The 56,908-nt window shown below is 61.1% G+C and carries 54 protein-coding genes and 1 riboswitch (1 of these 55 cut by a window edge); of the genes, 22 read left to right on the top strand and 32 right to left on the bottom strand.

Going from position 1 to position 56,908, the window contains the following annotated elements; genetic code table 11:
• Together AB0O97_RS15635 and recR are read left to right on the top strand one after the other, a co-directional pair.
• Positions 1-1,003 carry the final stretch of a DNA polymerase III subunit gamma and tau gene (locus AB0O97_RS15635; RefSeq protein WP_363883879.1) on the top strand. The gene continues 2,372 nt to the left of window position 1, outside the view, so the window shows 1,003 of its 3,375 coding nt (coding positions 2,373-3,375); the start codon falls outside the window, past its left edge; its stop codon occupies positions 1,001-1,003.
• Between the two features lie 49 nt (positions 1,004-1,052).
• A complete protein-coding gene (gene recR / locus AB0O97_RS15630; RefSeq protein WP_253597688.1) occupies positions 1,053-1,652 on the top strand; it encodes a recombination mediator RecR in 600 nt (199 codons plus the stop codon).
• A 72-nt stretch (positions 1,653-1,724) separates the two neighbouring features.
• Here recR and AB0O97_RS15625 read toward each other — a convergent pair whose 3' ends face one another.
• Positions 1,725-2,564 (bottom strand): helix-turn-helix transcriptional regulator, encoded by an 840-nt coding sequence (locus tag AB0O97_RS15625; RefSeq protein ID WP_363842656.1) that lies wholly within the window; start codon positions 2,562-2,564, stop codon positions 1,725-1,727.
• 98 nt (positions 2,565-2,662) lie between these two features.
• Here AB0O97_RS15625 and ilvD point away from each other — a divergent pair, with 98 nt between their 5' ends.
• Positions 2,663-4,558 carry a dihydroxy-acid dehydratase gene (gene ilvD / locus AB0O97_RS15620; RefSeq protein WP_363842654.1) on the top strand — a complete coding sequence of 632 codons (1,896 nt, stop codon included), beginning with the start codon at positions 2,663-2,665 and terminating at the stop codon, positions 4,556-4,558.
• Between the two features lie 190 nt (positions 4,559-4,748).
• Here the strand turns inward: ilvD and AB0O97_RS15615 are convergent, their stop codons facing one another.
• Together AB0O97_RS15615 and AB0O97_RS15610 are read right to left on the bottom strand one after the other, a co-directional pair.
• Entirely contained in the window at positions 4,749-5,954 is a 1,206-nt protein-coding gene (locus tag AB0O97_RS15615; RefSeq protein WP_363883877.1) for an ABC transporter permease, read from the bottom strand.
• Positions 5,951-6,940, bottom strand: coding sequence for an ABC transporter ATP-binding protein (locus AB0O97_RS15610; protein ID WP_363883875.1), 990 nt, complete (start codon positions 6,938-6,940; stop codon positions 5,951-5,953). Before AB0O97_RS15610 ends, AB0O97_RS15615 begins: the two co-directional genes overlap by 4 nt.
• 362 nt (positions 6,941-7,302) lie before the next feature.
• On the opposite strand from AB0O97_RS15610, the gene AB0O97_RS15605 reads away from it, so the two are divergent.
• Complete coding sequence (locus AB0O97_RS15605; RefSeq protein ID WP_363883873.1) at positions 7,303-8,589, top strand: aspartate kinase; 1,287 nt, start codon at positions 7,303-7,305, stop codon at positions 8,587-8,589.
• Positions 8,590-8,723: 134 nt separating this feature from the next.
• On the opposite strand, the gene AB0O97_RS15600 is transcribed toward AB0O97_RS15605, so the two are convergent.
• Together AB0O97_RS15600 and AB0O97_RS15595 are read right to left on the bottom strand one after the other, a co-directional pair.
• Positions 8,724-9,029: a hypothetical protein gene (locus tag AB0O97_RS15600; RefSeq protein ID WP_363883872.1), complete on the bottom strand. Its 306-nt coding sequence runs from the start codon at positions 9,027-9,029 to the stop codon at positions 8,724-8,726.
• 21 nt (positions 9,030-9,050) lie between these two features.
• A complete protein-coding gene (locus tag AB0O97_RS15595) occupies positions 9,051-9,275 on the bottom strand; it encodes a hypothetical protein (RefSeq protein WP_363883870.1) in 225 nt (74 codons plus the stop codon).
• 135 nt (positions 9,276-9,410) lie between these two features.
• On the opposite strand from AB0O97_RS15595, the gene AB0O97_RS15590 reads away from it, so the two are divergent.
• Both AB0O97_RS15590 and AB0O97_RS15585 read left to right on the top strand, forming a co-directional pair.
• Positions 9,411-9,941 (top strand): MarR family transcriptional regulator, encoded by a 531-nt coding sequence (locus tag AB0O97_RS15590; RefSeq protein WP_363883868.1) that lies wholly within the window; start codon positions 9,411-9,413, stop codon positions 9,939-9,941.
• 4 nt (positions 9,942-9,945) lie between these two features.
• Positions 9,946-10,857, top strand: coding sequence for a 3-methyladenine DNA glycosylase (locus AB0O97_RS15585; protein ID WP_363883866.1), 912 nt, complete (start codon positions 9,946-9,948; stop codon positions 10,855-10,857).
• A gap of 3 nt (positions 10,858-10,860) precedes the next feature.
• Here AB0O97_RS15585 and AB0O97_RS15580 read toward each other — a convergent pair whose 3' ends face one another.
• Together AB0O97_RS15580 and AB0O97_RS15575 are read right to left on the bottom strand one after the other, a co-directional pair.
• Complete coding sequence (locus AB0O97_RS15580; protein WP_363883864.1) at positions 10,861-11,841, bottom strand: GDSL-type esterase/lipase family protein; 981 nt, start codon at positions 11,839-11,841, stop codon at positions 10,861-10,863.
• 111 nt (positions 11,842-11,952) lie between these two features.
• A complete protein-coding gene (locus AB0O97_RS15575) occupies positions 11,953-14,655 on the bottom strand; it encodes an exo-alpha-sialidase (protein ID WP_363883863.1) in 2,703 nt (900 codons plus the stop codon).
• Positions 14,656-14,992: 337 nt separating this feature from the next.
• On the opposite strand from AB0O97_RS15575, the gene purS reads away from it, so the two are divergent.
• Genes purS through purL form a run of 3 tightly spaced genes read left to right on the top strand, consistent with a single transcriptional unit; the run spans position 14,993 to position 18,318 of the window.
• Positions 14,993-15,244, top strand: coding sequence for a phosphoribosylformylglycinamidine synthase subunit PurS (purS, locus tag AB0O97_RS15570; protein WP_363842630.1), 252 nt, complete (start codon positions 14,993-14,995; stop codon positions 15,242-15,244).
• 2 nt (positions 15,245-15,246) lie between these two features.
• Positions 15,247-15,999, top strand: coding sequence for a phosphoribosylformylglycinamidine synthase subunit PurQ (purQ, locus tag AB0O97_RS15565; RefSeq protein ID WP_363842627.1), 753 nt, complete (start codon positions 15,247-15,249; stop codon positions 15,997-15,999).
• 9 nt (positions 16,000-16,008) lie between these two features.
• Positions 16,009-18,318 carry a phosphoribosylformylglycinamidine synthase subunit PurL gene (purL, locus tag AB0O97_RS15560; protein WP_363842915.1) on the top strand — a complete coding sequence of 770 codons (2,310 nt, stop codon included), beginning with the start codon at positions 16,009-16,011 and terminating at the stop codon, positions 18,316-18,318.
• A 215-nt stretch (positions 18,319-18,533) separates the two neighbouring features.
• On the opposite strand, the gene AB0O97_RS15555 is transcribed toward purL, so the two are convergent.
• The 6 genes from AB0O97_RS15555 to AB0O97_RS15530 form a co-directional block, all read right to left on the bottom strand.
• Positions 18,534-19,112, bottom strand: coding sequence for a DUF1990 domain-containing protein (locus tag AB0O97_RS15555; protein ID WP_363842624.1), 579 nt, complete (start codon positions 19,110-19,112; stop codon positions 18,534-18,536).
• On the bottom strand, positions 19,096-19,503 hold the full coding sequence (locus AB0O97_RS15550; RefSeq protein WP_363842621.1) for an MmcQ/YjbR family DNA-binding protein: 408 nt from the start codon (positions 19,501-19,503) through the stop codon (positions 19,096-19,098). Before AB0O97_RS15550 ends, AB0O97_RS15555 begins: the two co-directional genes overlap by 17 nt.
• Positions 19,500-20,102: a dihydrofolate reductase family protein gene (locus tag AB0O97_RS15545; protein WP_363842618.1), complete on the bottom strand. Its 603-nt coding sequence runs from the start codon at positions 20,100-20,102 to the stop codon at positions 19,500-19,502. The genes AB0O97_RS15550 and AB0O97_RS15545 overlap by 4 nt, the downstream gene beginning before the upstream one ends.
• 69 nt (positions 20,103-20,171) lie before the next feature.
• Complete coding sequence (locus AB0O97_RS15540; protein ID WP_363883861.1) at positions 20,172-20,993, bottom strand: hypothetical protein; 822 nt, start codon at positions 20,991-20,993, stop codon at positions 20,172-20,174.
• A 32-nt stretch (positions 20,994-21,025) separates the two neighbouring features.
• A complete protein-coding gene (locus tag AB0O97_RS15535) occupies positions 21,026-21,982 on the bottom strand; it encodes a polysaccharide deacetylase family protein (protein WP_363883859.1) in 957 nt (318 codons plus the stop codon).
• A gap of 50 nt (positions 21,983-22,032) precedes the next feature.
• On the bottom strand, positions 22,033-22,449 hold the full coding sequence (locus AB0O97_RS15530; protein ID WP_363883858.1) for a CoA-binding protein: 417 nt from the start codon (positions 22,447-22,449) through the stop codon (positions 22,033-22,035).
• Positions 22,450-22,543: 94 nt separating this feature from the next.
• Positions 22,544-22,657: riboswitch (SAM riboswitch) on the top strand.
• Between the two features lie 90 nt (positions 22,658-22,747).
• Here AB0O97_RS15530 and AB0O97_RS15525 point away from each other — a divergent pair.
• From AB0O97_RS15525 to AB0O97_RS15515, 3 genes are read left to right on the top strand one after another with little or no spacing between them, the layout of a single operon-like run.
• A complete protein-coding gene (locus AB0O97_RS15525; RefSeq protein ID WP_363842912.1) occupies positions 22,748-23,509 on the top strand; it encodes an ABC transporter ATP-binding protein in 762 nt (253 codons plus the stop codon).
• Positions 23,510-23,566: 57 nt separating this feature from the next.
• A complete protein-coding gene (locus tag AB0O97_RS15520; protein ID WP_363883856.1) occupies positions 23,567-24,607 on the top strand; it encodes an aliphatic sulfonate ABC transporter substrate-binding protein in 1,041 nt (346 codons plus the stop codon).
• The gene (locus AB0O97_RS15515; RefSeq protein ID WP_363883855.1) at positions 24,604-25,488 is read left to right on the top strand and encodes an ABC transporter permease; all 885 of its coding nucleotides are present in this window, start codon (positions 24,604-24,606) and stop codon (positions 25,486-25,488) included. Before AB0O97_RS15520 ends, AB0O97_RS15515 begins: the two co-directional genes overlap by 4 nt.
• Before the next feature lie 48 nt (positions 25,489-25,536).
• Here the strand turns inward: AB0O97_RS15515 and AB0O97_RS15510 are convergent, their stop codons facing one another.
• From AB0O97_RS15510 to AB0O97_RS15485, 6 genes are all read right to left on the bottom strand, one after another.
• Entirely contained in the window at positions 25,537-26,055 is a 519-nt protein-coding gene (locus tag AB0O97_RS15510) for an SUKH-4 family immunity protein (RefSeq protein ID WP_363842600.1), read from the bottom strand.
• 107 nt (positions 26,056-26,162) lie between these two features.
• Complete coding sequence (locus tag AB0O97_RS15505) at positions 26,163-26,969, bottom strand: carbon-nitrogen hydrolase family protein (protein WP_363842597.1); 807 nt, start codon at positions 26,967-26,969, stop codon at positions 26,163-26,165.
• A gap of 168 nt (positions 26,970-27,137) precedes the next feature.
• On the bottom strand, positions 27,138-28,427 hold the full coding sequence (locus AB0O97_RS15500) for an adenylosuccinate synthase (RefSeq protein WP_363883853.1): 1,290 nt from the start codon (positions 28,425-28,427) through the stop codon (positions 27,138-27,140).
• A 217-nt stretch (positions 28,428-28,644) separates the two neighbouring features.
• Positions 28,645-31,341 carry a multicopper oxidase domain-containing protein gene (locus AB0O97_RS15495; protein ID WP_363883852.1) on the bottom strand — a complete coding sequence of 899 codons (2,697 nt, stop codon included), beginning with the start codon at positions 31,339-31,341 and terminating at the stop codon, positions 28,645-28,647.
• The gene (locus tag AB0O97_RS15490; protein WP_363883850.1) at positions 31,338-32,492 is read right to left on the bottom strand and encodes a hypothetical protein; all 1,155 of its coding nucleotides are present in this window, start codon (positions 32,490-32,492) and stop codon (positions 31,338-31,340) included. Before AB0O97_RS15490 ends, AB0O97_RS15495 begins: the two co-directional genes overlap by 4 nt.
• 5 nt (positions 32,493-32,497) lie before the next feature.
• A complete protein-coding gene (locus tag AB0O97_RS15485) occupies positions 32,498-33,238 on the bottom strand; it encodes a helix-turn-helix domain-containing protein (RefSeq protein WP_363842585.1) in 741 nt (246 codons plus the stop codon).
• 73 nt (positions 33,239-33,311) lie between these two features.
• On the opposite strand from AB0O97_RS15485, the gene AB0O97_RS15480 reads away from it, so the two are divergent.
• From AB0O97_RS15480 to AB0O97_RS15470, 3 genes are all read left to right on the top strand, one after another.
• Positions 33,312-34,085 (top strand): DUF2249 domain-containing protein, encoded by a 774-nt coding sequence (locus AB0O97_RS15480; RefSeq protein WP_363883848.1) that lies wholly within the window; start codon positions 33,312-33,314, stop codon positions 34,083-34,085.
• Between the two features lie 196 nt (positions 34,086-34,281).
• Positions 34,282-34,824, top strand: a complete 543-nt coding sequence (locus AB0O97_RS15475; RefSeq protein WP_363883846.1) for a MarR family winged helix-turn-helix transcriptional regulator — start codon at positions 34,282-34,284, stop codon at positions 34,822-34,824.
• Positions 34,824-35,618, top strand: coding sequence for an SDR family oxidoreductase (locus AB0O97_RS15470; RefSeq protein ID WP_363883844.1), 795 nt, complete (start codon positions 34,824-34,826; stop codon positions 35,616-35,618). The genes AB0O97_RS15475 and AB0O97_RS15470 overlap by 1 nt, the downstream gene beginning before the upstream one ends.
• Positions 35,619-35,767: 149 nt before the next feature.
• Here the strand turns inward: AB0O97_RS15470 and AB0O97_RS15465 are convergent, their stop codons facing one another.
• From AB0O97_RS15465 to AB0O97_RS15430, 8 genes are all read right to left on the bottom strand, one after another.
• Entirely contained in the window at positions 35,768-36,193 is a 426-nt protein-coding gene (locus AB0O97_RS15465) for a DUF3151 domain-containing protein (protein WP_363883843.1), read from the bottom strand.
• A gap of 1 nt (position 36,194) precedes the next feature.
• Complete coding sequence (gene fbaA / locus AB0O97_RS15460) at positions 36,195-37,217, bottom strand: class II fructose-bisphosphate aldolase (RefSeq protein ID WP_363883842.1); 1,023 nt, start codon at positions 37,215-37,217, stop codon at positions 36,195-36,197.
• Between the two features lie 216 nt (positions 37,218-37,433).
• The gene (locus AB0O97_RS15455) at positions 37,434-38,948 is read right to left on the bottom strand and encodes a mannitol dehydrogenase family protein (protein WP_363883841.1); all 1,515 of its coding nucleotides are present in this window, start codon (positions 38,946-38,948) and stop codon (positions 37,434-37,436) included.
• Complete coding sequence (locus AB0O97_RS15450; RefSeq protein ID WP_363883839.1) at positions 38,948-39,820, bottom strand: ABC transporter permease subunit; 873 nt, start codon at positions 39,818-39,820, stop codon at positions 38,948-38,950. The genes AB0O97_RS15455 and AB0O97_RS15450 overlap by 1 nt, the downstream gene beginning before the upstream one ends.
• On the bottom strand, positions 39,820-40,743 hold the full coding sequence (locus AB0O97_RS15445) for a sugar ABC transporter permease (protein WP_363883837.1): 924 nt from the start codon (positions 40,741-40,743) through the stop codon (positions 39,820-39,822). Before AB0O97_RS15445 ends, AB0O97_RS15450 begins: the two co-directional genes overlap by 1 nt.
• A complete protein-coding gene (locus AB0O97_RS15440) occupies positions 40,740-41,873 on the bottom strand; it encodes an ABC transporter ATP-binding protein (protein ID WP_363883835.1) in 1,134 nt (377 codons plus the stop codon). Before AB0O97_RS15440 ends, AB0O97_RS15445 begins: the two co-directional genes overlap by 4 nt.
• Positions 41,873-43,093: an extracellular solute-binding protein gene (locus tag AB0O97_RS15435; RefSeq protein WP_363883833.1), complete on the bottom strand. Its 1,221-nt coding sequence runs from the start codon at positions 43,091-43,093 to the stop codon at positions 41,873-41,875. The genes AB0O97_RS15440 and AB0O97_RS15435 overlap by 1 nt, the downstream gene beginning before the upstream one ends.
• 252 nt (positions 43,094-43,345) lie before the next feature.
• Positions 43,346-44,338, bottom strand: coding sequence for a LacI family DNA-binding transcriptional regulator (locus AB0O97_RS15430; protein ID WP_363883831.1), 993 nt, complete (start codon positions 44,336-44,338; stop codon positions 43,346-43,348).
• A gap of 283 nt (positions 44,339-44,621) precedes the next feature.
• On the opposite strand from AB0O97_RS15430, the gene uxaC reads away from it, so the two are divergent.
• The 5 genes from uxaC to AB0O97_RS15405 are packed head-to-tail and all read left to right on the top strand — an operon-like array spanning position 44,622 to position 50,549.
• Entirely contained in the window at positions 44,622-46,049 is a 1,428-nt protein-coding gene (gene uxaC / locus AB0O97_RS15425; RefSeq protein WP_363883830.1) for a glucuronate isomerase, read from the top strand.
• Positions 46,050-46,073: 24 nt separating this feature from the next.
• Positions 46,074-47,300: a D-mannonate dehydratase ManD gene (gene manD / locus AB0O97_RS15420; protein ID WP_363883828.1), complete on the top strand. Its 1,227-nt coding sequence runs from the start codon at positions 46,074-46,076 to the stop codon at positions 47,298-47,300.
• A complete protein-coding gene (locus tag AB0O97_RS15415) occupies positions 47,297-48,853 on the top strand; it encodes an altronate dehydratase family protein (protein WP_363883826.1) in 1,557 nt (518 codons plus the stop codon). Before manD ends, AB0O97_RS15415 begins: the two co-directional genes overlap by 4 nt.
• Positions 48,850-49,539, top strand: a complete 690-nt coding sequence (locus tag AB0O97_RS15410; RefSeq protein ID WP_363883825.1) for a bifunctional 4-hydroxy-2-oxoglutarate aldolase/2-dehydro-3-deoxy-phosphogluconate aldolase — start codon at positions 48,850-48,852, stop codon at positions 49,537-49,539. Before AB0O97_RS15415 ends, AB0O97_RS15410 begins: the two co-directional genes overlap by 4 nt.
• Positions 49,536-50,549 carry a sugar kinase gene (locus tag AB0O97_RS15405; protein WP_363883823.1) on the top strand — a complete coding sequence of 338 codons (1,014 nt, stop codon included), beginning with the start codon at positions 49,536-49,538 and terminating at the stop codon, positions 50,547-50,549. Before AB0O97_RS15410 ends, AB0O97_RS15405 begins: the two co-directional genes overlap by 4 nt.
• Before the next feature lie 114 nt (positions 50,550-50,663).
• On the opposite strand, the gene AB0O97_RS15400 is transcribed toward AB0O97_RS15405, so the two are convergent.
• On the bottom strand, positions 50,664-51,302 hold the full coding sequence (locus tag AB0O97_RS15400; protein ID WP_363883882.1) for an RNA methyltransferase: 639 nt from the start codon (positions 51,300-51,302) through the stop codon (positions 50,664-50,666).
• A 133-nt stretch (positions 51,303-51,435) separates the two neighbouring features.
• Between AB0O97_RS15400 and AB0O97_RS15395 the strand changes: the two genes are divergently transcribed.
• On the top strand, positions 51,436-52,230 hold the full coding sequence (locus AB0O97_RS15395) for an HAD-IIA family hydrolase (protein ID WP_363842569.1): 795 nt from the start codon (positions 51,436-51,438) through the stop codon (positions 52,228-52,230).
• A gap of 98 nt (positions 52,231-52,328) precedes the next feature.
• Here AB0O97_RS15395 and AB0O97_RS15390 read toward each other — a convergent pair whose 3' ends face one another.
• The 4 genes from AB0O97_RS15390 to pyrE all read right to left on the bottom strand — a co-directional run bounded on the left by AB0O97_RS15390 (position 52,329) and on the right by pyrE (position 55,834).
• Positions 52,329-53,252: a hypothetical protein gene (locus AB0O97_RS15390; RefSeq protein ID WP_363883821.1), complete on the bottom strand. Its 924-nt coding sequence runs from the start codon at positions 53,250-53,252 to the stop codon at positions 52,329-52,331.
• 118 nt (positions 53,253-53,370) lie between these two features.
• Positions 53,371-54,033, bottom strand: a complete 663-nt coding sequence (locus AB0O97_RS15385) for a hypothetical protein (RefSeq protein ID WP_363883820.1) — start codon at positions 54,031-54,033, stop codon at positions 53,371-53,373.
• Between the two features lie 491 nt (positions 54,034-54,524).
• A complete protein-coding gene (locus AB0O97_RS15380) occupies positions 54,525-55,151 on the bottom strand; it encodes a thymidine kinase (protein ID WP_363842554.1) in 627 nt (208 codons plus the stop codon).
• A 116-nt stretch (positions 55,152-55,267) separates the two neighbouring features.
• Entirely contained in the window at positions 55,268-55,834 is a 567-nt protein-coding gene (gene pyrE / locus AB0O97_RS15375; RefSeq protein ID WP_363842551.1) for an orotate phosphoribosyltransferase, read from the bottom strand.
• A 63-nt stretch (positions 55,835-55,897) separates the two neighbouring features.
• On the opposite strand from pyrE, the gene nadE reads away from it, so the two are divergent.
• Positions 55,898-56,719 (top strand): ammonia-dependent NAD(+) synthetase, encoded by an 822-nt coding sequence (gene nadE, locus AB0O97_RS15370; RefSeq protein WP_363883818.1) that lies wholly within the window; start codon positions 55,898-55,900, stop codon positions 56,717-56,719.
• Positions 56,720-56,908 lie beyond the last annotated feature (189 nt).

Raw genomic sequence — 56,908 nt, 5'->3', positions numbered from 1 at the left:
TTCACCATCTGCTGCGAACTCCCCTGCATCACCTGCGTCGACTGCATCTGCGGCAACCACCGCACGCACCGTCTCCGCCGTCGAGGAAACTGCTCCTTGGGATGGGCCGCCGGAACCCAGTGATCAGTGGGATGAACCGTACCCGGATTTCGTTCCACCGGCAGATCTCTACGAGTCGGTCGCTTCTTATCCTCAGGAAGATTCATATCCGTCCAACGATGCTGCTCCGCCCACCGGTTCGGTAGCTCCCGCAGCAGCCCCTGCGTATTCTCCGCCTAAAATTTCACCCATTGCTGCGTGGACTACGGGCTGGGATTCCCCGGCTGTGGAAGCGCCTGTTGCTGCCCCGGCCGCACCCGAAACACCTCGCCGCAGCGAGCTACTCGCCCAGCAAGCTGCCCAGCAGGCCGCCCAGCCATCTACGGCAGATGCCCCTCAGGACTGGGGAGTTTCGTTGGGTCAGACCCGGCGATCCGATGTGGCTGATCCCGGTTGGGGTGACGTTTCTGCCGCACCCGACTGGGCTCAGCCGGCCACGGCAGATTCGGGAACTGTAGATTCCGGAATCGCAGGACCAGTCACCGCTGATTCAGGCGCGACCAGTTCCATCGCCTCGCACCCCACCTCTCGTGTAGCCGAGCCCGCAACACCTGCGGCAAGCCCCGAATTCACCCCGGCACCGGCCAGCAACCTCGTGGAAGCGCCAGGTCACCAAAGCCCGGGCGATGCCTCGGTGACGGCTCCTGCCCAGGAGGATCCGGCGTCGAACGTGTCAGGCGGCGGGGAAAAGCTGAGCATGTATCAGCGCCTGGCCAACAGCCCGGCGGCTCAGGCAGCGCGCGTCCAGACACCGGCGGCCGCGGCCAACGCCCCGTACGTGGAGGACGTCCCCAGCCCGGACGATGTCACCATTGAGGAATCCGGTGTGGTGGGACAAGCCGCCGTCGAGCGTATTCTTGGCGGAGTACTCATCGAGGAACGCCCGCTCAATAATTCACATTGAGCGAGCCCCATCACCATTTCGAAATAACCAGCAATAGACAAGAGGCAGTGTGTACGAGGGAGCAGTTCAGGAGCTCATTGACGAGTTGGGGCGCCTGCCCGGGATCGGCCCGAAATCGGCTCAGCGGCTCGCCTTCCACATCCTTGAAGCGGATCTGGACGATATGAAGCGTCTGGTCAGTGCCATCACCACTGTCAAGGAACGCGTCAAGTTCTGCACGGTCTGCTTCAACGTCACGGAGGCGGAACTGTGCAATATCTGCCGCGATGAACGCCGTGACCCCACCATCATTTGCGTGGTCGAGGAGTCCAAGGATGTGCTGGCAGTGGAGCGCACCCGCGCCTTCCGCGGCCGCTATCACGTGCTGGGCGGCTCCATTAATCCGATCGCCGGGATTGGCCCCGACCAGTTGCGTATCCGCGAACTGCTCACACGTCTCAACGATGCTCAGATCCAAGAGATCATCATCGCCACCGACCCCAACCTGGAAGGCGAAGCCACCGCAACGTACCTGTCACGCATGCTGAAAACTCTGGGCATTGCCGTGACGCGCCTGGCGTCAGGCCTACCGGTGGGTGGCGACTTGGAATACGCCGACGAGGTTACCCTGGGCCGCGCCTTCGAAGGCCGCCGCAACGCGCTGACGTAAAGCGTTCTGGCCCTACCGGCCCTACCGACCCCCGAAAACCTCTACTGCCCCGCGAGGATGCAGGGGACGTGATCAGATTTCGTGGTCAGCGGCCGCGAGCTGCGCCAGACGCTCGCGCGTGGGCGTCCCCGTCGTGGGCACGTACATGACGAAGTGCAGATTCGGGACGTCGGCAGGCACCAGCCGTTGCTGCTCAAACGTCAGCTCCCCCACGTGCGGATGAAAAAACACACGCTGCCGTGAGGAAAAGTTCAGCACCACGTGTTCAGCCCAGATGCTGGCGAACTCCACACTGGCCGCTTGCAGCTTCTGAACCAGCGCCGTGTGGGACGCGGAGCCCAGCCGGGAACCGGACTCCGCGCGGAATTCCGCCACAAAGTTCCGTGAGGTGATGTCCCAGTCAGGCAACATTTGCCGCAGTGCAGGGTCGGTAAAGACCAACCACAGCAGATTTCTTTCGGCCGGGGCCACCTCGGCAATGCGCGAATACAGGGCCTGGTAGGCGGCATTCCAGCCCGCAATCCCCCAGTCCGGCGACACTGCGAATGCTGGGAAATCCACGGCATCGAGCAGTGCTTGCAGGTGCGCCGGGACGGATTCAATGGCTGCCGTCCCGGACAGAGAAACCGCTCCGTGTCCACCCAACGCCAGCACATACGACTGTTCGGCCGCGCTGAGCCGCATCACCCGACCAATGGATTCAAGTACCTGACGCGAGGCGTTGATGTCCCGGCCCTGTTCCAGCCACGTGTACCAGGTGACACTGACGGCGGCGAAGGCAGCAATCTCCTCGCGGCGCAGTCCCATGATCCGGCTGCGTCCAATAGGCGGCAAACCGTGTTCCGCCCGAAGTAGCCCAGCGCGGCGGTCACGGAGAAACTGGCCCAGCTCACGGCGTCGTTCTTCATTCATTTCACCAAATCTAGCACTGCCACTACTAGTATTAGCGCCGTCCGCGCAGAGCACCCCGAATGCGGGTTAAGCGCCAGGATTGCTGGTTAACTATGTTTATGCCCACATTACGTTCACGCACAGTCACCCACGGCCGCAACATGGCCGGCGCCCGCGCCCTCATGATGGCCTCCGGCGTTGCCCAGGCCGACATCGGCAAGCCGATCGTCGCCGTCGCCAACTCCTTCACCGAGTTCGTGCCCGGCCACACCCACCTTGCCCCCGTGGGCCGGATCGTCTCCGACGCGATCCACAAGGCCGGCGCCATCGCCCGTGAGTTCAACACCATCGCCGTGGACGACGGCATCGCCATGGGCCACGGCGGCATGCTCTACTCGCTGCCCTCGCGCGATTTGATCGCCGACTCCGTCGAGTACATGGTGAACGCGCACTGCGCCGACGTGCTGGTCTGCATCTCCAACTGCGACAAGATCACCCCCGGCATGCTCATGGCAGCGCTGCGACTGAACATCCCCACCGTGTTTGTCTCCGGCGGGCCCATGGAAGCCGGCCGGGTGACCATGACCGACGGCTCCATCCGCTCCCTGGATCTGGTGAACGCCATCTCCGACGCCGTGGACGACTCGGTCTCGGACGCGGACATTGACCTCATCGAGGCCAACGCGTGCCCCACCTGCGGCTCCTGCTCCGGCATGTTCACCGCCAACTCGATGAACTGCCTGACCGAGGCCATCGGCCTGTCACTGCCGGGCAACGGTTCGCTGCTCGCCACGCACACCGCCCGCAAGGAACTGTACGAGCGTGCTGGCGCCACCGCCGTCGAGATCGCCAAGCGCTACTACGAGGACGACGACGAATCGGTGCTGCCGCGCTCGATCGCCAGCTTCGAGGCGTTCGATAACGCCATGGCTCTGGACATTGCCATGGGCGGCTCCACCAACACGATCCTGCACTTGCTCGCCGCAGCGCAGGAAGCCGGGCTGAAGTACGATCTCGAGGACATTGACGCGAAGTCGCGCCAGGTGCCGTGCCTGGCCAAGGTCGCCCCGAACGTTGCAGGCGAGAAGACCTTCTACATGGAGGATGTGCACCGCGCCGGCGGCATCCCCGCCCTGTTGGGCGAGCTGAACCGCGGCGGACTGCTGCACACAAACGTGAAGTCCGTCCACTCCGAGGGCCTCACCGATTGGCTGGATGACTGGGACATTCGCGGCGGCAAGGCCACCGATGAAGCCCAGGCACTTTGGACCGCAGCCCCGGGCGGTCAGCGTTCCTCCACCGCGTTCTCGCAGTCAGCCGAGTGGACTTCACTGGACACCGACGCCGCTGAAGGCTGCCTGCGCGATGTTGAGCACGCCTTCTCCAAGGACGGCGGCCTGGCCGTGCTGCGCGGCAACATCGCGATCGACGGCGCCGTGGTCAAGACGGCCGGCGTGGACGAATCCATCTGGACGTTCGAAGGCCCGGCCGTGGTCTGCGAATCTCAGGACGAAGCCGTTGAGAAGATCCTGTCCAAGGTGGTCAAGGCCGGCGACGTGGTTGTCATCCGCTACGAAGGTCCCCGCGGCGGCCCCGGCATGCAGGAAATGCTCTACCCCACGTCCTTCCTGAAGGGCTTGAAGCTGGGCAAGGTCTGCGCACTGATCACCGATGGCCGCTTCTCCGGCGGCACCTCGGGCCTGTCGATTGGCCACGTCTCCCCCGAGGCTGCGGCCGGCGGCACCATCGCCCTGGTCAAGAACGGGGACCGCATCCGCATCGACATCCCCAACCGCTCCATGGAACTGCTGGTAGACGAGGCTGAGCTCGATGCGCGCCGTGACCTGCTCGAATCGACCACCGGCTACCAGCCTGTGGGCCGCGAGAGGGAAGTCTCCGCCGCTTTGAAGGCCTACGCCGCCATGGCCACGAGCGCCGACAAGGGCGCCATCCGCCAGGTCCCGGCGGACGTAGTCCTGATGAAGGCGCCGCGGACCCAGGTTCCTGTGGCGTAGTCCGCACCGCCCGGTCCCCGTCCGGCCGTATTTCCGGACCTGGTGCAATAAATGCGCCCGCCCCCCATTATTGCGCCCCGTCTACCGGGCGCAATAATGGGGGGCGGGCGCATTTTTCGATGGGTGGCCGCAGCCGGACGCCGCAGCCGGACGCCGTCGCCCTTCGTCCTTCGTCCTTCGAGGCAGAGGTTCAGGCGACGCGCGTCCCCCTCGGCAGCTTGCCGGCCGGGGTGCGCAGGGAGCGCCAGCCAAGGGCCAGGATGCCGGCTGCCACCAGCAATTGCAGGCCCAATCCCAACGGCCAGAGTGGCACCTGCTGTTCGAACTCCGACGCCGTGACCTTGCCTCCCGCGCACTGATACGTTGCATCCGGCCCCGCCTGCGCGTAGCGGGCTCCCTGACTGATGGTCTCAAACACGCCGTTCAAACCGTAGGGCTGCTCCTGAGTTGTCCGCGCCGGGTAGGGAATGGCGTCGGCCACCACCACGAACGGGTTCATGGCCAGCAGCCAAGCGACCCGTTCCGTCCACGTGGCCCGCTGTTCCTGCAACGGTCCGTAGCAGGCGTATTCGTCATTTTCGTCCGTGATGTCATCAGGAAGCGGCACCGGCGGATAAATTTCTGTGTCTTGCCCCGGGTTCTCCTCGTCCGAGTACATCTCCATGCCCTTATAGAAAACCTGGTTGGCCTGCACCGTGCCGTTGCTGACGGCAGCGCCCAGGCCAAAGGCAATCAGAGTGCCAAAGACCAGGGCTGCCACGGTCAGGTAGGTGACCACAATGGAAAAGAGCGGCCGGTTGGCCAACGCCGAAATGCCAACGCCCAGGGCACACACCACGCCCAGTTCGAGGGCCAGCATGAGCAGGGCAACCAGAATGTAGCCGGCACCCAGACCGCCTTGGGCGATGCCGAAAATCAGGAACGGGACGCTCACCACCAGGAACGCCAGGCTGACAACCCAGGAAGCGAGGAACTTCCCCCACAGGAGCTGGCCGGGCCGCAGCAACGTCACCTGCATGATGGCCAAGGTTCCGGCGGAACGGTCGCCGCTGATCGCGTTGGCCGAGAAGGCGGGAGCCACCAGCAGCCCGAACAGCAATACAAAGGCACACACCGCTTCGAAAATCAGCGGCCCCGGGCCCACCCTGCCAAACCCGGGGTCAAAGGCGTAGCCGGACTGCGCCTTCCAGCTGATCCAGGTCAAGGCCGTCACCAGCCAGATCAGCGCAAACCAGATGCCCAGCATGATGTACCAGCCACGCGATCGCAGGCGCTGGCGCAGTTCCATGCCCACCACCGCCGCCACACCTGATGTGTAGCGGCCCATCCGGCCGGGGCCGGGCGCCGGCGCCCCGGCGGAAGCCTGCGGGGCCGGAGGATTCTGCACAGTTGTCATGACTGCTCCACCTTCATGCTCATGTAAGTCTCTTCCAAGGCGCCGACGGCCGGGGCAAAGGAACACACATCCACGCCGGCAGTCACCAGGTCGCGCAGCAGCGCCACCGCCTGGTCCTCGCGCTCAACAGCAACGCTCACGGAGGCCCGGCGGCCCGGCCCGTCTGTAAAAGGCACGCCCAAGGCGGCCAGTGCGGAGGCCAGGGCGGCCGGGTCGAGCGCCGCGATGGCGTAGCGCCGGCCCTGCCCGGAGGCCTGCTCCACGGATTGAGCCAGCACCGTTCGGCCCTGGTTGACGAATACCGCGCCGTCGGCAATCTCATCGAGTTCTGCCAGCACGTGTGAGGAGACCACCACCACCCTGCCCTCGGCGGCCAGCCGCCGCAGGATTCTGCGCAATGCCACGCGCGATCCCGGATCCAGCCCCGACGCGGGTTCGTCCAGGAGCAGCACTTCCGGATCGTGGATCAGCGCACGCGCCAGGCTCAGCCGCTGCTGCTGCCCCCTGGAGAGTACACGCGCCTTTTGATCGGCCAGCGAGGAGAGGTTGACCAACTCCAGCAGCGCCTCCACCCGGCCCGGCACCCTTGCCTTGGGCAGGTGGTACAACTTGGCCATCGTGGTGAGAATTTCCCGGGCCGTCAGGGCCTCCCACACCCCCAGGGTGTCCGGCATCCAGCCGATCTTGGCCCGCGCCGCGGCCGGATCCCTGACCGGGTCGATCCCCATAATGCTGATGCTTCCGGCATCCGGGGCCAGCAACGACGCCAGCATGAGCAACAAGGTGGTTTTGCCAGCCCCATTGGGACCAATGAGGGCTGTGACCTGCCCGGCCGGAGCGTGCAGTGTCATATCCACGACGGCGTTCACCGCACCAAAGCTGCGGGACAGCCCGGTGGCGGACAGCCCACGGAAACCCTCCGGAATGTGCGGCATCGGTGAAGGCGCGGATGGCCCTCCGGGCGGTGGTGGCTGGTCCTCGGTCATCGTTACCTCCCTATAGGCCCCAATTGAGATCGTGGCCCCAGCATAGGGTGCGCCGGGCACCTGAGTCATCATCCCGCAGCCGGACATTGCAAGTGGTCCGCGGCAAACCCTCCGCGCGTTCATGGCAGCTTCACCGCACCCTGGCCGCGCCTTCACCCCGACTTGGCCATAGTGCGGCCCGTAATGGACCAACATGTGGACACTTCAATTCCACGTTGGCACCCTGCCGCGCTAAACTTGGTCAACTGCCTTCCGCGCTGATGATGCCGCACTGGCCCAGCGCGAGTCGCGGCCCGGCGTGAGCGGCAGCGATATTTTTTCTCTCCTAGTGTTGCGTTAGGTAAGTCAATGAGTGTGCATCCATGAGCCTGATTGTTCAAAAGTACGGCGGTTCCTCCGTATCCGACGCCGCAGGCATTCTCCGTGTAGCCCGCAGGATTGTCAGCACCCAGGCAGCCGGCCATGAGGTCGTCGTCGTCGTTTCTGCCATGGGCGACACCACCGATGAGCTACTAGATCTGGCCGCACAGGTCTCCGAGCATCCTCCGGCCCGCGAACTGGACATGCTCATGACCGCCGGTGAGCGAATTTCCATGGCGCTGCTGGCCATGGGCATCAGCGCCCAAGGTGGTGTGGCCCAGTCCTTCACAGGCAGCCAGGCTGGCATGATCACTGACGGTATTCATGGCAAGGCACGCATCATTGATGTGGACCCGCACCGTGTCCGTACCGCCCTGGACAAGGGCAAGGTGGCCATTGTGGCCGGTTTCCAGGGCATGAGCCGCACCACCCACGAGATCACCACCATGGGCCGCGGCGGCTCCGACACCACCGCCGTTGCTCTGGCTGCGGCCCTGAACGCGGATGTCTGCGAAATCTACACCGACGTCGACGGCGTTTACACCGCGGATCCGCGCGTGGTCCCCAGCGCCCAGAAAATCAGCAAGATCTCCAGCGAAGAAATGCTGGAAATGGCAGCTTCGGGTGCCAAGATTCTGCACCTGCGCTGCGTGGAGTACGCCCGCCGCTTTGGCCTGCCCATCCACGTGCGGTCATCCTTTAGCGACAATGAGGGTACCTGGGTCCTTCCCAGCCCCAACGACAAAATCAAAATCTCAGAGGGAGTTGCCTTGGAGCAGCCAATCATCTCCGGCGTGGCCCACGACCGGTCCGAAGGCAAAGTCACCGTTGTTGGCGTGCCGGACATCCCCGGCAAGGCCGCCATGATCTTCGGCATCATCGCCGGCGCACACACCAACATCGACATGATCGTGCAGAACATCTCCACCAAGGGTTCTGGCAAGACGGACATCTCCTTCACCCTGCCCATGGTTGAGGGCGAGGACGCGCTGGCCGCACTGCGCGCCCGCCAGGAAGACGTTGGCTTCGAGGACCTGATCTACGATGACCAGATCGGCAAGCTTTCCCTGATTGGTGCCGGCATGCGCTCCAACCCGGGCGTTTCCTACCGCTTCTTCAAGGCCCTGTCCGACGCCGGCGTGAACATCGATCTGATCTCCACCTCCGAGATCCGCATTTCGGTAGTGACCCGCGCGGACCTGCTGGACGTTGCTGTTCGCGCAGTACATCAGGCCTTTGGCCTGGACACTGACGTTGAAGCAACCGTGTACGGCGGCACCGGCCGCTAATCCCCACTCACCGGCCCAGCAAATCGCTGACGCGATTTCCTGGGAACCTCGTGAGCGTGGGCCCAAAACTACGGGCGTACACACTAAAAAGCTGACCCGCAGAATTTCTGCGGGTCAGCTTTTTTGTAGCGGGGCTAGTGTTCCCCGGCTGGTTCTTCATCCTTGCGGACTGCGTAATGGTGGCCGTCTGAATCGGTCCGCTCTTCAAAATGGGACAGTTGCTCATCGCTGCTGTCTTCGAAGTCATCATGGCGATGCACCACAGGAGAATCCATATCGCCCTGATCGGCAGGGCCGAAAACGGTCTGGAACTTCTCGGTTGCATGCATTAATTTATCTACGAACTTCTCACCGCTCGTCATCATCAACACCCCCTCTCCACAGGAAAACCTTGTGTGGGTGACCTTCCCCAGTTTACGCCGGAAGGCCGCCAAAGGCACGGGATGTTTTGTGAAGATACGCTAGCGAAGCGACTGGTCGTTGGGGTCCTTGGGTACCAGGTACGTGCTGCCATCGGCCCTGGTGACGGTGACGAAAGCTTGGCTCGCCGCTTGTTGGCTCGTCAAAAGAGCCTTATTTTCCGGGGTCATCTCGTGATCCAGCGGGCTGCTGCTGGCTGGGCCCAGGATGTAGCGCAGCCGTCCGGTAAAGCGCATCAACCGTTGGGCTGGATTCATCTTCGACATGGCTGCAATCCTCGTGGGCAAGGGCGGAAAACCCGGGTGATCATGACAATAGTATCCATAGTACAGTGATAGTTAGTGCACTAACTAATTGGCGCTACCTGCCCGCCAAGTATCTGAAACAAAGGAAGCAACTTCATGACTGCCGCTGAGAACGATCTGCTGCTGGAGCGCCAATTGTGCTTTGGCCTCAGCGTCGCTGCACGGAGCGTCATTGCTGCCTATAAACCTGTCCTGGCCGATCTTCAGCTGACCCATCCGCAATATTTGGTGATGCTGGCCTTATGGGAACAGTCTCCGCGCCGCGTCAAAGATATTGGCAGCGCCCTCCTGTTGGAATCGGCCACCCTCTCCCCGCTGCTCAAGCGCCTCGAGGCTCTGGGCTACCTCACGCGCACCAAGGACAGCGCCGATGAGCGCGCCTTGGCGATTGATCTCACCGCTGCCGGTGCCGCCCTGCGCGAAAAGGCGTTGAAAGTGCCTGGAACCATGATGGCCAGGCTCGGCCTCGATCGCGAGGGTGCCATGGCCCTGCACCACAGCATGATGATCTTGATCGATGCCGCCACTCACACAGATGACATGCACGTGGACGACGCCGGGACCTCACCATCCGCCGTCACCTCCCCGTCTGCGGATCTGGCTTCTGTGGGCATAGCGGATAATTGAGCGCATGACCTCTGCCCTACTCTCCCTCACCGAGGACGCTTGGCAAGGCCGCGCCACTGCGCACCGGAACCGCGTTGAGCGGTACGCCGCCCCATATTTGGCCCGCAGATCTGCCGGCCAAAAGCATCCCGTGGAGGACTTTCTCTTCACGTATTACACACAAAAGCCTGGTCAGCTGTCCCGTTGGCACCCGGGACCGGGCGTGATTCTGACCGGGGCCGCGGCAGCCGAGCGCTTGGGCTGGAAATTCTACCGGGCGGCGACTCCCGCCGAATTGTCGGCGAGCGAGGCACCTGATTCACGTTCCGGCGTCGCACTTGATCTGGAGGACTTTCTACTCCAGCGCAAGGAGGCTGTGGATTTTGCGCGGATCATCCTGGGCCGAACGGCAGCCAGGCCCGCACAATTTGGCTGCTTCGGGCTGCATGAATGGGCAATGGTGTACCAGCAGGAAGCCAACGAGGTGCGCCATGAATACCTCGAGCTGCGGCTAGGCTCGAGTGGCACGGATCAGGTCGTGGAGGACAACAGGATCCGCTGCACGCATTTCGATGCATACCGTTTTTATACTCCCCAAGCCTTGGGGCTCAATGAGTTGCGGCCCACGCGGGAGAACCAGCGCGATCTGGAGCAACCCGGTTGTCTGCACGCCAATATGGACCTCTACAAATGGGCGTACAAGCTGTCCCCCGCGCTGCCGAGTGAGCTCGTCATGGACTGTTTTGAGCTGTCGTGGCGGATCCGGGCCATGGACATGCAGGCCTCGCCGTACGACCTGGCGCAGTGGGGCTACCCGCCCATCCAGATCGAGACGCCTGCCGGCAAGGCGGATTATGTGGCCGCACAGCGGGCGTTCAGCGCGGAATCGGCGGTACTGCGGGAACGGCTGCGGGCGGCAGTGGACGCCCTCCCCTAGCGCTTAGGGAAGGAACGCCGCGAGCTGGGGAGCCAGCCGTTCTGCCATGAGCGCGTAGCCGGCGGTGTCGGGGTGCAGGGTGTCGGGCATACGCTCCGCCGCCTCCTGCGCCGTGAGCACCGTGGCGCCGTCAATGACATGCAAATTCGTATCCCCCTGCGCATGCATCACGGCAACAACCTGGGCCGTGGCTTGGCGGTAGTCGGCGAGTGTCCAGCCCACAGCATTGGCCTTGCCCTCTCGGGGCAGGGACAGAACGGGCGTGATGACCACCAGGGGCACTGTGGGGTGCGCGCGCCGGACCGTGTTGATGAATCCCGATAGTGCCGGGCCGTAGCTGCGCTCGTTAAAGACCGAGGCGTTGTAGCTGTTGATGCCAACGCAGAGGGAGATGAGATCGGCGGGAGTCTGGGCAATCGTATCGGCGGCCATGGGGTCAAGCTGGCACTCCCCCGCCAAGCCCAGGTTTGTCAGGCGCCAGCCATTTTCGCGTGCCACCAAGGAGGGCCAGGTTTGGGTGGGACCGTCGGCCTGTTGGCAGTGCGTGATGGAGCTGCCATAAGTGATCCACCGCGGACCATCTTCACCCGCGGTGGTGACGGATTCGCCGTCGAGCGTTGCTTGGTTAATAGTGAGGTCACCAAAGTGCGGCAACCACAGCTGAACCAGGGAATCGGGAGCGAGTCCTGTCAGCTCAACCACATGGCGGTGCGCGCCGATGGCGGGCAGGCGATGGGCGAGTTCCCCGTTTATCAGCACATCGTAGGGTTCGCAATCCTCGCCGCCGTGGCCCTCAAGCGTGAGCGTTCCGCCGTTGCTGCGCCAGGCCGCGCGAATGCCGGCAGTCATGGCCGCGCGATTGGCCAAGCCATCCGTAAAGGGTGGCACATAGCCGGTGGGATCGAGCCGCTGGAAGCTTTGAGCGCCGTCCTCGCTCTCGTGTATCGAGAACATTCCGGACCACTGAGCAGCAACTGAAGTCATGGTGCAATGATATCGATTTCCCCCTGTGCGCCGGTGATTAAGTGACGCTGGGCGGCTCCGCTATTACGCGGAACCGCCCAGCATTTTCTTCTACGTGAGGACTAGCTGCGCTTAGTGAGCAGGCGTCACGTGAAAGGTACCGAAGGACAGGAAATCGCCGTTCTTATCGGAGACGACCAGAGCGTCCTTGCCGTTCTTGGTGCCTTCCGGAACCGTAAAGGTCAGGGTTCCGTCGGCGTTCGCCAGGAACCAGCCAATGCGGGCACCATGTTGGTTCAGGTGAACGTAAACCCACTCGTTCGCCGGCAGACCCTTCATCGACACGCGCTCCCCGACGCTGTACTTGCCATCCTTCAGGCCCAGATCCACAGGGGCCTGGCCCTTAAGGTTTGCACGCTCTACCGACGGTTCAAATGTGGGCTCTGCGGGCACCGCGGGGGCGACCGGCAGGGTCACGGCGGCAAGGGATACAACAGCAGAGGCATCCTTCGCTCCGTTTGCCGCGGCGACCGTAACGGAATGTTCCGCAACTGCACCTGCAGTGAGTTCCGCCGTCGTCAATTCACGCGTCTGGGTGAACGAAACGCTTTCTCCAACAGCCAGCGTGGCGGGGTCGCCGCCCACGCCTGCAACACCCGTCAGGGTCACATTGCCGGAGTTGGCTGCCGTGACCGTGGTCGTCACGGTATCGCCGGCACCAGCAAGAGCATTGCCGTCAACGTCGTTCCAGAGGATTTCGGCGGTCGCCGAGAGCTTCGGCTGACGCGCTACGAGGTCTACTTCAGCGCCCTCGATCGTGTAGTTCACGGTCGTGGCACCGGTGGCCGAAACCGTCCAGGTGCTGGTGGGGACAAAGAAGCCCTGGGCAAGCTCGTCAGCGGTGACGATGTGCTTGGGAGTTGTGCAGTTGTAGCCGCCGCCAACGAGGAGTTCCCGGTAGCGGCAGTTACCCGCCCCATCCTCCGGGACGAAAGGCTTGAAGTTGCCGGAGGTGGGAACGGCAGCCGCTGTGACGTTGCTGAGGCTGTCAACGCGGAACTGATACGGAACGGCTTCGCCAACGGTGTAAGGCTTCGTGGCCAGATCCCGCTTGGTGTCATTGGTTGCTCCCGAGATTTGCAGGCCAACGATGTTCGCCGTTGCCCCGCCTGTGATGGTTGTGGGCACGATGGCCTGGATGGCGGTGTTGTTCACACTGACGGTCGCCGTCAGGTTGGTGGTTCCGGCACGCAAGAACGCGGGGATAGTCACCGGAACGGAGATCGTCTTGGACTCACCGTCGGCGATCGCGGGGATTTGGGCACTGCCAAATTCCCAGCCAGCCTTCGGCGTGAACGTTGCAACGGCGTTCGTCAAGGCCGAGCCACTGTCGTTGGTCACGGTGAGCTCGGCGTTGACGGTTGCACCATTGGCGCCTGTGAGCGGTTCGGCCGTGACGCTCGCACCACAGAACACGCCCAACCATGCAGCGTTGAACTTGGCGAAGTGAATATCGTTGCCGTCGCTCTCATAGAGCACAGCAAAGTTGCCGTCGCTGAGCGCAGTGGCGGTTGAGTAAGACATGTAGCTGCTCTTGAACTGCTTGCCGGCACTCCACGTGGTGCCGTCGTCACAGGAGTAGCGGATGGAGCCGTTTTCACGCGCCGTGGTGCTGTTGGCGTTGGAGAACAACAAGATCTTGGCCGCGGTGGAACCCTGAGCTGCGTCCGGGTACATGCGGGTAATCGAGGCGTTGTTGGTGGGGTCCAACAGCGTTGCGTCGTAGCGGACTGGGCCCCACGTCTGGCCACCATCCTTGGAGATCGCGACCTTGCGGCCCTTGCCGCCGGCGTTGTCGCGCGAGTTCAGCATGAGATCGCCACTGGAGAGTTCCACGACCTTGTTTTCATCCATCCGCTCGCCGACGTAGCCACCCTTGGTCCAGGTCTTGCCATGGTCGTCGGAGTAGACGCTGTACGCCTGAATGACCTCGGCGCCGGAAGCGTTGAGGACTCGTCCGGCGAACTGCTGAACCAAACGACCCTTGTGCGCGCCATATTTGAGCTGAATACCCTCGCCGGAGGAGGCGAACATGCCAACGACGCCGCCAACGTTATTGACGCCGTTGACCGTCTGGCCAACGGGCTTGACCACGTCTGTGACCAAGGGGCCGTCGAAGGCCGCGTACTTACTGTCAGCGGCGTAGTTCTGGGGCACAGGAAGTGTGGGGATGTTACTCGGGTCCGTGGACCAGGTCAGGCCGCGGTCGGTAGAGACGGAGACCTCGGTCCCGGTGACGTTTCGTACGGAGTCATCGGTGCCCAGAATGCTGCCCCAGAAACCTTGATTCTTGGAGTAGACGTGGAAATTAAAGACCGTGTCCGACTCTGCATCATAAACATAGCTAGGATCGCTGAAGCCATACAGCAGCTGCGTGGAGGAGCCAATTTGGCCGCGAGCAACAAAAGTGGGGGCGCCCCACGTTTTGCCGCCATCGACGCTGCGACGCTGGACGATCGAGTTCGGTGCAGGCGAATCCCCACCGTTGGGGCGGCCATCATAGGAGGCCAAGATGACTCCGCCACCGAGGTCAACCAAGGCCGGGATGCGGTAGCTTGGGGCCAGTGTGGAGCTAATCGCGTTGTCGCCGCGCACAGCCAGGGGCTGGTTTACGAAGGACGGCGCTTCGGTGACACTCGTCTCTGCGGCGGCAGGAGCCTGCTCCTGCGCAAAGGCCGGCCCCATCATTGTGGTCAGCAGACCGGCAGCCAAGGCTCCGGCCGTAATGGCAACTCGCCCGCGGTTGAGGCGGCGCGCTCTATCGGTGAACATCATTGCTTCCTTTCAGGTGGCCATGAATGGCCATCAAAGACGTACAAGCACTCCATGCATCCACCGACCACACCTGAAGGTCGGACATAGGATGACCCTCGTCACGCTACCGTGCTTTAGATCACAAGCGGAGTGATGCCTCAAATGTTTCTTCCCCGATTTCGAACAATGAGACCCGCGCCACGCAAATTCCAGAGTTTGCAATCACTGCGTAGAATGGAATGGCAAGCTCGCGGAGCGCTTTCCTTATTACATTTCAGGCCACCATTGTGTGGCCAGATAAGTTGGCGTAAGACGGCACCTCCGCGGCACCCTCTCTTAAACACCAGGAGTTCCTTCGATGCCTCGGATCGTTGTCGACGTCATGCTCAAGCCCGAAATTCTGGACCCGCAGGGGAAGGCCATTGTTGGCGCACTCCCCCGCCTGGGCTTCACCGCATTCTCCGCTGTCCGTCAGGGCAAGCGCTTTGAATTGAGCGTGGACGGCGAGGTGACCGAGGAGATCCTGGCCCAGGCACGCGAAGCCGCCGAAACAATGCTCTCCAACCCGGTCATCGAAGACGTTGTCAACGTTGAAGTTGTGGCGGACTAGCCATGAGTGAAACCCCCTTGATTGGCGGAGCCGTCCTGGCTCCCGTTGATTCGCGTCTGGCCGGCGCCCGCATCGGCGTGGTGACCTTCCCGGGCACCCTCGATGACCGCGACGCAAGCCGCGCCGTCCGTCTCTCAGGTGCGACCGCCGTCGACCTTTGGCATGGCGACACCGTCCTGGCCGACGTTGACGCCGTCATCATCCCCGGTGGATTCTCCTACGGCGACTACCTGCGTGCGGGCGCCATTTCACGCTTCGCGCCGCTGATGTCACAGATCATCGACGCCGCTAACTCGAGTGCCAAGCTGCCCGTTCTGGGTATTTGCAACGGTTTCCAGATCCTGACCGAATCGCACCTTTTGCCCGGTTCCATGATCAAGAATGATCACCTGAAGTTCTTGTGCCGCGATACGGTGCTGCGCGTGGAGAACAACAACACCGCCTGGACCAACGCGTACACGCAGGGCCAGGACATCACGGTGCCGTTGAAGAACCAGGACGGCCAGTACATCGCGGACGAAAAGACCCTTGACGCTCTTGAGGCTGAGGGCCGCGTCGTGTTCCGCTACATGGGTGGCAACCCGAACGGCTCGCGCCGCGACATTGCCGGCATCTCCAACGCCGCGGGCAACGTGGTGGGCCTCATGCCGCACCCCGAGCACGCCGTTGAGCACGGCTACGGCCCCGGCCACACGGGCACCGACGGACTGGGCTTCTTCACCTCAGTTTTGAACACTCTTCTGGGAGACAAATAAATGAGCGAGATTTCAACAGAGCCCGCGAAGAAATTCAACATCGACACGGTTGAGAACGCCGCCGCAACCCCCGAGGTTGAGCTGCCTTGGGCCGAACTTGGCCTGAAGCAAAACGAGTTCGACGACGTCGTGAAGGTTTTGGGGCGACGCCCCACCGCCGCTGAACTCGCCATGTACTCGGTGATGTGGAGCGAGCACTGCTCGTACAAGTCCTCCAAGAACCACCTGCGCCAGTTTGGTGACAAGGTCACGGATGAGATGAAGAAGGACATGCTGGTGGGCATCGGCGAGAACGCCGGTGTCACCAACCTCGGCGACGGCTGGGCCGTGACGTTCAAGATCGAGTCCCACAACTCACCCACCATGGTTGAGCCGTACCAGGGTGCCGCAACCGGCATCGGCGGCATTGTCCGCGACATCATCTCCATGGGCGCCCGTCCGGTTGCCGTTATGGATCCGTTGCGTTTCGGCGCGATCGACCACCCCGACACCGCCCGCATCATGCACGGTGCCGTGGCCGGTATCGGCGGCTACGGCAACTCGCTGGGCCTGCCGAACATCGGCGGCGAAATGGTCTTCGATTCCGTTTACCAGGGCAACCCGCTGGTCAACGCACTCGCTGTTGGCGTCATGCGCCACGAGGACATCCGCCTGGCCAACGCCTCCGGCCAGGGCAACAAGGTTGTGTTGTTCGGTGCCCGCACCGGCGGCGACGGTATTGGCGGGGCCTCCATCCTGTCCTCGGAGTCCTTCGACAACACCAAGCCGTCAAAGCGCCCCGCCGTCCAGGTGGGTGACCCCTTCGCCGAGAAGGTGCTGATCGAGTGCTGCCTGGAACTCTTCAAGGGTTCCTTGGTTGAGGGCATCCAGGACCTTGGCGCCGCAGGCATCTCCTGCGCCACCAGCGAACTGGCCTCCAACGGCGACGGCGGCATGGAAGTTGAGCTGACCTCCGTCCTGCTGCGCGATCCCACCCTGACACCTGGGGAAATCCTGATGTCCGAGTCCCAGGAACGCATGATGGCTGTTGTGACGCCGGAAAACGTCGCCGCGTTTGAAGCCGTCATGGACAAGTGGGCCGTGGAGTACTCCTGGCTGGGTGAAGTGACAGGGACGGGCCGCTTGATCATCAAGTGGGACGGCGAGGTAATTGTCGACGTCGATCCCCGCACCGTTGCGCACGACGGCCCGGTTTATGACCGCCCGTACGCCCGCCCCGAGTGGCAGGATGCGCTGCAGGCCGACAAGTTCAACGGCTCAACCGCCGATGCGAACCGTCCGGCCACCGCCGATGAGCTCAAGGCCGCCGTGCTGGAACTCGTGGCCTCCCCCAACATGTGCTCGAAGGACTGGATCACCAACCAGTACGACCGCTATGTTGGCGGCAACACCGCCCAAGCCTTCCCCGACGACGCCGGCGTGATCCGCGTTGACGAGGAAACCGGTCTCGGCTTCGCCGTGGCCACCGATGCCAACGGCCGCTACACCTTCCTGGACCCGTACCACGGCGCGCAGCTCGCCCTGGCCGAGGCCTACCGCAACGTCGCCACCTCCGGCGCCATTCCGATGGCCGTCTCGGACTGCCTGAACTTCGGCTCCCCCGAGGATTCTGATGTCATGTGGCAGCTGGCCGAAGCCATCCGCGGCCTCTCCGACGCCTGCATGGTGTTGGGCATCCCGGTCACCGGCGGCAACGTCTCGCTGTACAACCAGACCGGCACCACGCCGATCCACCCCACCCCTGTTGTGGCCGTTTTGGGCAAGTTCGACGACGTTGCGCGCCGCACGCCGTCGGGCTGGCAGGAGGATGGCCAGGCCATCTACCTGTTGGGAACCACCGCGGATGACCTTGACGGTTCCGAGTGGGCCAACATGCGCGGCCACCTCGGCGGACTGCCGCCGAAGGTTGATCTGGAGCGCGAGCGCGAATTGGGCGAAATCCTGATCAATGCCTCACGCGACGGCATGATCGACTCCGCGCACGACCTCTCCGAAGGCGGCCTCGCAGCAGCCCTCGTTGAGTCTGCGTTGCGCTTCAACACCGGTGCCCGCGTGGCGCTGGATGAAGTTGCGGCCCGTGACGGTGTCGACACCTTCACCATGCTGTTCTCCGAGACACAGGGACGCGCCATCGTGGCCGTGCCCCGTAGCGAAGAGGTCCGCTTCAACGACATGTGCACTGCCCGCCGTTTCCCGGTGGCCCGCATTGGTGTTGTTGACGCAGCCGGCGATGCCCTGGACATCCAGGGCCTGTTCGCCGCTGAACTGGATGAACTTCGCGAAGCACACGAGGGAACCCTGCCGAAGTACTTCGGCTAATCCCCACACCCTCCCTCAAAAAACCCCGACCGACTCTTCACGGAGTCGGCCGGGGTTTTTGTTTTTGGAGCCGTACTTTCAGGGTTTGATCTTCACCTGCCGCCGTCGGGGCAAGCGCCCGTAACCACTAAGAAGACTGTGTCCGGCGCGTCCCTTGCGCCGGACACAGTCTTTTCGTATGAGCTGAGCACCCTGGAACGGCGGAAGGAAAGTGACTAAAAACCGCCCGTAAGCGTGCGTGCTGCCTGCTGGTAGGAGCGGGTCACACCGGCCTGGGTGAGCTTGGTGACCGGAGCACCCAAGGCATAGATCAGACCCGCAGGTTTACTGAAGGCCAGCAGCCTGAAGTACACGCCGCCGTCGGGCTTCATCATGGCGATGAACGCTTCCTCACCTAGGGCAGGGTGGCCAGGGAGTGTGCCGTAACCAAAGCCCGCCATCTGCAGTTCCTTCCCGTCGGGGCCGGGCATTAACGCAGGCTCCAGGGCCCAGACGACCTCGCACGGCACCGGCAGACGCAGATTGCCCACGCCAAAACCGCTCACTACATGAGCTCCCACTACGGCCCGCGGCGGGGCTTTGACCTGGAGGCCGGCTCGGCGCTGGATTTCCCAGCTCATAATGCCCTCGGCCAGCGCATCAAACGCTTCCTGACCTGCTCCGACGGCAAGTGTTTTATCCACATGGTCAAAACCTTTGGGCCATTCGATCGTCTCGGCGGTTTTCTGGGCAGCCAGCCTGGTCAGACCCAGAAACGGGTAATCTAAGGCGCCACGACTAGCTTTTGGCGACATATGCGCTCCACTCCAATGCTTGTTGCTGATTCTTGGGCAGCCCAGCCACCACAAGATCGTAGGAATCTTCCATCATTTCCAGCACCATTTGTTCCTCCACCGCAGAGGTATCCACGGTATTCCAGTGCTGCTTGTTCAAGTGATATCCGGCGGTGATTCCAGGGTTGGCTTGGCGCAGTGCCGGGGCCAGCTCGGGATCACACTTGAAGCTGATTTTTAGTGGCTCGGCTTCCAGATCGCCCAGCGCAAATACTTTGCCCACCCGCACAGTCCCGCCGCTGCTAGGCGCTTTGACCTTGAAAACGCTGATTTCGGGCCCGAAGGGGAAATCCTCATAGGCGCCTGTCATGGCCAGTGCCGCGGCACGCAGAACCGTAGCGGCGATACTCACGGCAACCCGATTTCTGACGCCAGTGCCTCACCCTTCGGTGCCTCATCCTTGAGCACACAATAGCTCAGCACAGCAAATTCGCCGTGCTGCTCGGCGCTGCGTAGTTTCAGCCGTTCGGCTCCCACATTGCGCGGCAACAGTGGTGCCCCGCTTGTCAGCGCTGCCGGGGCGAAGGTGATAACCAGTTCATCCAGCGCCTCGCAATCCAGGAACTGGCCGGCCACATCTCCGCCGCCTACCACCCAAATATCCAGCTCGCCGGCTGCCGCCCTAATCTCCTCCAAGACCTCCGGCACGGAACCACTGACGAAGCGGACGTCGGCACCGTCGGGCAGGGGAAGACTACGCGAGGTGAACACGTAGGTGGGTTTGCTGCCGTAGAACTGCTGCCATTTGCTTGGCTCCGCTAGGAGATTTTCGGCCTTGAGTACCCACTCATAGGTGGCAGAGCCCTCCACAAAAACACCCGCCGTCTCCATGAAGGCGGCAATGTCGGGGCCGCCGGAATTATCCACGGCAAAGAGCCAATCCAAGGAATGGTTTTCATCTGCCAAGAAGCCGTTCAACGTTGATGCGGTGTAGTACACGGTCTTCGTCATGGATTCAAGGCTACCGGCAGTATGTGTGCCCCGCCGTACCGGCGCACACCGTACCGGCGCAACCAGGCGTCAGGCCAGACATAAGCGGCCGAGTGGGGTCAGACGCACTTCCTGCAAGCCGTCATAGCGGCTGAGCCGGCCCAACCATTCCCCACCCCACTGGTTTGTGTAGTCGCTGCGCGCACCCTCGGGCGGAACGTAACGCACATCCACCAGACCAAGCGTTGCCGCGTACTCGAAAAGCAGCACCAGCACGTACCGCCCCTGCAACAAAGACCAGTCGCTGTAGCCTTCGTACCCCAGACTGCCGTACTGCGGGTCCTCGATGTAAAGCTTCCACAATCGCATTTCTGTGCGTTCAATTTTCGGGTCCATGCCCAACGCCTGCATTTTTGCAAACAATGCGTCCACTGGCGTCCATGAATCCTCGGTCAATAGCCGCAGTCCCTCGGCTGCCAGCTGCCGCCGAGGTTTCAAGGCACTCAAGACGTTGGCGGAGCGCTGGCCCTTGATGGCTTCTATTCGGCTGAACTCATCGATGATCCCCGCCTTCAACCACCGTTCCCAAAGTCCCTTCAAAACCAATGCAGGGTCCTTGGATAGTGCCGTGCAGCCACGCGACGTCAATGCCATTCTGGGACCGTCTGCCAGTCCACCGGCCTGCAGCAGTAACGGCCAGGCAAAACCGGAGATGGGTTCGTTGGCATAAAATTCCCCGCCGGGCAGCACAGTCTCCAACAACCGCATGGTGGCAGCCGTGGGTTTCCGTGTGGCAGCACTGACCCGTAGTTTTCCGGCGTCGGCCAGCGCGAGCACCACCGGTAGCTGGGCCAGCGCCCTCGGCTCCGTGTGAACTTCGGTGGCGTCCCGGGTGCGATCTTCGTTTTCCACCGGCTTAAGCTCCTTCTATTTTCTACGTGATGCTACGGGGTGGCCAGATAATCTTCGAGCAGCACCACTTTGAGTCGGGCTGCTTTTTGCGCTTTGAGGAAGGCCGCGAGGTTTTCCGGGAATTCCTTCCTAAAATGCATGAGCACAATGTCCCCAGGTCGCAGCCCCGCGCCCACTTGGTAGTCCATTCCCCCTGCATTTGCCTTGCTTTCCCAATCCACAATGGCCTTCATGCCGCACTCCGCAACAGCCCGCCGGGTGGCCATGGTGTATGGGCCACCCGGCGGTCGGAAGAAGACCGGCCGGCGCCCGAACTGCTGTTCTTCGAAGTCAGCCATGCCGCAAATTTCGGCCTTTTGCTGCTCGTAGCTGAGCTGAATAAATCCCAGATTATGGGTCATGGTGTGGTTTTCAATGAGGTGTCCGGCCGCAGTGTATTTCCTGTAGAAATCTGAACTTCCGGCGATAAAATTGTGAGCCAGAAACAACGAGGCCTTGATCCCGTGCTGCTCCAGCAGCGCCAGGTCCGAGTCCCGCTTCACGGCGCCGTCGTCGATCGTCACGAACACCACCTTTTGCTCGGTAGGCACCTTGGTCAGCACCGGCGCCATCCCGTCGACGATGGGCGGCAGCACATAGTCCGGCACCAGCCCTTCAAGGGTGTCTACCCTCCCGGTGGCCGGGTTAGTCGCTGGCTGAGCGCTGGGGACTTCCGACGCCGGAGCTTGCGTACTCGAGGCAGTGCCAGTCGCCGCGGGGGTACTCGAGGCAGTGGCTCTCTCGGGAGGAGTTTTTGTGACCGGGTTGCTTGCGACGGGGGTACTTATGGGCGGCGCGGTAGTAGCTGGCGCAGTTACTGGGCCCGGCAGCGCTGAACTGTTGGTGTTGACCCACCACAGGCCGGTGGCCACGAGTGCAATCGCTAGGAGCAACACCGAAAAAGCCACCCAACGGCCACGGCTGGGTGAAAGGTCAAGATGGCGGGGCATGGCAGCTTTCCTTATTTCTGAAGATCGTCGTTCAGCACAGCCTGCGCCGCTTACAACCCGAGTTTTGCGGCTTCAATCTTGGGACAGGTATTCATCACCACGTCCAGTCCTGCAGCTTGTGCACGTTGGGCCGCGTCCTCGTCAATAACGCCCAGCTGGAGCCAGACAGCCTTGGCACCCACCGCGATGGCCTGGTCTACAACATCACCCACCCGGGTGGAATTTACAAAACAGTCCACCACGTCGATGGTTCCGGGGACCTCGGCCAAGGCTTTGTACCCCTTGGCACCATGGACGTCATCGCCTTTCAAACTCACCGGGATGATCTCCTGGCCCAGGTGCTGCTGGAGGTACAAGGAAACACCGACGGCAGGTCGCAGCGGATTACCGGACAAGCCCACAACAGCCCAGCGACCGGGTGTGGTCAAGAGCCGGCGGATGAGCTGCGGGTCATTGAGGTGTGCCATGTTACGAGCCTAGTCCTCCCACCGATTGTTACGCTTCGCGAACTCCACCCGCTTGCCGATTTCTGCCGCACACCACTACGTCCTAGTCTTGAGATGACCATCCCGAGCGGCCGAGAGATCTGGCTCATTGACGCCGCAGCAACCCTGGTTGACACCTTTGTAGAAGGAGTCATCGCCGGCAGGGTGCTACCGCCAGGAACGATGGAGTGTTGTGATGTCTGCTTTACTTTCGCCCTCGGTGTCTGCCGAACCAGTGGCGCCACCAACAATAGTTTCTGATCCCCAGGGCACTGCGGCCATGCCGGTTTCCTTTCATGGGCTTGGCAGGTCTTTCAGTTCCAAGGCCGGCACCCACACCGTGCTCCGTGATGTTTCCTTTGACATTCAGGCCGGGGAAATCGTAGCCCTACTGGGACCTTCTGGCTGCGGAAAATCCACCCTCCTGCGTGCCGTTGCCGGACTCGACGCTCCCAGCAGCGGCTCCGTGAGCATTGATGGAACAGCCGTAACCGGCATTGATTCACGCTGTGCCGTAGCCTTCCAGGAACCTCGGCTCCTGCCCTGGAAGTCGATCGCCAGCAACGTGGCGATCGGGGTTCCTGCCGGAGCCGACTCCGCCCGCAGCCGCCTCGTGGTGGAAAATCTGTTGGAACTGGTGGGTCTATCCGCCTTCGCCGGGCACCGGCCGCGGGAAATCTCCGGCGGCATGGCCCAGCGCGCATCCTTGGCCCGCGCCTTGGCTCGCAACCCTGGAGTTCTATTGCTTGACGAGCCCTTTGGCGCGCTGGATGCCCTGACTAGAATCACCATGCAGGACCTGCTGCTGGATATCCATTCGGCAGAACCGACCACGGTTCTGTTGGTCACTCACGACGTAGATGAGGCATTGCAGCTCGCGGACCGGATCATCCTGTTGGGCTCCGACGGCACGGACCAGCCCGGTTGCACCATTGTGCGCACCGTGGACGTGCCCGGCACACGCCCCCGCGACCGGGCATCAACAGAACTGGCCGGGCTGCGCAGCTCACTGCTTACCAGCCTCGGCGTCGACGGCCACTAGCCGCTACTTTTTACTTTCTCTCTTTCACTCTTCAGCACACCCATTTTAAGGACCACCATGTCTAATTCAGCTCTTTTCAACCGACGCTCATTCCTCGGATTCACAGCCGCCGTTTCCGCTTTGGCCCTTGCCGGCTGCACCGGTGAGAATGCAGCCACCGACGCTGCTGGCAAGGTGGGCGGCTCCGATACACTCAACATCGACTTCGCCACCTACAACCCGCTCAGCCTGATTATCAAGGAGAAGGGCTGGCTGGAGGCAACTCTGGCCGAGAAAAACGTCACCGTGAAGTGGTTGCAATCGGCTGGTTCCAACAAGGCCAATGAGGCACTGCGTGCTGGCGCCATCGACGTTGGTTCCACGGCAGGCTCCGCGGCGCTGTTGGCACGCGCCAACCGCTCCCCCATCAAGACAATCTCGCTCTACTCCCAGCCTGAGTGGGCGGCCCTAGTCACTAACAAGGACTCCGGTATTACCAAAGTTGCTGATCTCAAGGGCAAGTCCGTGGCGGCGACCAAGGGCACCGACCCCTACTTCTTCCTAGTCCAGGCCCTGGAAGAAGCCGGCCTGAGCACCAAGGACGTGACGGTGGAGAACCTCCAGCACGCTGACGGAAGAGCAGCTCTGGCGAACGGTTCAGTAGACGCGTGGTCTGGTCTGGATCCCATCATGGCCACAGCCGAGCAGGAAGGCGCCACCCTCTTCTACCGGAACCTTGATTTCAACACCTACGGATTCCTCAACGCCACCGAATCATTCCTCAAGGACAAGCCCGAGTTGGCACAGACCGTGGTGGACGCTTATGAAAAGGCTCGTATCTGGGCTGCGGCCAATCCTGAGGAAACGGCTCAGATCCTGGCAGATGCCGCTGGTCTGAAGCCAGCAGTTGCCACCACCGTGATTCTCGAGCGCAGCAACCTGGATGTCTCCGGAGTTCCGGGCGAGAAGCAGCGCGCCGTCTTGGCCAAGATTGGGCCCACCTTTGTTGAGCTCGGCGACGTCAAGACGCAGGCCGAAGTGGACACCGCTCTGGAGACCCTGCTGGATGATTCCTTCGCGCTGAAGGCAAATCCTGATTCAATCAAGGAATCCGCATGAGCCACCTAGGCAACCCCGGGGCAACAGGCAACGCTGTGCTGCCAACTTCTGTTGAAGGTTTCACCGCCGTCGGCGTCACCACGCTGAAGCCCGGCGCTCCAACACCAACACCCCGGATCCTTCGCGGTGCTGGCGGCTGGGTCAAGTTGGGCTTGGGCCTCATTCTTCCGGTCATCATTTTGCTCGCCTGGCAGCTCAGTACCGCGGCAGGTATTTTCTCTCCGGTCCAGCTACCCTCGCCACGATCAGTATTGGAGGCCGGGACAGAACTCATTGCCCGCAATGAGCTGTTCGGCCACATTGCCATCTCCACGCAGCGAGTCCTCCTTGGCTTCCTGATCGGAGCCGTGCTGGGTGTCTCTTTGGGAGCTCTTGTGGGGCTTTCAAAGGTCTCCGAGGTTCTGCTGGGGCCCACCATCGGCGCGCTCAGGGCCGTACCGTCCTTGGCATGGGTGCCGCTGTTGATCCTCTGGATGAAGATTGGTGAGGACTCCAAGGTCACGCTGATTATTATTGGTGCGTTCTTCCCAATATTCACCACCGTGTCTCTGGCGTTGCGCCATGTGGATAAGAACCTAGTCGAGGCCGCACGGGCATTCGGGCTCAAGGGCTTGAAGCTGTTGACCACGGTGCAGCTGCCGGCCGTGGTCCCGTCCATCTTCTCCGGACTCCGGCTGGCACTAGCCCAAGCGTGGCTGTTCCTGGTGGCGGCAGAGCTGATCGCTTCGTCCATGGGGCTGGGATTCTTGTTGACCGATTCACAAAATAACGGCCGTACTGACAGATTGTTGCTGGCTATTGTGCTGTTGGCAGTCCTCGGCAAGGCTACGGATGCCTTGCTGGGCTTGGCCGAGAAATGGGCCGTTCAACGCTGGTCCTAAGTGCTAAGCGAACGGCATTAGAGAGCCTGCACCAACCGCACCCTCAGGTCAGGCGTCGACGAATGATTCGTTGGCGCTTGGCCTGTCGTTGTCTCCAGAGTCGGACTCGTTTTGCTCTTCCTCTTCTTCGGCGTTGTCCTCGTCAAGGTCCACATAGTCTTCGCTGGTGAGTTCCTCGGTGTACAGCGCCCAAAATTCATTGGCAGCGGCGGCAGCAGGGTCGATCCCCTGTAATTGCTCCTGAAAGGACTTTCTCACGGCGGAGAAGTCTTCATCGTCTTCAGGACCAACCGTGTCACGGTCAATAGCTCCCCACGCAGCAACAATGGCGGGCAGGGTCTCCAGCGAAGAGGCCATCAGAGTCTCTTCATCTTCGCAGACATACAACACAGATCCGCTTTTCCTATCTACCACAACGAACTGGAAATCTCCGTCGTTGCACACGATGGCCCGGCCGCTGGGATCATCAGCAAAGGGTGGCTTAAGCCATTGCCCGTCCAGCGGTACGTCCTCCAGGGCAACCGGGTACAGACCCTCCAACACGGACCAAATCCTGGTGTCGTTCATGATGTCCTCCTACCGGCTATTCAGCCCTTAGAGCCTGCTCTGACTATCCTGCCTGCTTATAGTCTTGACACTAATCACCGCCGGTTGCCCCGTCAACGGGAATCTTTCTAGCCTGCAGGAACCACCGTGGTGCTGCTTTCGAAACGCCGATTACGAAGCACCGGCAGAAATTCGCGAACTTCCTCAATGCGCCGATGGGTGACGTCTGCGGTGGCTACACCCTCCGCCTCGTCATTGAGGAAATCAATGGCGATACCCATGGGGTCAAGAATGGCCGAGTGCCCAATGCAGTGATCGCTAGAGGTGCCAGCAGCCATAACCCAGCAGGTGTTTTCAATGGCCCGTGCCTTGAGTAAGGTCTCCCAATGATCGATCTTGTGCTCGCCCTTGAACCAGGCGGCCGAAACGCAGAGCAGGTCCACGCCTGAGACGGCCAACGTGCGGGCCAACTCGGGGAAGCGGATGTCGTAGCAGGTCATGATGCCAACCTTGAACCCGCCAATTTCCACCACGGTGACGCCCCTGTCGCCGGGCTTGATCCGGGTCGATTCCTGATAGGAGAAGGCGTCGTAGAGGTGCAGTTTCCGGTAGGTGCCCAGAATTTCGCCACTATCGTCAACCGCCACCAGCGTGTTGTACGGGCGGGCCTCACCGCTGGATTCATAGCCGCCGGCAATCACGCCGATCCCCACCTCGGCGGCCATCATGGACAGGCCCTGCACAAACGTGGTCCAGTGCGCGTCCACGGCTGCAGCAAAATCGCCCTTGATCCGGCCTACGGAAAACATGGCTTCCTCCGGGAACAGGATGAGCTTGCTGCCCTCCTGCGCCGCATCGACGGAAAGCCTGCGCATCGTGGCCAGGTTCTCGACGACATCTGCGCCAGGGTTGAATTGTCCTACGCTAACCTTCATGTCAGGGGGTCCTTCCGCTTGATTACTTGTGCATCCAGCCTAGCCCGTCGATCCCCTGCGAGAATATCCTCAAGCACCCCAACAAAAGGGAAGGACGACGCCGGAAGCTAAGTTCCGCCGTCGTCCCTCCTTGTGCTTCCCCGACAGTAGGCCGAGACCGCGTGAGCGCTAGTCGTTAATTAGATCGTGGCGCACGATCGTCTGGTCGCGGTCCGGGCCCACGCCGATAGCGGAGATCCGGGTGCCCGACATGCCTTCCAGAGCCAGCACATAATTACGCGCGTTCTCAGGCAGGTCCTCCATGGTGCGGGCCGTGGTGATGTCCTCGGTCCAGCCCGGGAAGTACTCGAAAATGGGCTTGGCGTGGTGGAATTCAGTCTGCGTCATGGGCATTTCGTCATGGCGCACACCGTCCACGTCATAGGCGACACAGACCGGGATGGACTCGATGTTGGTGAGCACATCCAGTTTGGTGACGAAGTAATCCGTGAAGCCGTTGACGCGGGAAGCGTGGCGGGCCAGGACGGCGTCGTACCAGCCACAGCGGCGCGGACGGCCGGTGTTGACACCGAATTCGCCACCGGTGGTCTGGAGGTAGATGCCCATGTCATCGAAGAGTTCCGTCGGGAACGGGCCAGCGCCAACTCGCGTGGTGTAGGCCTTGATGATGCCCACCGAGCGGGTGATGCGGGTGGGGCCAATGCCTGAACCTACCGAGGCGCCGCCAGCGGTCGGGTTGGAGGAAGTAACGAACGGGTAGGTGCCGTGGTCCACGTCCAAGAACGTTGCCTGACCGCCTTCCATGAGCACTACTTCGCCGCGATCTAGGGCCTCGTTCAACACAAAGGTTGCATCGATGACCATGGGGCGAACGCGGTCGGCGAAGCTCAGGAAGTACTCCACCACCTCGTCCACTTCAACGTCACGACGGTTGTAAACCTTCACCAGAAGTTCGTTCTTCTGCTTGAGCGAACCCTCGACCTTCTGGCGCAGGATGGACTCATCGAAGAGGTCCTGGACGCGGATACCCAGACGGGCCACCTTGTCCATGTACGCCGGGCCAATGCCGCGGCCGGTGGTGCCGATGGCGCGCTTGCCAAGGAAACGCTCGGTGACCTTGTCCAACACCTGGTGGTACGGAGCTACCAGGTGTGCATTGGCGGAAATACGCAGCTTGGACGTGTCCGCGCCGCGGGCCTCCAGACCCTCAATTTCTTCAAACAACGCTTCAAGGTTCACCACGCAGCCGTTGCCAATGATGGGTGTTGCGTTGGGGCTCAGAATGCCGGCGGGAAGGAGCTTGAGCTCATACTTCTCGCCACCTACAACCACTGTGTGCCCGGCATTGTTGCCGCCGTTGGGCTTCACTACGTAGTCGACCAAACCACCCAAAAGATCTGTGGCCTTGCCTTTTCCTTCGTCACCCCACTGGGCGCCGACGATTACGATTGCTGGCATGGGACCCTCCCCCTTGCTCATAAGTTGAGCCGGGCGCTACATAGTTCAGCGGTTGTTCCGCTGTACAGCGTCCGGGCACGAAAATGCCCCTTGGGAACCACGTGCCAGATCCTGCAAGTTCTGCAGGAAGGCGAACGGCCAAGGGGGTCTTACCCCCCAAGTTTACTGCACCGCCGGTGCCGGCGCACATTGACGCCCTCCAATGGACAAACGGCGGCTACTTTTCGATGTGGAACAATCCCGCGGCGCCGCGTTCGGCGTCGACCATGCTGTGTGAAACGAACGAATAGTTGCCTGCTTCCGGAAATTCCAGTTCCACGAAGCCGCCCTGTGCAGGTGCCAGCGGCAACACTTGGGCGCCCGCCGTGGGATCGGAGCCGTCCAGCAGGTACCGCCCCTCGCTCCAGGTGGTGTCGAATTGGCCGCCGATCACATGGAACGACGACGCCCGGTTGGGTCCGGCGTCGAGCACCCAAATCCGCACCCGCTCACCAACTTTGGCAGGCAGCGGCCTGAACTTGTACTGGTTGGCGTAGCCATTGAACACCACGGCGTCCGGCTTCTCGGCCTGAATCTTGGCCAGGTCCGCGACTCCGCCCTGGGCACCGGCATAGATCTCGGACTGGACCAGAACATATTCCTTGCCCACCTTTGGCAAGCCGGGCGGGTCGATGATGACGGCGCCGAACATGCCGTTGGCGATGTGCTGACTCATGGGCATGGTGGAGCAGTGGTACATCCAGATCCCGGCGCGCGTGGCCGTGAAGTTATACGTCAGCGACTCCCCCGGATTGATAGTGCGCATGGGCTGGTCGGGTGCGAGTGCTCCGGCGTGGAAGTCGATCGAGTGACCTAGTGAGCCATCGTTGACCAGCGTGATCTTGAAGGTATCGCCCACCTTGCCGCGCAGCACCGGACCGGGCGCAGTGCCATTGAACAGCCACAGCTTTTGGCTCACGCCGGGCGCCACTTCGCGTTCCTCCTCCGTGACTTTCATGGTGATTTCATGCGTTGTTCCGCTGGGCGCCGGAGGTAGCACTGCACTGTGCGCGGTGAACCCCTCGGCGGGCTCCTTCATGAAGTCAAAAGTGGCGGCGGGTCCTTCCGTGGCGGAGCCGTGATCCATGCCGGCCATGCCCGCATCGGTGCCGGTATCGGTGCCGGCAGTTGGGGCGGTGCCGGCTGCAGGGGGCGCGCCAACAGCCACAATGCTCAGCACCATCCCCTGCTGCCGGTGGCCAACAACGCTGCACCAGGCGGCAACATCAGCGCCGATCACGCCGACCTCAACCGTGGCTTTCTCACCCGGATACAGTCGCCCTGAATCCGCACCCAGTTCCGTGACGAGATCGTGCATCATGGTGTCCTCATTGACCAGATTGATGACCAAGGTGTTGCCGGCCGGGACCTCCACCTTGTCGGGGTGGAAGCGCATGTTTTTCATGGACATCTCCACCGTGGTGGTCTCGCCCGTGGCCACCACCGCAGTGCCCGCCCCCGCCTGATCCACGACCTTGAGCACCGACGGATCGGCCATAACCCCTGCCACCATGACCAGCACGACGGCGGTCAGCGCGGCCGCCGCCTGCCCCCACCGCCGGCGCGGGGCCGGGTCATACCCAGCCACCGCCGCGGCCCCAGCGGCAGGGCCAGTCCCAGCGGCAGGGCGGGAGACGCCGTCGTTCTTCACGGGAGCCTTCCGGAACAGGGCAATACCCAGCAATGGCAGGAACCAGGCCAGGCCAACCAGGACCAGGAAGGTGGTCCCCACGCGCACAATGCTGGGTAGCGGTAGCAGCGAGACCAGCAGGACAACGTTGCTTAGCGTTACCCGGAACCAGCCCGCCTTCTCCAGAGCAGCGGTCCTGTGCTTGAGGGCTGTGGGGCCACCGCCGAGGACCACGGGTAGCAGATAGGTCAGCGCAGCACCGAGCACTTGGGCCACGAATCCGGCGGCAAACACCGGGACCACTGTCTCGATGCCGCGGTGCAGGCTGTCCCACCCGTCGCTGCTCAGCGTCAAGACCAGCAGCCACACAAGACCTACGAGGAGCCAGATGAGGGCGGCGAGCGCCGAGAGTGGGGCGAAGGTTGTGGGCGGTTTGGATCGGACTACTTTGGCGAGCGGCACGCAGATGTACACCACGCCGCCCAGGTAAATGAGCAGGCCCAGTGCGCAGAGGAACACCGCACCGGCACCAGCACCTGCGGCGATCAGCAGCACCCCGGCTAGCAGCGGGATTGCACCGTGGCGGGCAACAGTTTCGGCGCCGTCGGCCACTCGGGTGCGCAGCATGGTGGGTAGCAGGGTCATCAGCGTGCCCAACACGGCCAGGCCCACAAACCCCAGTACGTTCACGCTCATGTGCGCCAGAAGGAGGCGTACATGCAGCTCCCCCGCTGGGCCTGCGGCGAGTGCGGCACCCACCCCAGCACCCACGGGAAGCAGCAGGCAAGCCGCCACGTAGAACCAGACAGTGGGGCCGAACCGCGACGGCAGCGCCGTGCGAGCGCGGCGACCCAACGCCACAGCGTGCAACGCCACCGCGAGGCCGACCCCGATGCTGCCAATAAGCGTCAACAGCCACACATTGGCCACCATCGAGACGACCACCAACACCACTGCGACGTTCAGGCCAATGAGCCGGGCCGCCATGGCGCGGTTGTTCGGCGTGGGCCCGCGCAAGAGCGCCTGGGCGAAATGCCAGCTCCACACGAGGATCGAATTCGTGGCCGCCCCGAGCAGTAACAAGTGCACCATGAGCCACCCTGAAACCGGGATGTTGCGATGAAACAACACCACAACCACCAGGGCCACGAGCCAGACCACGGCCGGAGCGTTGGCGCGCAGATGCCAGCGGGACCTGTCCATGGTGGGTTTGGATGCGCTGGCGGGTGCGGAGCCGATTTTCACGCTGTTTCCTTAGTGGCATGGCTGGCCTGCCAGATGGCCATGACGGCAAACAGCAAGATGGAAATTACGTTCAGCACACCGCCGGTAACCCACGCGCCATGGTTCCCCGCGCCGTCGCCCATTCCTAGCCTGATGGCCAGCGAAAGGTGCAGCAGCCCGGCTGGCAGCCAGAACCCCGGGGTGTAAGGCAGCGGTTTGCGCAGCACGGCGGGCAGAATGACGGGGGCGTGCGCCATGATCATGGAGATGGTGAAGCCCAGGAAAACCGCATGGATCGCGACGTCGTAGGCGGCCCCGGTCAACGGCCCATCCTGGATGGCCAGTACGACGCCGGCAATCGCCAACCAGCCATAGCCCGCCAGCAGGCACGCGGCAATGTAGCGCGGGAGGCCTTGGGACCGGATGGTTTTGCGGGCGGCGTCGTAGGCCACGAGCCAGCCCACTGTGCTCAGCAGCGTCACTCCGAAGAGCGGGTAGCCCATGGCAGGCCACAGCAGTGTGGCGGCCGTGGCTGCGAGCAGTGTGAAGCTGGCTGCCAGCAGGAGTGGTTCTGCTTTGGGGCTGCTGATGCCGATCCGGGCCAGCTCCAGACGCTCCCCCGCGATGGTCAGCACCACAAAGGTGATTAGGAATGGGAGCAGAACGGGGATGCTGGGGATGCGGATCCACAGCGCTGCCGCGGCGATGGCACTGACAGCCCCGAGGATTTGAATGAGGACCACGTTGTCGTACTGGCGGCGCCAGAGGGGAATGTAGACCAGTGTCATGGCGATGGTACCGGCGAGCATGACGCTTTTGCCGACCCAGAGATCCACAGGAGAGATGAGCAGCAACCCGGCGATTCCCAGGAGTGCTGGCGAGGCGTATCCCCACGCCTTATTGAGTGCCACGGAGCGTTCCAGCGCGATGACCGTGCCCACAAAACTAAGGACCAACAGCATGCCGTGAACTTGGGGGAAGCGCTCAACCTTCAGCGGTGCGTCCGCGCCCAGCAGCTGCAGCCCTGCATTTAATCCCACCAATAGTGCCGCACCGGCAGGCAGCATGAACAGCATGCGGAACGCTGGTTTGCGCAGAAGTTTTGTTTTGTGTTTCTGCGGGCTTTTGCGGTTCGGGGCGGGCTTTTGTGCTGGCTTTGGTGCTGGCGTCACGCCAGTCATGAGGTGCCGCTGACAGGCAGGTGCAGTGTACAGAATCCTGGTCCGGCAAAGGGAAGCAGTTTCACGTCTTGCTCTGGGAGGCCACTGCCAGAGAGCAGTTCCTTCGCCAGACCTAGATGGACTGCACACACCACATCGGGATTTTCCCTAGCTGCCTCCACAATGGGGCAGGTGGTAAGTGTCAGTTCGGTGGCGTCCCGGTTTCCTTGGACACCAAATCCGGCCTGACCAAGCGCTGTAGCCACGCGCCGGCGCGCCGTCTTGCCTGAGCGTTCAGTACCTGAGCGTTCGGTACCGGAGCGTTCGGTACCGGAGCGTTCGCCGCTCGAGCCAGCACCCAGCGCTCTGGCCCAACTGCGACCGGCATTCTCACCCTCTGCGGCGGGGCTGGCGCTGTTTGCGGCGAGGTGGTTAGCTAAGGCCGCGGCAAGTGCGGCGTATCCCACGGGACCGGCAGTCATGTCCGCGGCCGTGTACAACCAAGCAGGCCTACCCCGGCCTTCTTTGGGCGCAGCAGTTTTGGTGGCATACCCGTCGCCGGCCAGGGCCTCTAGATGTTCCCTAACAGTGTTGGCATGCTGGCCGGTTTGCGCCGCCAACTGCTCAACACTCAGCGAGCCATCCGTCTGGCGCAACCGCTCAAGAATGGCTGCGCGGGCTTTAGAGATGGGCGCGACAGCTTCGGCCCGCCCTGCTTTAGGACCAAGCGGACGTTCTGTGACAGATTTATTTTCCACGGGATTAAGTGTAGTAATATAATCGCAGAATCTCCATTCCCATCGAGATCGTGGCACTTTGAAAGGTTTCTCCGTGAATAATCTTGTTCTTGCCTCTACATCCGCAGAAGCGGCTTCCCTTGAAGAGGCCCGTACCCGTCTGGCAGAAGCCGCCGGAACACTAGGCACCCTCTGCAATAACTTGGTGGCCGCTGCCGGTAATCCGGCAGGCCACGAACTGGCACAGGCGGATCAGGGCGCTCTGGTTGACTTTGCCGAGCAGCAGCTCGTTCCGATGGCCGCTGCACTGGCCGGAGCCTTTGCTGGGGCAACCCCATCACCGTCCGTGAACCTTCTTGCCACGGTCGCCGCCGGACACAATGAGCGTGTCAGCGCCACCACGAAAGCACTGGAAGTCCAGGAACTTCCTCTCCAAATGGTCCTCGCTGGCGGCCGACTCCTAGAGGCCGCAACAGCCTTCATCGCTGAAGCAACCGAGCTCATCCTGCCGGAACTTGCCCGAAACGCGGCCGTTTCACTTGCCGACTCCCTGCCCACGCGCAGCACCACAGAAGCCGGGACTGTGGGTCAGAGCCAGGCTCCAGCGTCGGGCGGTTGCGCCTGCGGTGGGCACGACGAACCCGGCCTTGCTGAACTTGATACCCGAGTCATCCCACACGCCATCCGCCACTCCACCATCTTCGGTGCGCTGGAAGGGCTCGCCGCCGGGAAAGGGATCTTGCTGATCGCCAATCACAAACCATTGCCGCTGCTGACGCAATTGGAACAGCGCTCCCCGGGCAAATTCGCGGTGGAGTTCCTCGAGGACGGTCCCGAGCTGTGGAAGTTGAGCATGATCCGGAACTAATCCGCCAGCTAAACCCCGGCACCACGGACGCGAGCTAGGCTGCGTCTGCACCCTCACGCACAACTCATTTGTCATAGCGGACGATTCAGTGTGCGGCTTTCGCCGCGCGCAAGGTACAGACTTCGCAGCAGAACACGAGTATACTGTCTTGAGGACAGTAAGTTGACGTGCAAACACTACCTTCAGGAGCGCAACGATGACACTGCACGGCACCGAGCAAGACCCGCCCGTGAAGCCGTATAGCAATGCGCTCATGACGTCCCTGACTCGCGTCATTGCCCAATGGAGCGCACCCGATTTCCTCACCTCAGTGGTAGCCCGAGAAGGCTTGGATCTGGATCCAGGCGCCATCACCTTCATCACTTTCCTCTCCAATGGCGGGCCCCTGCGACCCTCAAAATTGGCTCAGAAAATGGTGACCGGAGCTTCCAATGTCAGCAAGATACTGGCCCGGCTCACCGCTGCCGGGATCGTAAAACGCATACCAGATCCGGCCGATGCCCGCGCCAGCCTGGTCACTCTGACACTCGCAGGACGCAAAGTGGCGGCCTCCTTTATAGAGGCCGGCGATGCATTGGTTGAGGATTTACTGACCGGCTGGGACGAACAAGACCGCCACGATCTGGTGCGCCTGCTGAGCAAACTTGACCAGTCCACGGCCACACTTTCCAGCCACCTCAGAAACAACCAAGACCACCTGGACGCTACAGCGCCAGAGTCTTCGATGGAGCAAAAATAATGACTGCAACAACATCCCGTACCTACATCGTTACTGGCGCCGGCTCCGGCATTGGTTTGGCCACTACGCAGCTATTGCGTGAGCGCGGCGAGACCGTGATCGGCGTGGACCTGAAAGGCGCTGAAATTGAAGCCGATCTGAGCACGCCAGCAGGCCGCAAAGCAGCAGCCGAGAACGTTATCGAGGTGGCTGAGGGCAAGATCGACGCCGTCATCGCCTGCGCCGGCATCTCAGCTCCCATCCCACTCACGGTCAGCGTGAACTACTTTGGCGTCACCGAATTTCTAGACCACCTGGCACCATTCCTGGCCAAGAGCCCGGCGCCGCGTGCCGCCGTCGTAAGTTCCGCAGCTTCCCTGCAGACCACCTCGCCGGAACTCGTTGATGCCCTGTTGGCCGGCGATGAAGCCAAAGCCTTGGAACTTGGTGCAGCACTTGCCGCGCAGGGCCCCGCCGGTTACTTGAATTACCCTTCCAGTAAGCGTGCGCTGAGCCGTTGGATTCGCCGCGAATCCATCACCGAGCGCTGGGCCGGAGCCGGCATCCCGCTCAACGCGGTGGCCCCGGGAACGGTTATTTCGCCGATGACCGAGAAGCTCCTCTCCACGGAAGAGGGCCGGAAGCTGGTTGATGACAACATGCCGATGCCGTTGAATTACCACTCGGAGTCCATTGTGCTGGCACGCTTGCTTGCTTGGCTGACCAGCGAAGAGAACACACACACCACGGGTCAGACCATCTACATCGACGGTGGTGTTGACGCAACGCTGCGCGGAGACAACATCTGGGACTAATTTCCGGCGCAGAACGCAACCGAAATCACCCGGAACGCAAAAATGAAGCCGATCCCGCTTTCTTGAACTCGCCATGGCGAGTTCAAGAAAGCGGGATCGGCTTCATTTTTTAGCTGGGGCCCGCGGAAACAACGGGCCCCAGCAGAGAGCTACAGCGCGGCTTCGATCGCGGCAGTTGCCAACGGGTCGGAATCGTTCAGGAACGTGGTGATGCGTGCAGCTTCATCGGACTCGCCGATAGCGCCTGCGGCACGGCCCAGAGCGTAGAGTGCGCGCAGGAATCCGCGGTTTCCCTCATGCTCATACGGGACCGGACCGGTGCCGCGCCAGCCGTTGCGGCGGAGCGAATCCAAGCCGCGGTGGTAGCCGGTGCGCGCGTAGGCGTAGGACTCGATGGTGCGGCCTTCGGCGTATGCTTCGTCAGCCAAAATGGCCCACAGCAGCGACGACGTCGGGTGCGAAGCAGCCAAATCAACGGCCTCGTCCCCGGCGTCCAGGCGGGCCTGGACATCCTCCTCGGCCGGGAGCAGTGTGGGCTCCGGGCCGAGGAGGTTCTTGCGGAATTCGTCGCTCATGTTATTTGAACGTGGTGCCGGCGGAGCCGAGCTGCTGGGCAGCCTCAACAACGCGTGCCGCCAGGCCCTTTTCGGCCGAGGCGCCCCAGACGCGGGGGTCGTAGGTCTTCTTGTTGCCAACGTCGCCGTCGACCTTCAGGACACCGTTGTAGTTGGTGAACATGTGGTCAACCACAGGGCGCGTGTAGGCGTACTGGGTGTCGGTGTCGATGTTCATCTTGATGACACCGTAGGAGACAGCGTCGGCAATTTCCTTCTCGGAGGAGCCGGAGCCGCCGTGGAACACGAGGTCGAACGGGTTTTCCTTGCCGATCTTGGCACCAACGGCAGACTGGATTTCCTTGAGGATCTCCGGGCGCAGCTTGACGTTGCCGGCCTTGTAGATGCCGTGCACGTTGCCGAAGGTCAGCGCGGTGATGTAGCGGCCGTGCTCGCCTGAGCCCAGTGCTGCAACCGTTGCCAGGCCGTCTTCGATGGTGGAGTACAGCTTGTCGTTGATGGCGTTTTCGACGCCGTCTTCTTCGCCGCCAACAGCACCGATCTCAACTTCAAGGATCATCTTTGCCGCGTGCGTGCGGGCCAGCAGTTCGCGGCCGATGCGCAGGTTTTCCTCGAGGGTTTCGGCCGAGCCGTCCCACATGTGGGAGTTGAAGATCGGGTCGCGGCCAGCCTTGACCTCAGCCTCGGAGGCAGCCAGCAACGGCAGTACGAAGCCGTCGAGCTTGTCCTTCGGGCAGTGGTCGGTGTGCAGGGCCACGTTGATCGGGTAGTTCTTGGCAACTTCGCGGGCGAATGCTGCGAAGCCCAGGGAGCCGGCAACCATGTCCTTGACGCCGGCGCCGGACCAGTAGGCACCGCCACCGGTGGAAACCTGGATAATGCCGTCAGTTCCGGCGTCGGCGAAACCCTGCAGGGTTGCGTTCAGGGTCTGTGAGGAAGTCACGTTGACCGCGGGGTAGGCGAATCCGCCAGCCTTGGCGCGGTCGATCATTTCGGCATACTTGTCCGGTGTTGCGATGGGCATAAAAAGCTCCTCTGGGCTGAACGGTACTAAGAGTCTGGAAACAGGCCAGCTCCCGCATGGCTACTTCCATCTTAGCCAGTGCTCCCAAAGTCACGAAGAAGATGAAGCTCCGGCTCAATCTGTGGACATTTTCCACGCACGACGGCGGGCCCTGGCTTCAGTGCCACGGCCCGCCAGTGCGGCGCTTGGAGGTGTTGCGTCTGGGTAGGGCGCCCGCTAGCGAATCTCACGCAACAAATCGTGGACGTGGCTCGCAACCGCTTTGCGGAACCCCAGGTGCCCGGAGACGTCCTGAGGGAAAACGTTACCCAGCGCAAACATGCGCTCTGACAATTCGTTTTCGATGCCCCGAGCCACGTTGTGCAGTTGCTGTGCCGCGGGATCATCCAACGTGAGCGTTTCGCCATTGACGTCTCGACCACGGTAGACGAAGACCATCCATGCGGCCACGGCCAGCGCCGCGCTCTCCGGCACGCTACCGGCAGCTAGCCGGTCACTCACCGTCCCCAAGAGACGAATGGGCAACTTTTCCGAACCGTCCATGGCCACTTGAATGGTGGTATGCCCCAGCGCGGGGTTCGCGAACCGCTCCAAGATGGAATCACCGTAGGCCTGCAAGTCCAAGCCATCCGGGGCTGTAAGGGTCGGGATGACGTCTTCACTCTGGAGCCGACGGGCCGCCAGCTTCAGCGCCTCATCACCAACAGCGTCGGCAATCGTGACAAAACCACGTAGTGCCCCCAGATAGGCCAACAGTGAGTGGGTGGCGTTGAGCATGCGCAGCTTGGCCACCTCAAACGGTTCCACATTGGCGGTGATGGTTGCCCCTGCCTGTTCCCAAGCTGGCCGCCCACCGGCAAAAGCATCCTCAATGACCCACTGCCCAAATGGCTCGGCAACTACCAGTCCCTGATCCTGCAGACCCAAAATGGACAGCGCTTCCGCTTGATCGGCAGCCGTTGTGGCTGGGACAATCCGGTCCACCATGGTGGAGGGGAAGGCGACAGCGTCAGCGAGCCACTGCGAAAATTCCGCATTGCCAGCTTCACCGGCAAAATTCGACATGAGCTGTCGGGTCAAGGCTCCATTGGAGGGCAAGTTATCGCATGGCACAACGGTCAAAGGTGCACCACTGTCCTGAAAACGCTGTCCCAGCCCGCGCGCGAGGAGTCCAAGGGCGGTAGCCGCCGGACCGGCGTCGTACTTTCCGGCCAAGGAACGGCGCAACGTGGCAATGTCGTGCGCTGTCCCCTCATGGGAAATTTCCAGACGTCCGGCGCTGGTGCGCGGGTACCCCTTTTCGGTGATCGTGGTGGAGACGATCTGTGTCTGCGGTGCGGCAATCGCCGCCACGACACTGTCGGTGTCTACGCCGGGGAAAGCCACGCCGCGCAGTGATGCAATGATCCGCAGGGACTGCGCTTGGGCACTGCGCGTCAGCACCGAATAGAGCCCGTTCTGCGGCGCAAGTTGCTGTGCCACTTTCGCGGTCCGGCCGGTGACCCCCAAGATGCCCCAGTGGGTTTCCCCACTGGTGGTGGCCGCATCTTCGGTGTACACGGCCTGGTGTGCGCGGTGGAATGCTCCCACGCCCAGATGCACAATGCCCGTGGTCAGGCTGCGCGGATCGAGGGTGGGCCCGATGACACCCGGCCGGGCAGCAGCCCCGGTTAGGGTGTCAAGGGATAGCTGGGAATGCTGGAGTGTCTGGACACTGGATTCGAGGCTCATCAGTCGTCCACTTCCTTCATTTGTGAGACCAACTGAGTCGGATTCACAAAACGCAGGGCGATCGCCAGCAGCAACATCATCATGGCCATGTAAATGACGGCCATGGCGTCCACGGACTGCTGGGCGCGGATACCGGCCCCCGTCATAGCGTTGAAGAGTGAGACCACCAAGGTGCTGGAGGTCGAATCCGAGGTCAGGAATGTCAACTCGAACATGCCCACGGTGCGGACCAGAACCAGAACTGCGGCAGCCAGAATCCCTGGAACCAGCAGCGGGGCAAGAATCTTTGTGAACAACTTGAACATGTTGGCACCGCACATGCGAGCCGCCGATTCAATGCCCGGGTTGATCTGTTCAATGAATGGTGTCATGGTCAGGATCACGAACGGCACGGACGGCACCAAGTTGGCCAAAATAACGCCGGTCAGTCCGGGTGCCAGGTGCAGATAGGTCAGCAGTGTTGCCAAGGGAATGCCGTAGGTGATGGGCGGCATCATGATCGGGAGCAAGAACACCAGCATGACCACGGACTTGCCGGGAAAATTGCGTCGGGCCAGGACGTAGGAAGCCGGAGCCCCAATCACTACGGAGAAGAAGACCACGGCGACGGACACGATCAGGGTGGTTCCCACCACCTGGCCGAGATCAAAATCTTTCCACGCGGTGGCGTACCAGGACAGGGTGAATCCGTCCGGCATCCAGCTGTCGAACCACTGGGTTGCGAAGGAGTTCACTACCACCGAGCCGACCACACCCAGGAGTAGCAGCAGGAACATGATCATGCCACCAGCCACGAGGAATGTTCCCGGGGTTGCCACAATGCGTCGTCGTGTCGGCACCGTTGTGCCGTTTTGCTTCATGGTTACGCTCATCAGCCCTTACCTCCAGTTGAACCCTTGTACATCCGTGAACGCCAAACGAGCACAATCAAGATGACCAGCAATTCCACAACACCCATCACGATGGCTGCAGCAGACGCCAGCGGGTAGTCGAATTGCTGTCCCCACGCGTTGTAGGCGACATAGGCGATGACCCTGGTAGACCCTGCCGGGTCACCCACAAGAATCGCCGACGGGAAGACACTAAATGCCAGAACGAATGTTAGGCAGAAAGTGATTGCCAATCCCGGAGCCAACAGTGGCAACGTGATGCGGCGGAAACGCTGCTTCCAATCCGCACCCAAGGTGCGTGCAGCCGCTTCCAGGTTCGGATCGATTCCTGACAGGTAAGACAAAATGAGGAGGAAAGCGAAGGGGAAGCCGGAGATGATCAGCGACCACAAAACACCCCAGTAGTTCTGCACCAGATCCAGCGGGCCAATGCCCACCAAATCCAGCATGCGGTTGAACCAGCCGCGCTGCCCAAAGAAGTTCAGGAGACCTTCGGCGGTGAGCACGGTGCCGAGCGTAATCGGGATGACCAAGATGGTGGTTAGTGCCCGTTTACCGCGGAATTTGCCACGCATCTTGAAGGCCAGCGGAATGGATGCCAAGACGTTGAACAAGGCCGCCGGGATGGCGAGGCGAAGGGTGATCCAAATGGACTCCATGCCGCGCATGTTGGGATCCGTGAAGAAGGCGATGTAGGCACCGAAGATGCCGCCTTCTTTGGGCTGGAAGGACAAACCCAGACCGTACAGGAACGGATAAACAAACAACGCTAGCGAGAAGATCAAGGCCGGAACCAGTAAAAGCAGGAGCCGGTCAATGCCGCGCTCAGCCAGACGGTGGGTCAGGGCTGGGCGGGAATATGGCTCCTCCATCCGCGCCGGAGGTTTGCGCGTTGTCAATGTCATGATGCGGCACCGAGCAATTCAGGCTGCACCGGCGCGGCGTCCTCAAGTGCTGACTGAAAGATCAGAACGCGGTCCGGAGATGCTGCCAAGTAGATTTTCTGGCCAGGCTGCACATGTTCAGGTGTGCGCACATGAAGCGCAGTGCCATCTACTGCACGGGCTTCCACCGCAAATTCGCGTCCCTGGTATTCCACTACTTCCACCGTGGCTTCCAAGATGGAGCGGCCCAGACTGTCATGGCCCGGGGCGATGATCTCAAGATCCTCTGCCCGGAGCCCCACCTTGACGGTGTCACCGGCTGCAACATGATGCTGCGTTGAACCGGTCATGGTGGTTCCGAGCACGGACACGGTAACGGCTGAGCCGTGCACCCGCTCCACAACGCCTTCCATTAGATTCCGGTAACCCATGAAGTCAGCCACGTGCCAGTTTGCCGGCCGTTCGTGCAGTTCCTCAGGCGTACCAACCTGCTGAACCTGGCCCAGACGCAGCACCACGAGGCGGTCTGCCAGCGACAGGGCTTCTTCCTGGTCGTGGGTCACGTACAAAGTGGTGAGTCCCAGCGACTGATGCAGCCGGCGAATTTCCGTACGCATCTCCAAGCGCAGCTTGGCATCGAGGTTGGATAGCGGCTCATCCATGAGGACCAATTGCGGACGCAGCACCACGGCGCGGGCAATAGCTACTCGCTGCTGCTGTCCACCGGACATCTGTCCCGGAAGTTTCTTGGCGTGCGGACCAAGCTGCACCAATTCGATGGCTTCGGCAACACGCTTTTTCACCTCCGCCTTGGGGACGTTGCGCATTTCCAAACCAAAGGCAATGTTCTTTTCCACGCTCAGGTGCGGGAACAGTGCATAGTTTTGAAAGACCATGCCGAATCCGCGCTTCTCGGGCGGGAGCTGATCAATCTGTTTGCCGTCCATCAGAATGCGTCCGCCAGTCAGGGGGAGCAAGCCTGCCATGCAGTTCAAAGCTGTTGACTTTCCGCAACCGGAAGGGCCCAACAGTGCGATGAATTCACCGCGTTTGATGGAAAGATTCAAACCACGCAGAGCAGCCTGGCCACCAAAATTGCGGGCAACATTCTCCAGTTCAAGAGTTTCAAAGGTGCTGATGTGGTTGCTCATTACTTCTTCTCAAACTTTCCGCTGGCAACTTCGTTGTCCCACTTGTCAAAGGCCTTCACCAAGGCGTCGGCGTCAATGGGCTTGGCCTTGGGGTTATTGGCAATGAGATCGTCATATTCGGGCCGACCAAACTTGCTGATGACGTCCTGGCTGGACTGGGGGGCCATCGAGAGGGTGACGTCATTGACGGCCGGGCCGGGGTAGAAGTAGCCGGAGTCGTAGGTCTTGGCTTGCTGCTCAGGGGTCAAGGCGTACTGCAGGACCTGCAGGATGGCTGACATCTTGTCTGCGGAAACTCCCTTAGGGATCGCTGCGTAGTGCGCATCAGTAACCCAGGTGAAGCCCTCCAGCGCCTGGACCTTGAAGTTGGTGGGGACCTGGTTCAGGGCCCGCGGGTTGATGTCCCACCCGGTGGTGGTCATGGCCATGTCCCACGTGCCGTTCTTCAGGTTGTTCATGGTCACACCGGTTCCGGTGGGGTAGCTCGGGATGCCCTGGTTAAGTTCTTTCAGGAAGTCCCAGGTCTTGTCCCAACCGGCGACCGGATCTGAGGGGTCTGAGTCATTGAGGATGTACGGCAGGCCCATCAAGAAGGTGCGGCCGGGGCCGGAGTTAGCCGGGCGGGCGTAACCAAATTTGCCGGGGTTGGCCTTTGCCCAGTCCAGCAGCTCTGCAGCGGTTGTGGGCGGGTTGGGTACCTTCTCCGGGTTGTATTCCAGCAAGGGGCCCGACGGGTAGTAGGTCAGTTCAACGGCATGGTCCTGTGCCAGTTCCTGCATAGCTGCGGCAGGCTCCTGGTAGTTATCCATGTTGGAGAGCCGGTCCTTGAAATCGGTGGCGACCGTGGTGAACAGGTCCTGGCTAATGCCGGCGGCAAGACCATCGGTTCCGGTGAGTACCAGATCGATCTTCAAGTTTCCGGCCTGCTGCTGAGCTTTGACCTTGCCTGCCATGTCAGGGGCTCCGGCTGTTTCCCACGTGACCTTGGAGATGATGTCAGGGTGCTCTTCCACGAATGAGTCAAAGATTCCTTCCGTCAGCTGCTTATTGCCAGCAACATCAAGAATGTTCAGTGTCACTGCTGCGGAGGGCTTCTCCGGAACGTCGCTGCTGGATAAGCTCTCCGTGCTGCCACCACCACCGGGTGCGCCACACCCCGTGATGATGAGCCCTGAGAGCGCTAAGGCAGCTGTCCATTGAATCTTTTTGCTTGATCGCATTGCGTGACCTTTCGTGGAATTCCGCGACATTGCGGAAAGGATCTGATCGTGAATGATGTGTACCTTTTTGAGCGAGCTCAAAAGTATTAGCGGAATTTTGATAAAGCAGTGGCTAGGCATGGGCACTAAAGGGTGAATTACTCCGGAAAACTAAAACATTGAAGGAATTGAAGGAATTGAAGGACTTGAGGGACCGGAAGATTAGAAGGCCGGAATCAGGGTAAAGATAATAGGGGTGTTGAATCAGCGACGCTAAGGCGCCGGAACTCCTGTGGAGGCCCGCACCACCAGTTGAATCTGGATCGGCTCCACCGGGCGTACGGAGGCACCAGACTCAATGCAATCCATTAAGAGGTTCACGGACACGCTCCCCACTCGCCGCAACGGTGCACGGACAGTGGTTAATGCTGGTGAGACCAAGCTGGCAGCATTGATGTCATCAATGCCCACCACGCTCATTTGTCCGGGCACATCCACCCCACGGCTGCGAAGCCTGGCTAGCACGCCCAGTGCAATGAGATCGTTATAGGCTAGGACGGCTGTTGCGGTAGTGGCCAACGCTTGGTCCGCAGCAGAGAGTCCACCATCGAATACCGGCGCAAAAGCACCCAGGGACGTCACTGTTAACGCCGGACATTCAGCAACGACGGCTTCGATGCCCAATCTGCGTTGACGGTCCGACCACGACCCCGTGGGCCCTCCGGCATAGGCCACATGACGATGACCTAGTGCGTAGAGGTGGCCCAAAGCTTGACGAATAATTTCCGTATCATCCACGAAGAGGCTGGTAACACCCTCCAATCGGCGGTTGACAAGGACAATTGTTGGATCCTGCGCACACTCCAGAAGATCAGCATCCGGCATTCGCGCTGAGCAAAGAATGAGCCCGTCCACTTGGGGGCGCAGCCTTCTGGCCAGGTCCAACTCTGATCGGGGATCCTCATCCGAGTCAGCCACCAAGGCAAAGTAGCCCAGCGCCAGCGCCCTGGCTTGGACGCCTTTCGTGACTGACGCGAAATACGGGTTCTCCAAGTCCGGCACGACGAGACCGATATTTCCTGTGCGAGTCTTGGTCGCCACGGCAGCAGTGGAACCGCCCTGATAGCCAAGATTTTCGATAGCAGCCATTACCCGCGCCTTTGTGCCGACCGCAACAATTTCCGGTGAGGTCAGAACCCGGGAAACGGTGGCAGCTGAAACGCTCGCCGCCTTTGCCACGTCTCTGACAGTCACTGAGCCAGCCATCCGAGTCCCCTTTCTTTTTCTTGGTAGGTGTGCCAGTGGCTTTACTGCGGTTGTGCCGCAGTTGGTCATCAGCTGTCAAAAAGTGCGTTGCATCACAGTCTGCAACGCGTCACGTCTCAATGTCAACGGTTGTAACAAAAAGTTTCAATGTTTCTGAAAATATTCAAAATGTGTCGTTAGTTTCTAGAAATCTCTTGCCATTCAAGGGCCGTTACCAGATAGTGGAAATGAGGCTGTTTCATATTTTGTTTCATTTTGTTTCAAAGGAGAGGCTGAACGAGCAATGACAAATTCCAATCCATGGGTACTTGACCCCGACCGCGCCCTGCCAGCCGGCAGCACCGTGCGGCCACTGGCCCGAGAAATCTACCAACACATCAGCGGGCTCCCGATCGTTTCCATGCATGGACATGTGGAAGCCGAATTGTTCCTGCGTAATGAACTCTTCGGCAATCCGGCAGAAATGCTGATCGTGCCGGATCACTACTTGGTGCGCATGCTCGTCTCCCAAGGCTACCGACACAGTGAGTTGGGGGTCCCCTCCAAGGACGGCACGGCGGTTGAAATGGATCCGCGGGCCATTTGGCGCCGCTTCTGCCAGAATTGGAAGCTGTTCCGAGGAACACCCACCCGCTTTTGGCTGGAGCATGAACTGGCTGTGATCTTCGGCGCCACCATGTTGCCTTCGGAAGAAAATGCAGATGCACTATACGACCAGCTCCAAGCTGCTCTGGCCACCGATGCGTTCCGCCCTCTGTCCATCCTGGAGCGCTTCAACGTGGAAATCCTGGCCACCACCGATGCCGCCGCTGCCGATCTCGCCGCCCACCATAAATTGGCCCAATTGCCGGGAGCGCACAAGATTCTCCCCACCTTCCGGCCTGATTCCTTGCTTCATGTGGGCAACGCCAACTGGTGTGAAGAGATCAACACTCTCTCCCAGGCCTCAGGCATCGAGGTGGTGGACTACGGCACGTTCCTGGACGCGCTGCGCCAGCGACGTGCCGATTTCATCGCCGCCGGAGCCAGAGCAACCGACCATGGACATCTCAGTGCCGACACCACCCCGCTGCCTGCCGCGGAATCAGCACGGATTTTTGCAGCAGCACTCCAGGGCACGGTGACCGCCCAGGAAGCTGAAGCATTCTCCTGCAGCATGATCTTTGAAATGGCCCGCATGTCATCCGAAGATGGCCTGGTCATGCAGTTCCATCCAGGGGTATTGCGCAACCACAATGCTGCAATCTTGGGTGCCCATGGCCCCGATACCGGCCTAGATATCCCCGTGGCCATGGAATTTACGCGAGCACTGCGTCCCTTGCTCGATGAATTTGGAATGAACCCCAATTTCCGCTTCATTGTTTTCACCACCGATGAGACCGTGTATTCCCGGGAGCTGGCGCCCTTGGCCGGCGCCTACCCGGCCATGAAATTGGGTGCCCCCTGGTGGTTCCTGGACAGCCCCCAACAAATGCTGCGCTTCCGCGAATCAGCCGTTGAGACGGCCGGCTTCTACAACACCAGCGGCTTTGTTGATGACACCCGCGCCTTGGCGTCTATCCCTGCCCGGCATGATTTGTCCCGCCGGATCGACGCCGGATACCTCGCCCGCCTTGTTGCGGAGGGCCGCATGAACCTGGACGAAGGCATCGAGACAGCCATCGATCTGACGTACAACATTCCCCTGCAGTCTTACGCAGCCCGCCCGTAGCACCCACCAGAAAAGAACAATTCCATGACTATTCGCAATGCCGAAGTGCTGGTCACCAGCCCGGGCCGTAACTTTGTCACGCTGCGCATCACCACCGAGGACGGTGTTGTTGGCCTCGGCGATGCCACCGTCAACGGGCGCGAGCTGGCCACAGTCGCCTACCTAAGAGAACACGTGGTACCACTACTCATTGGCAAGGACGAACACAACATTGAGGACATGTGGCAGTTCCTCTACCGTGGTGCTTACTGGCGCCGCGGCCCCATCACCATGGCCGCCATCGCCGCCGTCGACATTGCCCTCTGGGACATCAAAGCTAAAATCGCCAACCTCCCGCTGTACCAACTCCTCGGCGGCGCCTCGCGCATCGGCGCACTCGCCTATGGCCACGCCTCCGGTTCAGATAACGAATCCTTGTTCACCTCGATCCGCAACCATGTGGATGAAGGCTTCAAGGCCATCCGGGTGCAGACGGGCGTCCCCGGACTGGGGCAAATCTACGGGGTGGCCACCGATCAGCGCCCCGGCGAGCGCTACGACTATGAGCCCGCCAAACGCCTGCCGCTCCCGGCCGAGGAAAACTGGGACACCCGCGCCTACCTCCGCCACATACCCAGTGTCTTCGCAGCTGTCAGGGAAGAATTCGGTCCGGAATTGATCTTGCTTCACGACGGCCACCACCGCATGACCCCCAATCAGGCAGCATCCCTCGGCAAGTCCTTGGAACCCTACGATTTGTTCTGGCTCGAAGACTGCACCCCCGGTGAGAACCAAGAAGGCTTACGCCGAGTCCGTTCCCAAACCACCACTCCACTGGCCATCGGTGAAGTATTCAACAGCATCCACGATTACCAGACGCTGATCACCGAACAACTCATTGATTACGTTCGCTCCGCCGTGACGCACACCGGCGGCATCACCGCCCTGCGTAAACTCATGGACTTCGCCGCGATCTACCAAATCAAGTCAGGCTTCCACGGACCCACCGACATCTCCCCTGTTGGTCAAGCCGCCCAACTCCACCTCGGCATGGCCATTCACAACTTCGGCATCCAGGAATATATGAAACACTCCCCAGAAACCTTGGAAGTGTTTAAGACCAGCTACACCTTCACCGATGGACTCCTGCACCCAGGCAACAACCCCGGCCTCGGCGTGGACTACAACGAAGAACTCGCCAAGAGCTACGACTACACACCCGCCTATCTCCCCGTCAACAGACTCCTCGATGGAACGGTCCACGACTGGTGACGGCGCATCCGGGCTCTCCTGAGGCAGCACAAACTCGCGCCCAGCTGCTGATCCTCGCCAAGGACGACGACGTTGCCCTCACCACCGCGGTGCTTCGCGCAGGGACCACCGTGGAGGTGCCCGGGCAAGCGGAACTGACAGTCCTTACGGATATTCCCCGCAGCCACAAGGTCGCGCTTCGGGACATCCCGGCCGGTTCCCAGGTGCACAAATACGGTCAGTCCATCGGTTTGGCCACCAAAGAGATCAAACGTGGGCAGCATGTGCATACCCATAATCTGGGCATGGACACGAGCCAGCGCGAGTACTCCTTTGGCACCGCCCGCATCACGCCACCAACACCAACCGGCGCGCGGCCCACGTTCATGGGTTACCGCCGGAAGGACGGCAAGGTGGGAACCCGGAACTACATTGGGATCCTGACGTCCGTGAATTGTTCTGCGAGCACCGCAAAAATGGTGGCCCACCAATTTCTGGGCTCCGTGTTGGATGAGTATCCCAACGTCGATGGCGTGGTTGCTCTGACCCACAGCAGCGGCTGCGGCATGGTCCTCGATAGCGAGGGTGCCAACGTGTTGGAACGGACGTTGCGCGGATACTCCCAACACGCCAACTTTGCCGGGTTGCTGGTCCTGGGACTTGGCTGCGAGATGTTGCAGACGGAGCGCTTTCTGGACGTCGATAATTCCGCAAAAATTGTGGACCAGATGACCATTCAAGGCACCGGCGGAATTCGCGCTACCGTCAAGGCCGCCGTGGCAAGAATCCATGAAATGCTGCCGGCTGTCAACGCCCTGGAACGTGAAGTGGTTGACGTCGCCGAACTTGTGCTGGGGCTAAACTGCGGCGGTTCCGATGGCTACTCTGGCATCACCGCAAACCCTGCGTTGGGGGTAGCCTCAGATCTGCTGGTCGCTTATGGCGGCACCTCCATCTTGGCCGAAACTCCTGAAGTCTTTGGAGCCGAACACTTGCTGACCCGGCGTGCTGTCTCCCGTGAGGTGGGACAAAAGTTGTTAGACCGAATCGATTGGTGGCAGAACTATGCCACCCAGGGCGGCGGCAGTCTGGACAACAACCCTTCTCCAGGAAATAAGGCCGGAGGACTAACGACCATTTTGGAAAAGTCCCTCGGTGCTGTGGCTAAGGGAGGGCAGGCTGAACTCACAGCAGTGTATGAATATGCCGAACCGGTGTTAGAAAATGGCTTCGTATTTATGGACACACCAGGTTACGACCCAGTTTCAGTGACAGGCATTGTGGCCGGTGGCGCCACCGTTGTCTGTTTCACCACTGGGCGTGGTTCGGTGCTGGGCTGCAAACCGACGCCCAGCATCAAATTAGCGACGAACTCCGAAATGTATCGGCAAATGCCGGAGGACATGGACATCAACTGCGGTGTGATCGTGGATGGTGAATCCACCGTGCAAGAGATGGGGGAAGAGATTTTTGCCACCATTTTGGCCGTAGCCTCGGGTCAGAAAACAGTCAGCGAAGAGTTGGATCTAGGGCAGGAAGAGTTTGTACCATGGCAATTGGGAACAGTGACGTGAGTCAAAATCAGAAGACCGTGCGTCCGGCAGCCGGTAAACTCTTGCGAGGCAACCCCGTGGTGGCCGTCCTGCGCGCCGGTCATGCCAGCGAGTATGCGCCCGTGATTGCGGCCCTAGCCGCTGGCGGCGTCACCACCATTGAACTAACGTTGAGCACTGCCGGCGTAGTGGCGCAGCTGCCGCTCCTGCTGGAAGAGTTTGGCACCGCAGTGGACATAGGTGTGGGAACTATTACCTCGCTCGCGGAGGCTGTGGAAGTCATGGACGCCGGGGTCAAATTCCTGGTTACTCCCATCACCGATCTGGCCGTGGTGGAAGCAGCCGCCCAGCGCAACATTCCAGTTTTTCCTGGCGGGTTGACGCCTACGGAACTGTTCGCCGGCTGGAATTCCGGAGCCACAGCAGTGAAGATATTCCCGGCCAGCACCATGGGGCCAGGATATGTTGGGCACCTTCGAGGTCCGTTCCCCAGCATTGAAGTGATCCCGTCAGGCGGGGTCTCCATTGACAACGCCCCCGAGTGGATTGCAGCAGGAGCTTTGGCCGTCAGCTTGGGCGGGCCCTTGCTCGGCGATGCTTTCAGAGGTGGGGACTTGGCGGCACTGACCCAGCGTGCACGCAGAGTCACCAAGTTGGTTGCCGCCGCCGTAGCTGCCCGAAATGCTGCCAGCGGAGCCAAAAAGTGAGCGAAAAACCGGTGCGTGCGCAGACCAACGGACAGGCCAGTGCGCCGACCACCATGGCGGGCAAAGCGGTGGACGTGGTCACCTTCGGCGAAACCATGGCCCTGATGAAGTCCACTAATCCCGGTCCGCTGGCGCATGAGACAACGCTGGGCTTGGGCATTGGCGGGGCAGAAAGCAACGTGGCCATCGCCTTGCGCCGGCTGGGCGCCACCGTTGCTTGGGCCGGTCGAGTTGGTCAGGACAGCTTGGGCGACCTGGTGTTGCGCCAGTTGCGTGCCGAAGACCTCATCTTGCATAGCCGCCAAGACCCCGGGGCCGCCACCGGCCTCATGATCAAGGAACGCCGCACAGCTGAATCAACCAAGGTCATGTACTACCGGGCAGGGAGTGCCGGATCCCGGCTGTGTCCCCAAGACCTCCCGGCGGAGTTGATCACCGGAGCCCGGCTCTTGCACATCACCGGCATCACCCCGGCCCTCTCAGCCTCCGCGGCCGAGGCTGTCACCTTTGCTGTCCAGCAGGCTCGCGCAGCAGGAACCTTGGTTTCCTTTGACCTGAACTACCGGCAGGCATTATGGTCCAAGGAGGACGCCGCAGTGGCGTTTAGGTCGTTGATTGAGCAGGCGGATGTGGTGTTTGCTGGCGATGACGAGGCGGCCATTGTTGTCGGCGAAGCATCCGATCCGCACCAGTTGGCAGCCAGAATCGCCGAGCTCGGTCCCGCACAGGTGATCATCAAGCTCGGGGCCCAAGGTGCTGTGGCGCTGGTTGCCGGCGAAACGTTCACGCAGCCGGCCATTCCCATCAGTGCGGTGGACACCGTGGGAGCCGGCGACGCCTTTGTAGCCGGCTACCTGGCTGAATTGCTCCTCGGCGAGCCGGTGGGCACCCGGCTGCTCACGGCTGCTCAGACCGGGGCCTTTGCCTGCCTGGTCCCTGGCGACTGGGAAGGGATGCCGCGCCGCTCAGAGCTGAACCTCCTAAACGCTTCCGAGCCCGTCTCCCGGTAGTTCTCGGCAGCGCCGGCGGCGTGGCGGACCACTGAAGGTGAGTGGTCCGCCGTCGTTGCTAAGAATGCTCACCACGCACGACGCCGGACCCTCTCGCTCAGGTGGGCGGCTGGCTTACCCAACGCTCTGGTTGAAGACGTGCCGACGGATCCAGGCATGCATCGCGATGCCCGCGGCGGAGGCGGCGTTAATGGAGCGGGTGGAGCCGAACTGTTCAATGGACAACGTTGTTTCCGCGGCAGCATGCACTTCATCGCTGAGACCCGGGCCTTCCTGGCCAAAGACGAAGACACAGTTGCGGGGCAGCTCGTACGTTTCCAGCTGTTCGGAGTCCGGGAAAATGTCGATACCGATGATCGCCAACCCTTCGCCCTTCGCCCAGGTGACAAAGTCCTCAACGGTGGGGTGGTGGCGGACGTGCTGGTAGCGGTCGGTGACCATGGCGCCTCGCTTGTTCCACCGCCGTCGACCAATAATGTGCACCTCCTTGGCCAGAAACGCGTTCGCGGTGCGCACCACGGTGCCGATGTTCATGTCGTGCTGCCAGTTTTCAATGGCGACATGGAAGTCGTGGCGGCGGGTGTCCAGCTCGGCCACGATGGCCTCCATGCTCCAGTAGCGGTACTCGTCCAGAACGTTTCGGCGGTCGCCGTTGGCCAACAATTCGGGATCCCAGTGATCACCCTCGGGCAGCTCACCTTCCCACGGGCCGAGGCCTACCTCATGGTGCAGTTCCGGATGCTCGGGCGTCATGGCATCATCTGGGGCAGGGTTTTCACCGGTTTTACTCACCGTTCAACTTTACGCACAACTGCCCAGCATCGGCGCAACACCTTTTTCTCTGCAAGACTTGGGGTAGGCCATCTGCCCACTTTCAGGAGGAATCATGACCACTGTGCAACAACGTCAACCCGCCGACATCGAATGCTGGCTCACGGATATGGACGGCGTGCTAGTCCACGAAAACAAGGCTGTACCTGGTGCGGCCGAACTGATCCAGCGTTGGGTGGACACGTCCAAGCGCTTCTTGGTGCTGACGAATAACTCGATCTTTACCCCACGTGATCTGGCTGCGCGGCTCAAGCAGTCTGGTCTGGATGTCCCTGAGGAGAACCTGTGGACCTCTGCGCTGGCCACCGCCCAGTTCTTGAAGTCGCAAATGCCGCACGGGCGCGCCTTTGTCATTGGCGAGGCTGGATTGACGACGGCGTTGCATGAGGCAGGCTTTATTCTCACCGACCAGAACCCGGACTATGTGGTGCTCGGTGAGACTCGGACTTATTCTTTCGAGGCCATCACGCAGGCCATCCGTTTGATTGGCGACGGTGCCCGATTCATCTGCACCAACCCGGACGCCACAGGCCCCTCGCGGGAAGGCCCCTTGCCGGCCACTGGTGCCGTTGCCGCACTGATCACCAAGGCCACTGGCCGGGAACCCTACATTGTGGGCAAACCCAATCCCATGATGTTCCGTTCGGCCATGAACCGGATCCAGGCCCATTCCGAAACCACCGCCATGATCGGTGACCGCATGGATACCGACATCATTGCGGGCATGGAAGCGGGCCTGCATACGGTGCTTGTATTCACCGGGATCACCCAGCCCGAAGACATCGACGCCTACCCGTTCCGGCCGGATCAAGCCCTGAATTCCGTGGCGGATCTCATTCCACTGATTTAGCGTCTACGACGTAACCCGAACCGTAAAGGGTGCCTCGCCATGATTGGCGAGGCACCCTTTTGTATGTCTATTGTGGTGGGGTTTTGATCCTTTTCAACTCAGGGCAAGGGGTTGGGTTGCACAGAATCTACGACGGCCTTCAACGCGGACTTGCTGTTGTCCCACTCGCTGTCCAGAGCTTCCACTGCCATTCTGTACGACCGGCCTACGGTGTCGAAGCCAACGAGGTACTCCCCCGTAATATCGCCTTGGGAACTGAAGCAGGTATATCCGTACCTCAAGCCGTACAGGCCATTCCGCTCAACAATGACAGGTTTGTTTGTATAGGAAAAATCATCCACACACCCGAAAGCAATCACGCTGTGGTCAGACGCCAGGTCCTCCTGAGTGGCCGCAAGTTGACGGGCCAGACCCTGATTGACCCTTGTATGGATCTCCTCCTTGGTGAGTTCGCGGGGAGGCCTTTTGGTGGCCTCGTAAAAGAGCATGGAAGTCGCTGAACCGCTGTTGTTAACGGCGGCAAAAAGTTCCGCAGACGGGAGGTCATCGTCTTTGTTATTAATGGTGTAGCTCTCACTGATGCGGATCCAACCCTCAGGGTACTGGAACGAGGCAGAAACCGTGGGCGCATCCACCATCTTGGTTTTGTTTCCACCAAAGGGCAGTCCGGAAACCATCGTCACACTCACGATGGATACTATGGCCGCCCCAACCACCACTCCGGTACCGGTCAGAATCCACGGCAGTGGCCACTTGTTCTTGTGTGGCTTGTTCTTGTGTGGCTTGTGCGGTGGGACCGTCGCTGCGACTACACCGGTAGGAGTGCCGGCGTTGGCGTAGGAGCTCTCCGGCGCAGCGGGATCCAGCATATTACTGTGCTGTTGGGCGTACTGGGTGGCGTATTGCGCCGAAGCGCCATGTGCCGCGTCATCCGGCACCACGTACGGCACAGCCGGAACTTGCTCGCCAAACTCGGGGTCGGGCTGCTCGGACTGAGGCTGATGCGGCGGCGGCACTGGCATGCGAGAACTCCTTCTTCCGCGCGGCAACGACAAGCGACGCATTTCTTAGATCCTATAAAGGCTCCCGCGGATCAGGCGATGGGCACAACTATCCTGAGCGGGTTGAAGCACTGTCGTGTCAGACCGCCGGCTTCAGTGAATCAACGATGGCCGTCAGCGTTGCTTTATTGCTGGCCCATTCAGCATCTACAGCCTCCACCGTCATTCTGTGCGACACGCCAACGGTGTCATAAGCAACGAGGTATTTCCCTGTGATCTTGCCTCGATTACTAAAGCAGGTGTAGCCGTAGCTGTAGCCGTACAAGCCATCACGCTCAACAATGACAGGCTTGTCGGTGTAGGCAAAATCTTTCAGACAGCCGAAGGCGGACGTGCTGCGGAAATACACCAGATCCTCTTGTGAGGCTGCGAGTTGAGCGGCCAGGCCTTGATCTATCGCTGCATGGATCTTCTCCGTGGTGACAGCACCTGTAGGCCTATCTCCAGCCTCATAAACCATCATGGAAGACGCAGAATCGCTTTTATTTACCGCCCTGAAATGTTCAGCCGGCCGGCTGCCATCTTCGTTAAAAATGGTGACGTTCTTACCGGTGCGGATCCAGCCCTCGGGGTACAAGAAGGAGGCAGACGTGGTGGGCGCAGCCACCATATTGGCTTTGTTTCCGCCCGCGAAAAGTCCAGAAACTAGTAACACCACAGTCACGATGACGGCCGTTATCGCTAGTCCGCCACCAGCAAGGATCCACGGCAGTAGACGCTTCTTCTTCGGCGCCGGGGTCATCCCGCCGGGAGTACCGTTGGGCGCGCCGTAATACGGCTGGGCGTTGAATTGATGCGAGCCGTACGGTGCCGCAGGAGACTGTTGTCCGTACTGTTGCTGGCCATACCGCGGCTGACTCTGTGGTTGCTGTGCGTACGGTGGTTGCTGCGGCTGCTGCGGAGCGTATTGACCGGGCTGCTGAGGCTGCTGAGGCTGCTGAGGCTGCTGAGGGTACGGTTGCCCCTGCTGTTGCTGCCCGTACGGTGGTTGTTGTCCTGATGGCGGTTGCTGTTGACTCTGGACTTGATGCTGTCCTGGTTGGGTCCAGCCATCATGCTGCGGCGCTTTCCCCTGAGCGTGGTTTGCTTCCGAGTCGGAACCGGGCCGGTCTGGCCACGGCGGCTGCACTGACATATGAGGACTCCATCCATCTGCGCGGCCCGGACAGGCAGCGCCATGGTTGCGAGCCTAACGCTCCCCATCTTTCTTCGCGATGGGGAGCTCTGCCCGTCCTAGAACCCCAATGTGCCGCCCGAAGCCTCCAAATAGCAGTTGCCGCAGAGGGATTCATACCAAACCTCGGCACCCTCAATGGCGACTTGATCGCCGTCGAACACTATCTCGCTGCCCACACGGCGGGTGTTGAACATGGCTTTGCGACCACAGCGGCAGATAGTTTTGAGCTCTTCCAACGAGTGCGCAATTTCCAGCAACCGCGCCGCACCGGGGAAGGCCTTGGTGCGGAAATCGGTGCGGAGTCCGTAAGCCAGGACCGGGACGCGGTCCAGCACGGCGATGCGGAACAGATCGTCGACCTGGGCCGGGTCCAAAAACTGAGCTTCATCCACCAGCAGGCAAGCGACCGGTGCCATATCCATGTGCTGCAGCAGCGCATCGGGGGCGTCCCCTGCAGCTTCTGCCGCAAACAGGGCCCGAACATCCGAACCCGGCGGGATGACAAAGTCGACCTCGCGGCTGACGCCGAGGCGGGAAACAATGGAATTTTCCCCCTTCGTGTCCACGCCCGGCTTGGCCAACAGAACCCGCTGGCCGCGCTCCTCATAGTTGAACGCGGCCTGCAGCAGTCCTGTGGACTTACCCGAGTTCATGGCGCCGTGACGGAAATACAGCTTCGACAAAAGAAGCCTTTCAAATCGTTGTGCATTGGGGTTGTGCATTGGGAGGGCGTGGATGGCCCACGCGTGCCAGGTACCGGAGAAATTGCGCAGCGATTTACCCGGCAGGCAGGTGGGGACTAGGAGAGGCCGAGCTCGTCCTTGCCGAAGATGAACAGGTAAGGAACGTTGGCCTCGGCTTCGATGCGCTCCTTGGCGCCAGTGTCGCGGTCAACGATCACGGCCACGGCTTGAATGTTGCCGCCTGCCTTGCGCACACCTTCGACGGCGGTCAGAGCTGATCCGCCGGTAGTGGAGGTGTCTTCCAAGACAACAACCTTGCGCCCATCGACGCCAGGGCCTTCAACCTGACGGCCCATACCGTAGGACTTCTGCGCCTTGCGGACCACGAATGCGTCAATACTGCGGCCTGCGTCGCCAGCTGCATGCATCAGGGCTGTGCCGACGGGGTCTGCACCCATGGTCAAGCCGCCGGCCGTCTCAAACTCGATGCCGGCGTCGTCCAACATGGCCAGCATGACGCGGCCGGCGAGCCGGGAAGCTTCGTGGTGGAGCGTGATGCGGCGCAGGTCGATGTAGTAGTCGGCTTCCTTGCCGGAGGAGAGGATTACCTTGCCGCGGACAACAGCGAGTTCCTTGACGAGTTCGAGCAGGCGGGCACGGTCAGCAGCAAGTGTGGAGGTCATGGGATCCATTCTAATTGGGCGCACGCAACACTGCCGAAATATGCACGGGATACGCTTAGTCACATGCGAGAACTACAAGCACAAATCATTGACGAACTTGGCGTCCAACCGATGATTGACCCGGCTGGGGAAATCACTCGACGGGTGGCATTCTTGAAGGACTACCTCAAAGCGACGGGTACTAACGGCTACGTGCTGGGTATCAGCGGTGGTCTGGATTCCACTCTTGCAGGCCGGTTGGCACAGCTAGCTGTGGAAGAACTTGCAGCGGAGGGCACTGATGCGAACTTCATCGCAGTGCGCCTCCCCTACGGAGTTCAGCACGATGAAGATGACGCTCAAGCAGCGTTGAAGTTCATCAACGCCAAAACTGAGCGGACCTTCAATATTGCCCCGGCCGTGGACGGCTTCGCGGCTGAGTTCGCCACGACGGCCACGGAAAATGTCACTGATTTCAACAAGGGAAACATCAAGGCTCGCAGCCGCATGATCGCCCAGTATGCCTTGGCGGGGCAAGAGAACTTGCTGGTCATCGGAACCGACCATGCTGCAGAATCCGTCACGGGTTTCTTCACAAAGTTTGGCGACGGCGGTGCCGATATCCTTCCGCTGTCTACCCTGAACAAGCGTCAGAACCGGGCACTGCTGCGCGAGCTCGGCGCCCCGGAGCAGCTGTGGGCAAAGGTTCCAACCGCTGACCTCCTCGACGGCGTCCCTGGCCGCACCGACGAGGACGAACTCGGCATCAGCTACGACGAAATTGACGACTACCTCGAAGGTAAGGACGTCAGTGAGGCAGCCGCTGCGGGCATCGAAGGCCGCTTCCTGCGCAGCCGGCACAAGCGAACCGTTCCGGTGTCCCTGCTCGACACATGGTGGAAATAGCCCGGCACCCGAAACGCTAGGGCAGCAATGGCTTTAAATGCAGGAACGCTACCGCACTTCAGTGAGATAGCGTTCCTGAAAAACACACCATTGGCCCTTCGTGTCAGCCTTGGGTGAGAGAGTTTTTCTCATTCAGGGTTGGTTGGGCAGGAGGAGTTAATTGTTCATGGATATTCCGCAGCGGCCATC

The sequence above is a fragment of the Specibacter sp. NPDC078692 genome, assembly GCF_040686835.1.
In the GTDB taxonomy this organism is placed as follows: domain Bacteria; phylum Actinomycetota; class Actinomycetes; order Actinomycetales; family Micrococcaceae; genus Specibacter.
Note: the sequence above shows the minus strand (reverse complement) of the source record. Positions and strands in the feature narration are given on the sequence as shown.

What these genes read in the sequence shown, in the direction of transcription:
- AB0O97_RS15595 (WP_363883870.1), bottom strand. Translation starts at nt 9,275, where the DNA reads ATGTCGAAGATGAATCCAGCCCAACGGTTGATGCGCTTTACCGGACGG.
- AB0O97_RS15520 (WP_363883856.1), top strand. Translation starts at nt 23,567, where the DNA reads ATGTCTAATTCAGCTCTTTTCAACCGACGCTCATTCCTCGGATTCACA.
- manD (WP_363883828.1), top strand. Translation starts at nt 46,074, where the DNA reads ATGACTATTCGCAATGCCGAAGTGCTGGTCACCAGCCCGGGCCGTAAC.
- AB0O97_RS15435 (WP_363883833.1), bottom strand. Translation starts at nt 43,093, where the DNA reads ATGCGATCAAGCAAAAAGATTCAATGGACAGCTGCCTTAGCGCTCTCA.
- AB0O97_RS15400 (WP_363883882.1), bottom strand. Translation starts at nt 51,302, where the DNA reads ATGACGCCCGAGCATCCGGAACTGCACCATGAGGTAGGCCTCGGCCCG.
- AB0O97_RS15385 (WP_363883820.1), bottom strand. Translation starts at nt 54,033, where the DNA reads ATGACCCCGGCGCCGAAGAAGAAGCGTCTACTGCCGTGGATCCTTGCT.
- AB0O97_RS15455 (WP_363883841.1), bottom strand. Translation starts at nt 38,948, where the DNA reads ATGAGCCTCGAATCCAGTGTCCAGACACTCCAGCATTCCCAGCTATCC.
- AB0O97_RS15440 (WP_363883835.1), bottom strand. Translation starts at nt 41,873, where the DNA reads ATGAGCAACCACATCAGCACCTTTGAAACTCTTGAACTGGAGAATGTT.
- nadE (WP_363883818.1), top strand. Translation starts at nt 55,898, where the DNA reads ATGCGAGAACTACAAGCACAAATCATTGACGAACTTGGCGTCCAACCG.
- AB0O97_RS15605 (WP_363883873.1), top strand. Translation starts at nt 7,303, where the DNA reads ATGAGCCTGATTGTTCAAAAGTACGGCGGTTCCTCCGTATCCGACGCC.
- AB0O97_RS15450 (WP_363883839.1), bottom strand. Translation starts at nt 39,820, where the DNA reads ATGAGCGTAACCATGAAGCAAAACGGCACAACGGTGCCGACACGACGA.
- uxaC (WP_363883830.1), top strand. Translation starts at nt 44,622, where the DNA reads ATGACAAATTCCAATCCATGGGTACTTGACCCCGACCGCGCCCTGCCA.
- fbaA (WP_363883842.1), bottom strand. Translation starts at nt 37,217, where the DNA reads ATGCCCATCGCAACACCGGACAAGTATGCCGAAATGATCGACCGCGCC.
- AB0O97_RS15430 (WP_363883831.1), bottom strand. Translation starts at nt 44,338, where the DNA reads ATGGCTGGCTCAGTGACTGTCAGAGACGTGGCAAAGGCGGCGAGCGTT.
- AB0O97_RS15465 (WP_363883843.1), bottom strand. Translation starts at nt 36,193, where the DNA reads ATGAGCGACGAATTCCGCAAGAACCTCCTCGGCCCGGAGCCCACACTG.
- AB0O97_RS15525 (WP_363842912.1), top strand. Translation starts at nt 22,748, where the DNA reads ATGCCGGTTTCCTTTCATGGGCTTGGCAGGTCTTTCAGTTCCAAGGCC.
- AB0O97_RS15530 (WP_363883858.1), bottom strand. Translation starts at nt 22,449, where the DNA reads ATGGCACACCTCAATGACCCGCAGCTCATCCGCCGGCTCTTGACCACA.
- purS (WP_363842630.1), top strand. Translation starts at nt 14,993, where the DNA reads ATGCCTCGGATCGTTGTCGACGTCATGCTCAAGCCCGAAATTCTGGAC.
- AB0O97_RS15510 (WP_363842600.1), bottom strand. Translation starts at nt 26,055, where the DNA reads ATGAACGACACCAGGATTTGGTCCGTGTTGGAGGGTCTGTACCCGGTT.
- AB0O97_RS15610 (WP_363883875.1), bottom strand. Translation starts at nt 6,940, where the DNA reads ATGACCGAGGACCAGCCACCACCGCCCGGAGGGCCATCCGCGCCTTCA.
- ilvD (WP_363842654.1), top strand. Translation starts at nt 2,663, where the DNA reads ATGCCCACATTACGTTCACGCACAGTCACCCACGGCCGCAACATGGCC.
- AB0O97_RS15475 (WP_363883846.1), top strand. Translation starts at nt 34,282, where the DNA reads ATGACACTGCACGGCACCGAGCAAGACCCGCCCGTGAAGCCGTATAGC.
- AB0O97_RS15575 (WP_363883863.1), bottom strand. Translation starts at nt 14,655, where the DNA reads ATGATGTTCACCGATAGAGCGCGCCGCCTCAACCGCGGGCGAGTTGCC.
- AB0O97_RS15545 (WP_363842618.1), bottom strand. Translation starts at nt 20,102, where the DNA reads ATGACGAAGACCGTGTACTACACCGCATCAACGTTGAACGGCTTCTTG.
- AB0O97_RS15580 (WP_363883864.1), bottom strand. Translation starts at nt 11,841, where the DNA reads ATGACTTCAGTTGCTGCTCAGTGGTCCGGAATGTTCTCGATACACGAG.
- AB0O97_RS15615 (WP_363883877.1), bottom strand. Translation starts at nt 5,954, where the DNA reads ATGACAACTGTGCAGAATCCTCCGGCCCCGCAGGCTTCCGCCGGGGCG.
- AB0O97_RS15505 (WP_363842597.1), bottom strand. Translation starts at nt 26,969, where the DNA reads ATGAAGGTTAGCGTAGGACAATTCAACCCTGGCGCAGATGTCGTCGAG.
- purQ (WP_363842627.1), top strand. Translation starts at nt 15,247, where the DNA reads ATGAGTGAAACCCCCTTGATTGGCGGAGCCGTCCTGGCTCCCGTTGAT.
- AB0O97_RS15395 (WP_363842569.1), top strand. Translation starts at nt 51,436, where the DNA reads ATGACCACTGTGCAACAACGTCAACCCGCCGACATCGAATGCTGGCTC.
- AB0O97_RS15445 (WP_363883837.1), bottom strand. Translation starts at nt 40,743, where the DNA reads ATGACATTGACAACGCGCAAACCTCCGGCGCGGATGGAGGAGCCATAT.
- AB0O97_RS15555 (WP_363842624.1), bottom strand. Translation starts at nt 19,112, where the DNA reads ATGTCGCCAAAAGCTAGTCGTGGCGCCTTAGATTACCCGTTTCTGGGT.
- AB0O97_RS15500 (WP_363883853.1), bottom strand. Translation starts at nt 28,427, where the DNA reads ATGCCAGCAATCGTAATCGTCGGCGCCCAGTGGGGTGACGAAGGAAAA.
- AB0O97_RS15625 (WP_363842656.1), bottom strand. Translation starts at nt 2,564, where the DNA reads ATGAATGAAGAACGACGCCGTGAGCTGGGCCAGTTTCTCCGTGACCGC.
- AB0O97_RS15470 (WP_363883844.1), top strand. Translation starts at nt 34,824, where the DNA reads ATGACTGCAACAACATCCCGTACCTACATCGTTACTGGCGCCGGCTCC.
- AB0O97_RS15535 (WP_363883859.1), bottom strand. Translation starts at nt 21,982, where the DNA reads ATGCCCCGCCATCTTGACCTTTCACCCAGCCGTGGCCGTTGGGTGGCT.
- AB0O97_RS15515 (WP_363883855.1), top strand. Translation starts at nt 24,604, where the DNA reads ATGAGCCACCTAGGCAACCCCGGGGCAACAGGCAACGCTGTGCTGCCA.
- AB0O97_RS15590 (WP_363883868.1), top strand. Translation starts at nt 9,411, where the DNA reads ATGACTGCCGCTGAGAACGATCTGCTGCTGGAGCGCCAATTGTGCTTT.
- pyrE (WP_363842551.1), bottom strand. Translation starts at nt 55,834, where the DNA reads ATGACCTCCACACTTGCTGCTGACCGTGCCCGCCTGCTCGAACTCGTC.
- AB0O97_RS15585 (WP_363883866.1), top strand. Translation starts at nt 9,946, where the DNA reads ATGACCTCTGCCCTACTCTCCCTCACCGAGGACGCTTGGCAAGGCCGC.
- AB0O97_RS15390 (WP_363883821.1), bottom strand. Translation starts at nt 53,252, where the DNA reads ATGCCAGTGCCGCCGCCGCATCAGCCTCAGTCCGAGCAGCCCGACCCC.